This window comes from Neobacillus sp. C211 (genome assembly GCF_051842875.1).
In the GTDB taxonomy this organism is placed as follows: domain Bacteria; phylum Bacillota; class Bacilli; order Bacillales; family Cytobacillaceae; genus Neobacillus.
Window position 1 is genome coordinate 1 of sequence record NZ_JBPXRO010000034.1, and the last position, 56,844, is coordinate 56,844.

The window sequence follows — 56,844 nt, forward strand, 5'->3', positions numbered from 1 at the left end:
CAGGCAGTGCCTGTTTTTTTTATTATCGTAGAAAACAAATTATACCAAATAAGGTGTGGATTTCCTTGATTTATCCAAAACAAACGATTGATTATTCTGAATGTTTTAAAGACGTATATAATTTTTTAGCATAATGGTAGACAAGGTAACTGTCATTATATAAAATGAAAACGGAGTCAGTTTTTAGAAGAGTTTGAATAGGAGGATGGGAAATGAATATCCATGAGTATCAAGGGAAAGAGATCCTCAGAAAATACGGGGTAGCAGTTCCGAATGGAAAAGTAGCATTCACTGTAGAAGAAGCAGTGGAAGCAGCGAAAGAACTAGGCACACAGGTTTGTGTGGTAAAAGCACAAATCCATGCTGGCGGACGGGGGAAAGCCGGTGGTGTTAAAGTTGCGAAAAACCTTGAAGAGGTTCGTACATATGCAAGCGAAATCCTCGGCAAAACACTTGTAACACACCAAACAGGTCCTGAAGGAAAAGAAGTCAAGCGCCTGCTTATTGAAGAAGGCTGTGACATCAAAAAAGAATATTATGTTGGTTTAGTATTAGACCGTGCTACTTCACGTGTTGTCCTAATGGCATCTGAAGAAGGCGGAACGGAAATTGAAGAGGTTGCTGAAAAGACTCCAGAGAAAATTTTTAAAGAAGAAATTGATCCGGTAGTCGGATTACAGCCATTCCAAGCTCGCCGAATTGCGTTCAATATTAATATTCCAAAAGAATTAATTAATCAAGCTGTAAAATTTATGACCGCTTTGTATAATGCTTATATCGAGAAAGATTGCTCGATTGCAGAAATTAATCCGCTCGTTGTTACAGGTGACGGTAAGGTAATGGCTCTTGATGCAAAATTAAACTTTGACTCAAATGCCCTATATCGTCAGAAGGATGTACTAGAGTACCGTGACCTTGAAGAAGAGGATGCAAAGGAAATTGAAGCATCTAAATATGATTTAAGCTACGTTGCTTTAGATGGAAACATTGGTTGTATGGTTAATGGTGCAGGACTTGCCATGTCAACGATGGATATAATTAAACATTACGGCGGCGATCCCGCAAACTTCCTTGATGTTGGGGGCGGCGCGACAGCTGAAAAGGTTACAGAGGCATTCAAAATTATCCTTTCTGATCCAAACGTAAAAGGTATTTTCGTCAATATCTTTGGTGGAATCATGAAGTGTGATGTTATTGCTGAGGGTGTAGTAGAAGCAGCTAAGCAGGTTGGACTTAGTGTTCCACTTGTTGTTCGCTTAGAGGGAACAAATGTTGACTTAGGTAAGAAAATCCTATCAGAGTCAAGTGTAGACATTATTGCTGCTGAATCCATGGCTGACGGCGCACAAAAAATCGTTTCATTAGTGAAATAGGATCGAAGAAAGGGGAATTAACGTGAGCGTTTTTATTAATAAAGATACAAAGGTTATTGTTCAAGGGATTACAGGATCAACAGCCCTGTTTCATACAAAGCAAATGCTTGAATATGGTACACAGATTGTTGGCGGTACCTCTCCAGGAAAAGGCGGGTTAGAAGTAGAAGGAGTTCCTGTTTTTAACACGGTTAAAGATGCTGTTAGCGCAACTGGTGCAACTGCATCCGTTATTTACGTACCGGCACCATTTGCTGCAGATGCGATTATCGAAGCGGTTGATGCAGAATTGGATCTTGCTATCTGTATCACTGAACATATTCCGGTATTGGATATGGTTAAAGTTAAGCGTTATATGGAAGGTAAAAAGACTCGCTTAGTCGGTCCAAACTGTCCTGGTGTTATTACAGCTGATGAGTGTAAAATCGGCATCATGCCTGGTTATATCCATACAAAAGGCCATGTAGGTGTTGTATCACGCTCTGGAACATTAACATACGAAGCGGTTCATCAATTAACACAAGCCGGATTAGGCCAAACTACTGCTGTTGGTATCGGCGGCGACCCTGTTAACGGAACAAACTTCATCGATGTATTAAAAGCATTTAATGAAGATCCTGAAACATATGCTGTAATTATGATTGGTGAAATCGGCGGTACTGCCGAAGAAGAAGCAGCTGAGTGGGTTAAAGCAAACATGACCAAGCCTGTTGTTGGCTTCATCGGTGGACGTACAGCGCCTCCAGGAAAACGTATGGGACACGCAGGTGCGATTATTTCAGGTGGTAAAGGTACTGCAGATGAAAAAATCCGCGTTATGAACGAATGCGGAATTAAAGTAGCTGACACTCCATCTGTGATGGGTGACACATTAATTGAAGTATTAAAAGAACAAGGTTTGTACGAAAAGTGTAAAACCCACTAATAATTGTGCAACTAGATAATTTCAGATAGTCCCTCAAAAACGAGGGGCTATTTATTCTAATTTTATATCTATAGGGAGGCAAATATTTAAATGGATGAATTCAAAGAAAAACTTATTTCCTTGCTGCATTACCCCAATATCTCCTGGAACACCGTTTTACAAATGCTAAAAAAAGACCCGACACTACAGAACTTATATCAGTTACAAAAGCAATCCCCTCAGCAAACATGCTTATTTCCACCCACTACCACCAATAACCCTTCAGAAAAGTCTTCTAGCGTACCTCTTCATCCTGACATTATTCGCGATCAAATTCGTCAATACAAAACAAATGAGATTACAGTCATTACTATTTTAGATAAGGAATATCCACCATTATTAAAAGAAATATATCAGCCGCCATGGGCACTATTTACCAAGGGTGATCTCTCGCTACTTGAAACAGACCCCAAACTTGCGGTTGTTGGTTCACGGCAAGCGACTCAATATGGGAAAAATGCAATTCGGTTGATTTTTCCAGGTTTAATTGACAAAGGTGTTCTAATTGTTAGCGGCTTAGCACGGGGAATTGATGCCCTCGCACATGAATATGCAATAAAAAATGGAGGAAAAACAATAGCTGTGATTGCTGGTGGTTTCTATCATATCTATCCAAAGGAAAATACGAGCTTAGCCCTAGAAATGATGAAAAACCAGCTAGTTCTTTCGGAATACCCTCCAGATACTAAGCCGCTTAGATGGCATTTTCCATCAAGAAATCGAATTATTAGTGGTTTGTCAAAAGGGACATTTATTATAGAAGCAAAACGAAAAAGCGGATCACTCATCACGGCGAATTTTGCAGTAAATGAAGGAAGAGATGTATTTTCCTTGCCTGGAAGCATTTTTAATCCATATTCTATCGGGGCCAATGAATTAATTCAACAAGGAGCTAAACTTGTAACCGGTGCAGAGGATATTTTAGAGGAAATTAGATAAGACTCTTATCTAAAGAAATTTCGCTTAAAAATCGTTAATTTTGAAGGTTTTTATGAATAAACGGAGAATTTAGCTAAAAAAGGTTGCATTATTTTCTAATTTGTTATACATTTTCCAACAGATGTTCGAAAAAAAGAATATTTGGAAATGGAATAAATAATTTTCATATTAATATATAAAGAAAAACTTGGGATAGGGCAGTTTTGTAAAGTATTTTCTCCGGTCTAATTAGGTAAAACTGGAATTTAGGAAAGCTTCTCAAATGATTAGCACCTTAGAAACAGCATTTGCCAGATTCGGGGCGCTTCTACACTTTCCCTCTTAAGGAGGATTTTTAAATGGCAGATTTTCTTGTAATCGTTGAATCGCCAGCAAAAGCGAAAACGATCGAACGATATTTAGGGAATAAATATAAAGTAAAAGCATCAATGGGACATATTCGCGATTTGCCACGGAGCCAAATGGGGGTCAATGTAGAAAATAGCTATGAACCAAAATATATTACAATCCGCGGAAAAGGTCCTGTTTTAAAAGACTTGAAAACAGCGGCAAAAAAAGCAAAAAAAATCTATCTGGCAGCTGACCCGGATCGCGAAGGGGAAGCAATTGCATGGCATTTAGCCCATAGTTTATCTGTCGATATTAATTCAGATTGCCGGGTGGTTTTTAATGAAATCACAAAAGATGCGATAAAAGAGTCGTTTAAACATCCTCGGCCAATTAATATGGATTTGGTGGATGCTCAGCAGGCTCGTAGGATTCTTGACCGTCTTGTTGGGTATAATATCAGCCCGTTGCTCTGGAAGAAGGTAAAGAAAGGTTTAAGTGCAGGCCGGGTTCAATCTGTTGCCGTCCATTTAATTATTGTTAGGGAAAAGGAAATTAAAGCCTTTGTCCCTGAAGAATATTGGACGATTGATGGAGAATTTTTAAAGGGGAAAGACCATTTTAGTGCCCAATATTTTTCTTTAGCTGACAAAGGAAAATTTGAACTGAAATCTGAACAAGATGTCCAAACCATTTTAAAACAAATGGATGATAATAAATTCAAAGTTGTATCTGTTACCAAAAAAGAAAGAAAGAGGAACCCATCACCGCCCTTCATAACATCATCATTGCAACAAGAAGCAGCCAGAAAACTTAACTTCCGAGCAAAGAAAACGATGATGCTCGCACAGCAGCTTTATGAAGGGATTGAGCTTGGCAAAGAGGGTACGGTTGGTCTCATTACATATATGAGAACGGATTCAACACGGATTTCTGAAGTCGCTCAAACAGAGGCGGCTAATTACATCCGCTCAGAATATGGTGAAGATTATTTAAAAGATGAACAAAGAAAAGAGAAAAAGCAATCGAAGGCCCAAGATGCACATGAAGGGATTCGACCAACCAGTACTTTAAGGGATCCCAATAGTTTAAAAACATTTTTATCAAGAGACCAACTCCGATTATATAAATTAATCTGGGATCGGTTTTTAGCTAGTCAAATGGCTCAGGCCGTCATGGATACAATGAGCGTAGATTTACAAAATGGCAATGTCCTTTTCCGAGCAAATGGCTCAAAAATTAAGTTTCCTGGTTTCATGAAGCTTTATGTTGAGGGATCAGATGACCAAGTGGATGAAAAAGACAGAATGCTTCCTGACCTTAAGGAAGGGGATGAAGTGTTTAAAAAGGATATCGAGCCAAAGCAGCATTTCACTCAGCCACCGCCAAGGTACACGGAGGCAAGACTTGTTAAGACACTTGAAGAGCTTGGTATTGGTCGCCCGTCTACATACGCACCAACCCTTGACACGATTCAAAAGCGGGGCTATGTGGCACTCGATAATAAAAGATTTATTCCAACCGAGCTCGGTGAAATTATCGATGAGTTGATTTTAGAGTTTTTTCCAGATATTCTAGATGTCGAATTTACAGCGAAAATGGAACAGGGCTTAGATAATATCGAAGATGGAAAAGTACCTTGGGTCAATATTATCGATGAGTTTTATCAAGATTTTGAAATTCATTTAAAAAAAGCAGAAGAAGAAATGCAGTCTGTTGAAATCAAAGATGAACCAGCTGGTGAAGACTGTGAGAATTGTGGAAACCCTATGGTTTTTAAAATGGGTCGTTACGGAAAATTTATGGCTTGCAGCAATTTTCCAGATTGCCGAAATACAAAACCGATTGTTAAAGAAATCGGTGTTACCTGCCCTAATTGTAAAGAAGGACAGATCATTGAGCGTAAAAGTAAGAAAAAGCGACTCTTTTACGGTTGCACACAATACCCTGAATGTGAGTTTATCTCTTGGGATAAACCATTACCAAGGGAATGCCCAAAATGTGAAGGGCTGCTTGTTGAAAAGAAATTAAAAAAAGGTGTTCAAGTTCAATGCGTTAATTGTGATTACAAGGAAGAACCGCAAAGTTAAAGTGAGAGTGGGCATAGTCCACTCTCTTCGTTATTTGCATAAAACTTTTTTCTTTTTCATTCGTATAGTACAATGCAAGATGGACTTAAAAGTGGGAAAAGTATTGATAGGTACGTTCACTACCTTTTATTTACATAAAACCATGGTATCTATTAGGAGGATTCTAAATGAAAGATGTCACAATTAACGTAATCGGTGCGGGATTAGCTGGAAGTGAAGCCGCATGGCAGATTGCGAAGCGTGGAGTAAAAGTTCGCTTATATGAGATGCGACCAGTGAAGCAAACACCTGCACACCATACAGATAAATTTGCAGAATTAGTTTGTAGTAATTCATTACGTGCCAACACACTAACAAATGCAGTAGGGGTGTTAAAGGAAGAAATGCGAAAGCTTGATTCCGTTATTATCTCTGCAGCGGATGCTTGTTCTGTTCCAGCAGGCGGTGCGTTAGCTGTTGATCGTCATGAATTTGCCGCCAAAGTAACAAATTTGGTTAAAAACCATGAAAATGTTACGGTTATTAATGAAGAAGTAACTGAAATTCCAGAGGGAACAACAATCATTGCAACGGGGCCGCTGACAAGTCCAGATCTTTCAGAGCAGCTCAAAGGGCTAACCGGTGAGGATTACCTTTATTTTTATGATGCTGCAGCACCGATACTTGAAAAGGAAAGCATAGACCTAGAGAAAGTTTATTTAAAATCCCGCTATGATAAAGGGGAAGCTGCCTATCTTAACTGTCCAATGACTGAAGAAGAATTTAACCGTTTCTATGAAGCGCTTATATCCGCTGAAACTGTTCCAGTAAAGGAATTTGAAAAGGAAGTCTTTTTCGAAGGGTGCATGCCAATTGAAGTGATGGCGTCACGGGGTAAGAAAACAATGCTTTTCGGTCCGTTAAAACCAGTTGGTTTAGAGGATCCCAAAACAGGAAAACGTCCTTTTGCCGTAGTACAACTCCGTCAAGATGATGCCGCGGGCACACTTTTTAATATTGTCGGTTTTCAGACACATTTAAAGTGGGGTGCGCAAAAGGAAGTTATACAATTAATACCGGGGTTAGAAAATGCAGAAATTATTCGATATGGTGTGATGCACCGGAATACATTTATCAATTCTCCCAAGGTACTAAAAGCAACTTACCAATTCCGTAATCGTGAAGATTTATTTTTTGCTGGTCAAATGACTGGCGTTGAAGGATACGTAGAATCTGCTGCTAGCGGTTTAGTTGCTGGTATAAATGCAACGCGTTTAATACAAGGAATGGAGCCACTTGAATTTCCTGAAGAGACCGCGATTGGAAGCATGGCCCGATATATTACTACGACGAACGCTAAAAATTTTCAGCCAATGAATGCTAACTTTGGTTTATTTCCAGAGCTGCCGGTAAGAATTAAAGGAAAGCAGGAGAGGAATTTAGAACACGCAAATAGAGCGTTAGAAACAATTCAGAACTTTGTGAAAGTTTTGTAAAGTTTATTGCAAGGGGATACGAAGTATGTTACGATTTAGTAGCCCTTGCGAGATGAATATTATGACAAATGTGAATGTTTTTTTAAAGTTAATTATTGGGTATTTACAAATAGATTTTAATTACTCAAAATATACACTTGAATCCTAATCAACATGACATCAGTAAAATTTCTTATCTTCATGGTTGAAATAACCCATAAAGTAATGAGGTCAATATTCCAGTTAACATAGTCAGTTTTCATAACTTTCATGTAAATGGTAGTTCACTGTTACATACTTATCTGCGAAGTAATGTGAACAGAAATCACTCCAAAGGGAGGCTCATCTTAATGAACCAATTTCATGCGACAACGATTTTTGCAATTCATCATAATGGTGAATATTCTATGTCAGGTGATGGACAAGTGACATTTGGTAATGCGGTAGTGATGAAGCACACAGCGAGAAAAGTAAGAAAGATATTTAATGGAAAGGTATTAGCAGGTTTTGCAGGTTCTGTTGCAGATGCTTTTACTCTTTTCGAACTGTTCGAGGGAAAATTAGAAGAATTTAACGGAAACCTTCAAAGAGCTGCTGTTGAGCTTGCCAAAGAGTGGCGAAGTGACAAAGTGCTCAGGAAGCTTGAAGCGATGCTAATTGTTATGAATCGTGAATATTTACTGCTTGTTTCAGGAACGGGAGAAGTAATTGAACCTGACGATGGAATTCTTGCGATTGGTTCAGGTGGAAATTATGCATTATCTGCTGGACGTGCTCTAAAGAAATACTCAGGAGACCATTTATCTGCAAAGGAAATAGCAAAAGCTTCTTTAGAAATAGCAGCTGAAATATGTGTCTATACGAACCATAACATTATTGTTGAAGAGCTATAACGGGAAGGAGACTAATTATCATGGGAAAAACAACTAATTTAACCCCTCGTCAAATTGTTGAAAAACTTGATCAATATATTATTGGACAAAAGGATGCTAAGAAAGCGGTTGCCGTTGCCTTAAGAAATCGCTACAGAAGAGGATTGTTAAATGAAAAACTTAGGGATGAAATTATCCCCAAAAATATATTGATGATAGGTCCGACTGGAGTTGGGAAAACGGAAATTGCCAGAAGGATTGCCAAAATTGTGGGTGCCCCTTTTATTAAGGTGGAAGCTACTAAGTTTACTGAAGTAGGCTATGTTGGGCGAGATGTAGAATCCATGGTTAGAGATCTTGCTGAAACCTCTGTTCGTTTAGTAAAAGAGGAACGGATGCAAAGTGTGAAGGAACGTGCAGAAGAGAATGCCAACAGCAGGCTAGTTGATTTGCTTGTGCCATCAGCCAAAAAAACGAGTAACTATAAAAACCCGCTAGAAATGTTATTTGGAGGCGGGAATACATCAACTGAGCCAGAAACACATCAAGAGGATTATTCGATTACTGAAAAACGAAAAATTGTCAAAGAGAAATTAGCACTTGGTCAACTAGAGGATGAAATCGTTACGGTTGAAGTAGATGAGCAAGCTCCATCCATGTTTGATATGCTGCAAGGCTCAGGGATTGAACAAATGGGAATGAATATGCAGGATGCCCTAAGCAGCTTTATGCCCAAAAAACGCAAAAAGCGAAAATTGACTGTCCGTGAAGCTCGCAAGGTGCTGACAAGTGAAGAGGCTTCTAAGCTTATTGATATGGATGAAGTAAATTCTGAGGCCGTTTATCGTGCGGAACAAGCTGGTATTATTTTTATCGATGAGATTGATAAAATCGCTAGTAAAAATTCGGGAGGCTCTTCTGCAGATGTATCCAGAGAAGGGGTCCAAAGAGATATTTTGCCTATAGTTGAAGGTTCAACAGTAGTGACCAAATATGGGTCAGTAAAAACAGACCATGTATTATTTATTGCTGCTGGAGCATTTCACATGGCGAAACCTTCCGATTTAATTCCAGAACTTCAAGGGCGTTTCCCAATTCGTGTAGAACTAACAAAGCTAACGGTGGAAGATTTCTTCAGAATCTTAATCGAACCAGATAATGCCCTTATTAAGCAATATCAGGCATTATTGGAAACAGAAGGTATACAAATTGAATTTTCTGACGATGCTATTCGTAGAATAGCCGAAGTTGCATTTGAAGTGAATCAAAATACAGACAATATTGGTGCAAGACGTCTTCATACGATTCTCGAAAAGCTTTTAGAAGACTTATCTTTTGAAGCTCCAGAAATTTCGATGGAGAAGATAACAATTACACCACAGTATGTCGACGATAAACTTGGTGCTATTTCGAAAAATAAAGATTTAAGTCAGTTTATCTTATAAAAATGAATGTCTGATAATCCCATGTATGAAGAAATGTTCATTTTTTAAATACCCTAAAATGTAGTATTTGAAGATTAATTAATAATTTAATAATGGTTGTAGTTATTAGGAGGAAGAAACAGATGGATTTACTTACAAAAACGAGAAAAATTAATGTTTTATTACAAAAAGCAGCGGGAAAGCCAGTTAACTTTAAGGAAATGTCGGTCACTTTAAGTGAAACGATTGAAGCAAATGTGTATATTGTTAGCCGTCGTGGTAAACTTTTAGGGTTCTCTATTCATCAGCAAATTGAAAATGAAAGAATGAAAAAGATGTTTGAGGATCGTCAATTCCCTGAGGAATATACAAATGGTCTATTTAATATTCAAGAAACATCATCAAATCTTGATATTGAAAGCCAATATACTGCTTTTCCAATAGAAAACAGAGATTTATTTAAAGAAGGTTTAACTACGATTGTTCCAATTATTGGCGGCGGGGAACGCCTTGGCACGTTAATTCTTGCAAGATTACAAGAAAAGTTCCACGATGATGATCTAATCCTTGCAGAATATGGTGCAACAGTTGTAGGTATGGAGATTTTACGAGAAAAGTCTGAAGAAATTGAAGAAGAAGCTAGAAGCAAAGCAGTGGTTCAAATGGCTATTAGTTCATTATCATATAGTGAACTTGAAGCGATTGAACATATCTTTGAAGAATTAAATGGCCGTGAAGGCTTATTGGTTGCTTCGAAAATAGCTGATCGTGTTGGTATTACTCGTTCTGTTATCGTTAATGCACTAAGAAAACTTGAAAGTGCAGGGGTAATTGAATCACGTTCACTAGGGATGAAAGGAACATATATCAAAGTTTTAAATGATAAGTTTCTGATGGAACTTGATAAATTAAGATCAAATTAATCATAACTAATCCCCAGCTAACTGGGGATTTTGTTTTTTTATTAAACTAATGCTTGATTGTTATTATTACATATGCTATATTATTTCATGGTGTTAATACACACGCTCATTGATTTAATCAGATGGTGCTGTTCATAACAGTTTCTGTTTAAAGATGAGGTGAGCGGAGGAAAACAAACCATTAGGAGGAAAAATCATGTCAGTCATTTCTATGAAGCAATTGCTTGAAGCTGGTGTACACTTCGGACACCAAACTCGCCGTTGGAACCCTAAAATGAAGAAATATATCTTCACAGAGCGTAACGGTATCTATATCATTGACCTTCAAAAAACAGTTAAAAAAGTTGAAGAAGCTTATAACTGGGTAAAGGAACTTGCTGGTAACGGCGGAACAGTTCTTTTTGTTGGTACAAAAAAACAAGCTCAAGATTCTGTTAAAGAAGAAGCGGGCCGTTCTGGTATGTACTATGTTAACCAACGTTGGTTAGGTGGTACTTTAACAAACTTTGAAACAATTCAAAAGCGTATTGGCCGCTTAAAAGATATCGAAAGAATGTCTGAAGACGGAACTTTTGAAGTATTACCTAAAAAAGAGGTTGTTCAATTAAAGAAACAACAAGAGCGTCTAGAGAAATTCTTAGGCGGCATCAAAGATATGAAACAACTTCCAGATGCACTTTTCATTATTGACCCTCGTAAAGAGCGTATCGCGGTTGCAGAAGCTAAGAAATTGAACATTCCTATCGTAGGTATTGTTGATACAAACTGTGATCCAGACGAAATCGATGTAGTTATTCCTGCGAATGACGATGCGATTCGTGCGGTTAAGCTTTTAACAGGTAAAATGGCAGATGCTATCCTTGAAGCTAAACAAGGTGAAGAAGTACAAGTTCAGGCTTAATTAAATCAAAAGGTGATAAGAGGGAGACCCTTTATCACCTTTTTTTAAAGAAGGTTTTTATTGGAAAGTTTTAGAATAGCTGTCATTGGCTAAGATATGGATACATAGTAAAATAAAGGAGGAATTTACATTATGGCAATTACTGCTCAAATGGTTAAAGAACTACGTGAAAAAACTGGTGCAGGTATGTTGGATTGTAAAAAAGCACTAACTGAAACTGATGGAGATATGGACAAAGCAATTGATTTCTTACGCGAAAAAGGGATTGCATCTGCTGCTAAGAAGGGTGACCGTATTGCTGCAGAAGGTTTAACTTATGTTGTAACTGAAGGTAACGATGCAGTTATTCTAGAAGTAAACTCTGAAACTGACTTTGTTGCGAAGAATGAAGCGTTCCAAGCTCTTGTAAAAGATCTAGCTGCACATCTTCTAAAGAACAAGCCTGCAACTGTTGAAGAAGCATCTGCTCAAACGATGGAAAATGGTGCAACTGTTGCAGATCATATCAATGCATCTATTGCTAAGATTGGTGAAAAATTAACACTTCGCCGCTTTTCTGTTACATCAAAAACAGACAATGATGCATTTGGAGCATATATTCATATGGGTGGCCGCATTTCTGTCCTATCAGTACTTGAAGGTACAACAGATGCGGATGCTGCGAAGGATGTTTCAATGCATATTGCTGCACTAAAACCAAAATATGTTTCTCGTGACGAAGTTTCTCAAGAAGAAGTTGAGCATGAGCGTCAAGTATTAACACAACAAGCACTTAACGAAGGCAAGCCTGCAAAAATCGTTGAAAAAATGGTTGAAGGCCGTCTTGGAAAATATTTTGAAGATGTTTGTGTACTTGATCAAACTTTCGTTAAAAACCCTGATCAAAAAGTACGTCAGTTTGTTGAATCTAAGGATGCTACAGTCCGTGAGTTCGTCCGTTACGAAGTCGGAGAAGGTATCGAAAAACGTGAAGATAACTTTGCTGAAGAAGTTATGAATCAAATTAAAAAATAATCAAAAACTATTCTCTAACATAAAAACAAAATAGTTTTAAGGGAATGTTAATGAAATAGTTTTTAAATAGGGGACACGGTGTGTTCCCTTTTTTAAAAAGAATTAATTACATAATGGAGGTTTATATGAGCGGTCCTAAGTACAAACGCGTAGTATTAAAGTTGAGCGGAGAAGCACTTGCAGGTGAATCGAGCTTTGGAATTAAACCTTCTGTGATCAAATCGATTGCCATTCAAGTTAAAGAAATAGCAGAGCTTGGAGTAGAAGTTGCTGTCGTTGTCGGTGGCGGTAACATTTGGCGCGGAAAAATTGGCAGTGAAATGGGTATGGACCGGGCAACTGCAGATTATATGGGGATGCTTGCAACGGTTATGAATTCTTTAGCACTGCAAGATAGTTTGGAGCACTTAGGAATTGAATCACGGGTGCAAACCTCTATTGAAATGCGCCAGGTGGCTGAGCCTTATATTCGACGCCGTGCAATTAGGCATTTAGAAAAAAAACGGGTAGTCATTTTTGCGGCGGGTACAGGAAATCCATATTTCTCAACGGATACAACCGCTGCACTCCGAGCAGCGGAAATCGATGCTGAAGTAATCTTAATGGCAAAGAATAATGTCGATGGAGTGTATTCTGCAGACCCTCGATTAGATGCAAATGCTACTAAATATGAAGATTTGTCTTTCTTAGATGTTCTTAAAGAAGGATTAGCAGTTATGGACTCTACTGCCTCCTCCTTATGCATGGACAATGATATTCCATTGATTGTTTTCTCGATTATGGAGCAGGGGAATATTAAACGAGCCGTTATGGGGGAAAAAATAGGAACAATTGTTAGGGGGAAACATTAATGCCAAAACAAGTCATCTCTACTATTAAAGATCGTATGACAAAAGCGATTCAGTCATATTCGCGTGAGCTTGCCAGCATCCGTGCGGGGAGAGCAAGCGCTTCGTTATTGGACAGAATTACTATTGATTATTATGGTGCACCAACACCTGTCAACCAAATGGCTGGAATTTCAACACCTGAAGCTAGGCTTATTGTAATTCAACCATATGATAAATCCACCCTTGGGGATATTGAAAAAGCAATTCTTAAATCTGATTTAGGATTAAATCCTACCAACGACGGAATGGTAATCCGTCTTGCTATTCCACAATTGACTGAGGAGCGCCGCAAGGAGTTAGTAAAATTGGTCAAAAAGGAATCAGAAGAAGCGAAGGTAGCTATCCGTAATATCCGTCGAGATGGTAATGACGAATTAAAGAAGCTTGAGAAGAATGGTGAAATTACTGAGGATAGTCTTCGCGGTCATTCGGAGGATATCCAAAAACTTACCGACGAATTTATTAGTAAAGTTGATCAAATTACTAAAGACAAAGAAAAGGAAATTTTGGAAGTTTAATTAATGGCTGTGTTAAAACTAAATGTTGATTTTAAAACTCTGTTGATTGGAGCGGAATGCGCGAGACTCCTGCGGGAGTACGGGGCAGGGGAGACCCCACAGGTGCGTAGCGCCGAGGAGGCTCCCCGGCACGCCTGCGGAAAGCGAAGCGCATGGAGCGGAAATCAACAGACAAATTTAACACGCCTAATTAATAAATAAGAACCCTCTGTTTAGGGGGTTTTTCACTATTTTATTATGTAATTTGGGGATTTTTGATTGTTCCCTCAAAGTTGTCTGAACATTATTCTTAATCTCTGTTTTTTTACATAAGTTAAATATTAGAGATATCTTTTTGCTTTTTTGGTATGATAAAAACATGCTACCCCGAAATGTCCATTACATAACAACACACATGCTTCAATGGAATTGATATATGATTTAATTTTCGGAGGAAATGATTAACTAATTGGAGGAGCAATGTTATGTTTAATAAATTAAGGCTTGGGAAGAACCGAAATAACACTTCCACACTCCGAAATAAAATAGAGAAAATAAAAAAATCGCCTGTTCCTGAGCATGTGGCAATTATTATGGATGGCAACGGACGTTGGGCTAAGAAACGGGCATTACCACGTATTGCTGGTCACCATGAGGGCATGAAGGTTGTTCGGAAAACAACGAAATTAGCAAATGAGCTTGGCATTAAAACCTTAACATTGTATGCTTTTTCAACTGAGAATTGGAAAAGGCCAAAAAATGAAGTCGAATACATTATGAGTTTGCCTGATGAATTTTTAGGAACATTTTTGCCGGATTTAATTGAGGAAAATGTTCAAGTGAAAATGATGGGCTATAAAAATCAACTTCCAGTACATACACTGCGTGCAATAGAAAAAGCTATAGAAGAAACAAAAAATAATGATGGATTAGTATTAAACTTTGCATTAAATTACGGGAGCAGGGCTGAGATTCTTGATGCTGTGAAGCAAGTCTTAAATGACAGCAAAAGTGGTAAACTAAACGAGACGGAGTTAGACGAAAAGGTCTTTTCCTCCTACTTAATGACTGCTAATTTTACAGACCCAGATCTTTTAATCCGTACTAGTGGTGAAATCCGCTTGAGTAACTTTATGCTTTGGCAGTTGGCTTACTCAGAGTTTTGGTTTACAGATGTCTTATGGCCAGACTTTAATGAAGAACATTTACTTGAAGCAATTGAAACATTCCAGAATCGGCAGCGCCGGTTTGGTGGCATATAGAACAACAAAGGTGTTGAAATATTAGATGAAGCAAAGAATCATAACAGGAGTCATTGCAGCTGCACTATTTTTACCAATTGTCTCTTATGGTGGATTTCCACTTGTAATATTAACCTATTTTTTAGCGACAATCGGATTGTATGAGTTATTAAAAATGAAAAAACTTACTATTTTTTCGGTTAATGGTGTGTTAGCACTTTTATTTCTGTGGGTGTTGCTCTTTCCTGAAAAATATTATCCCATATTCGATTCCTTTTATTATTCAAAAATAGAGATATGTATTGCATTAATTCTTTTGTTATTAACTTACACCGTTATTACCAAAAATCAATTTACATTTGAAGACGTTTCTTTTTCTATCCTATCAGCCATTTATGTAGGTATTGGCTTTTACTTTTTCTTTGAAACGAGGCAGGATGGGGGACTTGTCTATATTTTGTATTCTTTATTTATGATTTGGGCTACTGATTCAGGTGCTTATTTTATTGGAAAAGCTCTTGGTAAAACAAAGCTATGGCCCGAAATTAGCCCGAATAAGACAGTTGAAGGGTCGATTGGCGGAATCGCCTGTGCAGTTGTTGTGGCTGTCATATTTGTACTCCTCTCAAACATTAACGTCGGTCTTTTAACTTTAATGGGAATTACAATCGTCCTTTCCGTTTTTGGACAAATTGGTGACTTAGTTGAATCAGCCTTTAAGCGTCATTTTAATGTCAAAGATTCTGGTACAATCTTGCCAGGTCATGGTGGAATTCTTGATCGATTTGACAGCCTATTATTTGTTTGGCCCTTGTTACATTTTTTTCACCTTTGGTAATAGAGCGCGTGCGCTTCACATTTAGGAGTTGACTTTTTATTGAAAACCATTAGCTTATTAGGTGCAACCGGATCGATAGGAACCCAAACCTTAGATATTATCCGTGAGCATCCATCTGACTTTACATTAGCAGCCTTTTCTGTGGGTAAAAATATCGAGTTGGCTCGAAAAATGATTGTTGAATTTCAGCCTGAGCTTGTTTCTGTACAAGACTATCATGACTGTAATACATTAAAAGCAGAATTTCCTAATATTAAATTCACTTTTGGTCAGGAAGGACTAATCGAGACAGCAGTTTATGAAAAAGCCGATATTCTTGTCAACGCAGTTCTTGGAAGTGTGGGGTTAAACCCGACTTTACAAGCGATTGAATGTGGGAAGATAATCGCTATTGCCAATAAAGAAACACTGGTTACTGCAGGTCATTTAGTTATGGATGCGGCTAAAAGAAATAATGTACCACTCCTTCCGGTCGATAGTGAACATTCTGCCATTTTTCAAGCCTTGCAGGGGGAAAAGGAGAAAAACATTGAAAGATTAATTCTAACTGCTTCCGGCGGGAGCTTTCGTGACCTCTCTAGGCAAGAATTGAAAAATGTTACCGTGGAGCAAGCACTAAACCATCCAAATTGGTCGATGGGGGCAAAAATCACAATTGATTCGGCATCAATGATGAACAAAGGTTTAGAAGTAATTGAAGCTCATTGGCTTTTCAATATGCCATATGAAAAAATTGATGTACTGCTTCATAAAGAAAGCATCATCCATTCAATGATTGAGTTTCACGATAGCAGTATCATTGCTCAGCTTGGAACACCAGATATGAGAGTGCCGATTCAATATGCGCTCACCTATCCTGATCGTTTGCCATTGCCTTCATCAAAACGTTTGGATCTGGCAAGGATTGGGAAATTGCATTTCGAGGAAATGGATGCCGCGAGATTCCGCTGTCTTGGTTTTGCTTATGAGGCTGGGAAAAAAGGTGGATCGATGCCAACGGTATTGAATGCAGCGAATGAAGTGGCCGTGGCAGCTTTTCTAGAAGGGAAAATTCGGTTCTTGCAGATTGAAGATTTGATTGAGAAAGCCCTAACCGCCCACCAAATCACGGAACACCCTAGCCTAGCTTCAATCCAAGAGATAGACAAAGAAACAAGAGATTATGTTCATTCACTCCTGTAAGAATAACGGAAGCGCAAGTAAAAGAATCTCTCTTATCCTGAAAAAAAGGTGGTTTTATTTTGACTACAGTTATTGCCTTTATAGTGATTTTTGGCGCACTCGTATTCTTTCATGAATTAGGTCATTTGATTTTCGCAAAAAGGGCTGGTATTTTATGCCGTGAATTTGCAATTGGTTTTGGCCCAAAAGTATTTTCCCATAAAAGAGCGGAGACAACCTATACCATTCGGTTACTTCCGATTGGTGGATTTGTGCGCATGGCTGGCGAAGACCCGGAAATGATTGAAATAAAGCCTGGTTATCGTATTGGCTTGTTGTTTGATAAGGATGAAAAAGTAAATAAAATCATCTTAAATAAAAAAGAGAAATTTCCTAATTGTCGGATCGTTGAAGTGGAATATGCTGATATCGAAAAGGATTTAGTTATTAAAGGATTTCCTGAAGATGAAGATGAAGTATTAAAAACCTTTATCATTGACCCAAAAGCAGTCATCGTGGAAAATGGAATCGAGTCACAGATTGCTCCAATTGACCGTCAATTCGGATCAAAAACATTAGGACAAAGAACAATGGCTATTTTTGCTGGTCCGATGATGAATTTTGTACTTGCATTCATTTTATTTATTATTATTGCTTTTATACAGGGGGTACCTACGAATGAACCTAAGTTAGGTGAAATAACTCCTGATGGGGCAGCGATGGCTGCTGGTCTTAAAAAAGGTGATCTTATCCAGACGATTAATGGTTCAGAAATTTCGAGTTGGTCTGATGTAGTGGAGGTCATTCGGAAAAATCCAAATGAAAAGCTCGAATTTTCTATTCGCCGTGACAAAAAGGATTTAGATATCACGGTAACCCCAATTGAAAAAACGGTTGAAGGAAAGAAAATTGGGCTTATTGGTGTTTATAGTCCTGTTGAAAAGTCTCCTATTCAAGCAATTAAGGCAGGTTTCACAGAAACCTATTTTTGGACGAAACAGATTTTTGTAATGGTTGGTAAATTAGTCACTGGCCAATTTTCAATTGATGCACTTTCTGGTCCTGTTGGTATTTACCAAGCAACAGATTCTGTAGCTAAATCGGGTATTTATTATTTAATGAAATGGGCAGGGATTTTAAGCATTAACTTAGGTATTATGAACTTATTACCTATTCCCGCTCTTGACGGTGGAAGATTAATGTTTTTTGCTGTCGAAGCTGTTAGAGGCAAGCCAATAGACCGTCAAAAGGAAGGTATGGTTCATTTTATAGGATTCGCCCTCTTAATGCTGCTCATGCTTGTTGTAACTTGGAATGACATTCAAAGGTTTTTCTTATAGTATGTAATCTTTAATTTATTTTGGGGGCCGTTAAATACGGTCCCTATTCTATTTTTAAAGAAAACTAATTAACTAAAATGGAGAAATTTTTCTGTCGAATAAAGCCGAATCATTTTGAGTCATATGATATAATTACTTTTTGACGAGATAAAAAAAGCGATATTTAATAGATGGGAGAGAGAACGATGAGCGAACATGCCCTAGGCAAAAAAGAGCGATTCCAACTCTTGCTCCAGCAGCTGCAATTGATCGAGGATGCTGTTGTAGTGCATTTCAACAATGCGCAAATTGAAAGGTTATTAGTTGAAAAAAAAGCTAGAAAGTGGCATTTTCAATTTTTATTCGAAAATATACTTCCCTATAATGTTTATGTAATGTTTACGTCACAGCTTGAACGGACATTTTCAAACATTGCAACGATTTCCTTCCATATAAATGTAACAAATCAAATTATTTCACCGGAATTATTACGAGATTATTGGAGTTATAGCATTCAGCAAATTGATGGAATTGCTCCGCCGCTTTTAAAACTATTACATGAACAACTTCCCGAAGTGAACGGTAATAAGCTTACAATTTCAGTTCGTAATGATACTGAGGGACAAGCACTAAAGCGGAAATATGGCGAGACGATCGCTAAAATCTATCAATCATTTGGATTTCCCAATTTATCGATTGAGACAGTAATAAAAAGTAACGAGAAAAATGAAGAATATCAACAATTTCTTCTTGCAAAGCAAAAGGAGGATCAAGAACGCGGACTTCAAGCAATGGTTGAATTGCAGAGAAAAGAAGCTGAAAAGGATCAGGCATCTGGTGATCTTCCATCTGGACCGCTTACTATTGGTCTTACCATTAAGGATAATAATGACTTCCGAAGTCTGATTGATATTGTTGATGAAGAAAGAAGAATAGCTGTAGAAGGGTTTATCTTTGATGCGGAAATACGTGAACTCAGGAGCGGCCGTTCCCTGCTGACCTTCAAAATAACTGATTACACAAGCTCTATTATGGTAAAAATGTTTTCACGTGATAAAGAGGATGCAGCCCTGTTCCAGCTTGTCAAAAAAGGAATGTGGGTAAAAGTTCGAGGCAGCATTCAGAATGATACCTTTGTTCGTGACCTCGTGATGATTGGAAATGATATTAATGAAATTAAGCCTGTTGGCCGAAAGGATACTGCACCCGAAGATCAGAAGCGTGTAGAACTCCATCTTCATACACCGATGAGTCAAATGGATGCAGTCACTCCTGTTAGCACACTGATTGCACAGGCAAAAAAATGGGGACATAAAGCAATTGCAGTAACCGATCACGCGGTTGCACAATCATTCCCTGAAGCGTATGGTGCTGGGAAGAAAAATGATATTAAAATTCTCTATGGGGTTGAAGTAAATTTAGTAGATGATGGGGTGCCAATTGCCTATAATGACGCACATCGTCAACTAGCTGAGGATACCTATGTTGTATTTGACGTTGAAACTACGGGACTATCAGCGGTGTACAATACAATTATTGAGCTTGCTGCTGTGAAAATACATGACGGGGAAATCATTGACCGCTTCGAATCCTTTGCCAATCCTCATCACCGTTTATCGGCAACAACAATCAACCTCACTGGAATTACCGATGATATGGTCCAAACCGCTCCAGAAATTGAGGAAGTTCTACGGAATTTTAGTGATTGGGCGGGTGATGCTGTTCTTGTAGCCCATAATGCTTCCTTTGATATGGGTTTCCTCAATGTCGGATATAGAAAAATAGGCTTTGAAAAGGCTAGGAATCCTGTTATTGATACACTTGAACTTGGAAGATTTCTTTATCCAGAGATGAAAAACCATCGTTTAAATACACTAACTAAGAAGTTTGATATTGAATTAACCCAACATCACCGCGCCATTTATGATGCAGAGGCAACCGGTTATCTACTTTTGAAAATGTTAAAGGATTCCCTCGAAAAAGGAATTGAATACCATGACCAGTTTAATGATAATATGGGGAAAGGAAATGCCTACCAACGGGCACGTCCCTATCACTGTACACTTTTAGCCCAAACACAAGCGGGATTAAAAAACCTTTTTAAACTCGTATCTATATCACACCTTGAATATTTTTATCGAGTTCCTAGATTACCAAGATCTGTTTTGCAAAAATACAGGGAAGGGATTTTAGTTGGCTCCGGTTGTAATAAAGGTGAGGTATTTGAAGGGATGATGCAAAAATCCCCAGAGGAAGTGGAAGGTGCTGCCCGTTTTTATGATTATCTTGAAGTCATGCCGAAAGAAGTAAATGCACCGTTGATTGAAATGGAATTGGTGAGCGATGAAAAAGCAATGGAAGATATTATTGCGAAAATCATTACGCTTGGTGATAAATTAGGATTGCCAGTTGTTGCAACTGGAAATGTCCATTATCTTAATGAAAATGATAAAATTTATCGAAAAATATTAATTAATTCCCAGGGTGGAGCTAACCCGCTAAATCGCCATGAACTTCCCGATGTTCACTTTAGGACAACCAATGAAATGCTTGATGCTTTTTCATTTTTAGGAAAAGAGAAAGCAAAAGAAATTGTTGTAACTAACACGAATAAAATTGCGGATATGATTGAAGTCATTAAACCAATTAAAGACGATTTGTATACACCGAAAATTGAAGGCGCCGATGAAGAAATGCGTGAAATGAGTTATTCAATGGCGCGGAGAATTTACGGTGACACCTTGCCGGAAATTGTGGAAGCCAGGTTAGAAAAGGAATTGAAAAGTATTATTGGGCATGGATTTGCTGTTATTTATCTAATTTCTCATAAGCTTGTTAAAAAGTCCTTGGATGATGGTTACCTTGTAGGCTCAAGGGGGTCTGTTGGTTCATCACTTGTAGCAACAATGACAGAAATTACCGAGGTAAATCCACTACCACCGCATTATGTGTGTCCAACCTGTAAACATTCAGAGTTTTTTAATGATGGTTCTGTCGGTTCAGGTTTTGATTTACCTGATAAGGATTGCCCGCAATGTGGCGGGAAATACCATAAGGACGGACACGATATTCCGTTTGAAACGTTCCTTGGTTTCAAAGGGGACAAAGTTCCCGATATCGATTTAAACTTTTCTGGTGAATACCAGCCGAGGGCCCATAATTATACAAAGGTCCTGTTTGGTGAGGATAATGTATTCCGCGCTGGGACGATTGGTACAGTCGCAGACAAGACCGCTTTTGGATATGTTAAAGCATATCAACAGGATAACAATCTACAACTGCGTGGTGCCGAAGTAGAGCGCCTTGCTTCAGGCTGTACGGGTGTTAAAAGAACAACGGGTCAACATCCAGGTGGTATTATTGTTATACCTGATTACATGGATGTTTATGATTTTTCACCGATTCAATTCCCGGCAGATGATAGGAATTCAGAATGGAAAACAACACATTTCGATTTCCATTCCATCCATGATAATGTCTTGAAGCTAGATATCCTCGGACATGATGACCCGACCGTGATTAGGATGCTTCAGGACCTGAGCGGAATGGATCCGAAAACAATCCCTACAGATGATCCTGAAGTCATGAAAATCTTTAGCGGGACCGAGTCATTAGGCGTAACAGAAAAGCAGATCATGTGTAAAACTGGAACACTTGGTATTCCAGAGTTTGGAACTCGATTCGTTCGGCAGATGCTTGAGGATACGAAACCAACAACGTTCTCTGAACTTGTTCAAATATCGGGGTTATCACATGGTACCGATGTATGGCTTGGGAATGCCCAAGAATTAATCCATAATAAAACATGTAATCTTAGTGAAGTTATTGGCTGTCGTGATGATATCATGGTCTACCTTATTTATCAGGGACTGGACCCATCCTTTGCTTTTAAAATTATGGAATCAGTTCGTAAGGGTAAAGGCTTAAGCGAAGAAATGGAAGCAGAGATGCGGAAAAACGAAGTTCCAGAATGGTATATCGATTCTTGTAAGAAGATTAAATACATGTTCCCAAAGGCCCATGCTGCTGCATATGTACTTATGGCAGTTAGAATTGCATATTTCAAGGTACATCTGCCGCTCCTTTATTACGCCGCTTATTTTACTGTCCGCGCGGAAGACTTTGACATTGAAGCAATGTCGCGCGGTTCAGAATCGATACGTGCAAAAATAGAAGAAATAAATGCAAAAGGGCTAGAAGCATCTAACAAAGAAAAAAACTTATTAACGGTTTTGGAACTAGCACTTGAAATGACTGAAAGGGGCTTTGTTTTCCAGAACTACGATTTATATAAATCTTCATCATCCGAATTCATCATTGAAGGCAATACCTTAATACCGCCGTTTAATTCGATTCCAGGCTTAGGAACGAATGCGGCCTATAATATTGTTAAGGCAAGGGAATCAGGAGAATTTTTATCCAAAGAAGATTTACAGCAACGAGGAAAGGTATCCAAGACTATCCTTGAATATTTAGACAAGCAAGGATGCCTATCATCCCTTCCAGAGCAAAACCAGCTTTCTCTGTTTTAACTTGGATTATCATCTAGCTCCAGCGCCTAGGGGCTCGAGTCATAAGCCAATCTCTTCGGAAGGCAAAAAGCGCCTTCTGTCAGCGCTTGTCTTATGCTGGTCGCCCCTGATCAAGGCGCTTACGCTTTTGGGCGCTATTTGCATTAAAATGTTGGTTATGGTATAGTTTTATTGGAAATACTAAGAAATACTCTCGTGATCAAGAGTGGGGAAACCCGCTCTTTCGTTTTTGTATAAATCTTTTTTCTTAGTAACTTGATAAAACTCTCCGTGAACTACATACAATATGGGTGAAATTTTCGGAAAAGGAGGTAAAGGCATGAGCAAGGTAACGGAAGTTGTAGAAGAGCTGGCTACGCCTATTTTTCAAGAGCTTGGTTTGGAATTAGTGGAAATTGAGTATGTGAAGGAAGGAAAAAGCTGGTTTCTTCGCGTATATATCGATAAAGACAACGGTGTTGATATTGAGGATTGCGGACTCGTTAGCGAAAAACTCAGCGAAAAACTCGATGAGCTTGATCCGATTCCCCATAACTATTTTCTTGAAGTTTCTTCACCTGGAGCAGAGCGTCCATTGAAAAAAGATAAAGATTTCCAAAAGGCAATAGGTAAAAGTGTCTTTATCAAAACTTATGAACCGATTGATGGGGAGAAAAGCTTCGAAGGGACATTATTAGAATTTGATGGTCAACATTTAAAAATCGAAATGAAGATTAAAACCCGGAAGAAGACAATTGAAATTCCCTATGAAAAAGTAGCCAACGCGCGATTAGCTGTTACTTTTTCGTAATGAAATTATAGATGAAGGATAGGGGGATACAAAAAGATGAGCAGCGAATTATTAGATGCTCTTACAATACTGGAAAGAGAAAAAGGTATTTCCAGAGATGTTTTAATTGAAGCGATCGAAGCAGCTCTTGTTTCGGCATATCGCCGAAATTTCAATCAAGCCCAGAATGTTCGGATTGATTTAAATTTACAGACAGGATCAATGCGCGTTTTTGCTAGAAAAGAAGTGGTCGATCAAGTATTTGATCCTCGTCTCGAAATTTCCTTAGAGGATGCGAGACAAATCACACCAAATTACCAAGTTGAAGATATTGTTGAAATGGAAGTTACACCCAAGGACTTTGGGCGGATTGCAGCTCAAACTGCCAAGCAAGTGGTTACTCAACGTGTAAGAGAAGCAGAACGCGGAATTATTTATTCGGAATTTATTGACCGTGAAGAAGATATTATGACTGGTATTGTTCAAAGACTCGATTCTAAATTTATTTATGTAAGTCTCGGGAAAATCGAGGCATTATTACCTGTAAACGAGCAAATGCCAAATGAACGTTATAAGCCTCATGATCGAATTAAAGTTTTTATTACAAAAGTTGAAAAGACCACCAAGGGGCCGCAAATATTCGTATCTCGAACACATCCTGGTCTCTTAAAACGTTTGTTTGAAATTGAAGTTCCTGAAATTTATGATGGAACCGTTGAAATTAAGTCAGTTGCCCGTGAGGCAGGGGATCGCTCGAAGATTTCTGTCCACTCGGATAATAATGAGGTAGATCCAGTTGGGTCTTGTGTTGGACCTAAGGGTGCGAGGGTTCAAGCGGTAGTTAATGAATTAAAGGGTGAAAAAATCGACATTGTTAAGTGGTCAGCGGACCCAGTAGTGTTTGTGGCAAACTCACTTAGTCCCTCAAAAGTATTAGATGTTATGGTTAACGAGAATGAAAAAGCAACAACAGTTGTAGTTCCTGATTATCAGCTTTCATTAGCAATCGGGAAACGAGGACAAAATGCCCGCCTAGCAGCAAAACTAACAGGCTGGAAAATTGATATTAAATCAGAAACTGAAGCACGTGAGATTGGAATTTATCCACGTGAAGAAACCATTAGGCTTTTTGATGATCAAGTTGAAACTGATTTCGATTATGAAGAAGAGTTGGACTAAAAAGTGAGGTGAATGATGAATGAACAATCAGAAAAAAGTTCCTATGCGCAAGTGTGTTGCAACCGGTGATATGAAACCGAAAAAAGAACTTGTTCGCATCGTTCGCTCAAAGGAAGGGGAGGTATCCATCGACCTGACGGGGAAGAAATCCGGAAGGGGTGCCTACCTTTCAAGGGACAAGGAAGCTGTCTTACTTGCCAAGAAAAAAAATACCCTATCTAATCACTTACAGGTTTCTATAAATGATTCGTTATACGAAGAGCTACTTGAGCTTATAGAGAAGGAGAATTGACAATCCAAATGAAACAAAATCAATGGATGTCATTGCTTGGCTTGGCCAATCGAGCACGCAAAATCATATCAGGTGAGGAGCTTACCGTGAAGCAGATTCAAAGCGGAAAGGCGCATCTCATTTTATTATCCGCAGATGCTTCTGCAAATACGACAAAAAAGATTACTGATAAGTGTAATTCGTATGAGGTTCCATATAAAATTGTGGAAAATCGTCATCTTCTTGGTCAAGCAATTGGCAAGGAAGCCCGCGTTGTTGTAGCTGTTCTGGATGATGGATTTGCCAAAAAAATGGTAACGTTGCTCGATTAAATCTAGCGGGGGTGAAAAGATGAGTAAAATACGTGTATATGAGTATGCAAAAAAACACAACATTTCAAGTAAAGATATCATCACAAAACTAAAAGAAATGAATATAGAGGTCTCCAATCATATGGCAACAATAGAAGACGCAGAAGTTAAAAAGCTTGACGAAACATTCAGTAAAAAGGATAACAAGGCGCCACAGCAAAACACAGAGAATAAACAAAATGGACAGCAGCAACAACGAACTAACTCTCGTCCAACTCAAGCGCAGCGTCAAAACCAAAGACCTGCACAGTCAACGCAAAGGCCGCAAGTTCAGACGAAAACTCCTAAAGCATTTGAAGAAGCTGCTGATAAAAACGCCGCTCCTAGCAAGGTAAAAGTTGTTTCTCCTCCAAAGACGGTCGAAGGCAAAAAGCAAAACCAGGAAAATCAATCCAAAGAAAATAAGGTTTTCAGCAATGCTGATAAAGCTAAAGCCAAGCCTTATAATAATAATCAAAATCGTAATAATAATAATAAAAATAAGAAAAAAACACATACACCAGTGCAACAAGCCCAGCCGCAGAAGAAAAAAGAGAAGGAGCTTCCAGCGAAAATTACTTTCAGTGAATCTCTAACTGTGGGCGAATTAGCAAAGAAGATTTACCGTGAGCCTTCAGAGATTATTAAAAAGCTCTTTTTACTAGGTGTCATGGCCACAATTAATCAAGTCTTAGATAAAGATGCGATTGAATTGATTGCAAGCGAATATGGGGTTGAAGTGGAAGAAGAAATTAAAGTTGATACAACAGATCTTGAAGTGTACTTTACTGAGGATTCAGAGGATTCTCAAGTGGAAAGACCTTCTGTTGTAACAATAATGGGTCACGTTGACCACGGTAAAACAACCTTGTTAGATTCCATCCGTAACACAAAGGTTACAGAAGGTGAAGCGGGGGGAATTACCCAGCATATTGGTGCCTATCAAGTGGTTGAAAACGGGAAAAAGATTACCTTCCTGGATACACCAGGACACGCTGCCTTTACGACAATGCGTGCACGTGGTGCTAAAATAACTGATATTACCATCCTAGTAGTAGCTGCAGATGATGGTGTAATGCCGCAAACAGTTGAAGCAATCAATCATGCAAAAGCTGCAGAGGTTCCAATTATTGTAGCAGTTAATAAAATGGATAAAGAAGCTGCAAATGCTGACCGTGTAATGCAAGAATTAACTGAACATGGATTAGTATCAGAAGCATGGGGTGGAGATACTATCTTTGTACCACTTTCTGCAAAAACGGGAGAAGGCATTGACACCCTTCTAGAAATGATATTACTCGTTAGTGAAGTTGAAGAATATAAAGCGAATCCAAATCGTAAAGCCGTTGGTACTGTTATCGAAGCACAACTAGATAAAGGGCGTGGATCCGTTGCAACCTTACTAGTCCAAAACGGTACACTAAAAATTGGTGATCCAATTGTTGTTGGTCATACCTTTGGTCGTGTCCGTGCAATGGTGAATGACAAAGGACGCCGTGTCAAAGAGGCAGGTCCGTCAACTCCTGTTGAAATAACTGGACTTAATGACGTGCCACAAGCTGGAGATCGTTTCGTTGTGTTTGAAGACGAAAAAACTGCACGTCAAGTTGGAGAATCAAGAGCTCAAACAGCACTGGTAGCCCAACGTGGTGAAAAATCCATTGTTAGTCTAGAAACGCTTTTTGATCAATTAAAGCAAGGTGAAATGAAGGATTTAAACATCATTCTTAAAGCGGATGTTCAAGGGTCTGCTGAAGCCGTTGCCGCTTCTCTTCAAAAAATAGATGTTGAAGGTGTTAACATCAAAATTATTCATAGCGGTGCTGGAGCAATTAATGAGTCGGATATTAGTCTTGCTGCTGCGTCTAATGCCATCGTCATCGGTTTTAACGTTCGCCCTGATGTAAATGCGAAACGTGCAGCAGAAGCGGAGAAAGTTGACGTCCGTCTTCACCGTATAATTTATAAAGTGATTGAAGAGATTGAAGCAGCAATGAAAGGTATGCTTGATCCTGAATTCCAAGAAAAAATAATTGGTCAAGCAGAAATCCGTCAAACCTTTAAAGTTTCAAAGGTAGGAACAATTGCTGGTTCATATGTAACGGATGGTAAAATTACTCGCGACAGCGGTATTCGTTTAATTCGTAACGGTGTTGTCACTTTTGAAGGTAATATTGATGCGTTAAAACGATTTAAAGATGATGTAAAAGAAGTTGCCCAAGGTTACGAATGTGGTATTACAATTAAAAACTTTAATGATGTTAAAGAAGGAGACATCATTGAAGCATACGTAATGGAAGAAATTGAACGTAAATGATCATCGGTGTGGCCGAATGTGAATGTATGATCTATGATGCTCATTCTTTAAAAGAGAAACGGGCTGTCCTTCAACGAATCCTTACACGCTTAAAACAGAAATTTAATGTTTCTGTATCAGAAGTTGGCTTTCAGGATATGTGGCAACGAACGAAAATTGCCATAGTTGTCGTAACTTCCACGCGTGTATCGACGGAACATGAGTTGCAAAATGCTTTGAAATTAATCGACTCATTTCCAGAAATAGAGAGAACGATCACCGAGATTGAATGGCTTTAAGTTAAGAGGTGAATGTGATGAGCCACAGAGCAAATCGTGTTGGAGAACAAATGAAAAAAGAACTAGGTGACATCATCGGTCGCAAAATCAAAGATCCACGTATTGGTTTTGTGACGGTTACCGACGTTGAAGTAACAGGAGATTTACAACAGGCGAAAGTGTATATTTCCGTATTAGGTGATGAAGAGCAAAGGGAAAATACCTTGAAAGGGCTGGCCAAAGCAAAAGGTTTTATTCGGACCGAAATTGGCCACCGTATTCGCCTTCGTAAAACACCTGAAATCATCTTTGAATGGGATGAATCTATCGATTACGGGAATCGAATTGATACACTTCTTCATCAACTGCATAAGGATGAAAAGCCTTTAGAAAAAAGTGAAGAAGAATAATTGGATAGACATTGTCTATCCTTTTTTTTCGATAATTTTTTGATTGGAGGATTTTAATTGGAAGGAATATTACCGTTATATAAGCCTGCGGGTTTGACATCCCATGATTGTGTGTTTAGATTGCGAAAGATTTTAAAAACAAAAAAGGTAGGGCATACGGGTACTCTTGATCCAGACGTAACAGGAGTGCTTCCAATTTGTATAGGGAAAGCAACAAAAGTTGCTGAATACATAACCGATGCGGGTAAATCGTATGAGGGAGAAGTAACAATTGGTTTTTCGACTACTACTGAAGATGCTTCTGGTGAAATTGTGGAGCAGAAACCAGTGAATCGGACCATTCGACGAGAAGAGATTCTCCAAGTTTTTCATTCAATAACCGGTGAAATTGAACAAACACCTCCTATGTTCTCGGCAGTAAAAGTGGGAGGGGTCCGTCTTTATGAATATGCACGGAAGGGAATAGAAGTCGAACGTCCCACTAGAAAGGTAACGATTTATTCCATCGAATTATTAGATGACCGTGATGAATTTATCGGTGAAACTGTACAGTTTAGGTTTAAGGTCAGTTGCAGTAAAGGGACCTACATCCGGACTTTAGCGGTAATGATTGGTGAAATTCTGGGCTTCCCTGCACATATGTCATTTTTACAAAGAGTTCAATCTGCTGCTTTTTCATTGGAGGATTGTTTGACGTTTGATGAAATTGAAAAACATATGGAGGCTGGGACAATTTCAAGTGTATTAAGGCCTTTAGAAACAGCACTTTCTCATTTGCCGAAATTCCTAATTAATGATAAAGTAGCAGAGAAAGTGAAAAATGGCGCATTATTACAAATGCCAGAGCATTTAAAAACTAGTAACGGACCGATTGTCACTGAAACTGCTGATGGACTAGCTCTTGCTATTTATTCAAAACATCCAAGCAAGCCAGACCTCTTTAAACCAGTTAAAGTGTTACGTAATGATTTAGAAGAAAAAGGTACGGTATAGAAAAGGTGAGTTTCATTGGAAGTAATTAAGCTTAGATTTCCATACGATATAACAAATGTTGAATTTCCGCCCCTAGCAATGGCTATGGGCTACTTTGATGGAGTGCACCGTGGCCATCAACAGGTAATTCTTGAGGCAAAAAGGCATGCTGAAGAAAAAGGTATTTGCAGTGCGGTCATGACATTTGACCCCCATCCTTCGGTAGTGTTAGGGAAAATGGAACAGCAGATACAGTATATTACTCCATTATCTGAAAAAATAAAAATTATCGAAGAACTTGGTATTGATTATGTATTTATCATTAACTTTACTACTGAATTTGCCAATTTGCTTCCTCAGGAATTCATTGATCAATATGTTATTCGACTAAACGTAATGCACGTAGTTGCTGGTTTTGATTTTACCTATGGGCGTATGGGAAAGGGGACGATGGAAACATTGCCCTTCCATTCAAGAGATCAATTTTCTTATTCGGTCGTTCCAAAGTTTACTCAAGGTGATCAAAAGGTTAGTTCAACTAGAATTAGAAACTTGCTTAAAGAAGGAAAAACAGACGCGCTTTTATCACTTCTTGGACGATCTTATACAACATCGGGTAAAGTCATTCATGGTGATAAACGAGGCAGGACGATTGGCTTTCCAACGGCGAATGTTGACTTAAATGACGATTACATGATCCCGCCGACCGGCGTATATGCAGTAAGAATGAAAGTTGAAACCCAATGGTACAATGGAGTCTGTAATATTGGTTATAAACCAACATTTAATAAGGAAGCCTTACATCTTTCTGTTGAAGTTCATTTATTTGACTTTAATAAAGATATCTATGGTGAAGAAGTGGTCATCGAGTGGCATCTTCCCTTACGTAAGGAACAAAAATTTTCAGGGATTGAAGAGCTCGTTGCACAAATTGAAAGAGATAAGCAAAATTCACTAGAGTATTTTAAAAAACAAGACAATCTTCCACATTCTCACTTATAAAAGGCGTTTTTCCTACAATAAACTTCGTTATAGCCTTGCTTTTTGATGTGAAAAGTTGTATTCTTATTAACGTATTAAAAATAACCTCTACTTGGCAAGACGAATCACCAACGCTTGCTCGGTACCAGGGGATTTGTAAAATTTAGGAGGTGAATCCGGATGGCAATCACTCAAGAACGTAAAAATGAACTTATCAATGAGTTTAAAACTCATGAAAGCGACACTGGATCTGCAGAAGTTCAAATCGCTGTCCTTACAGAATCAATCAACAATTTGAATGAGCACTTACGTACTCATAAAAAAGATCACCACTCACGTCGCGGTCTTTTGAAAATGGTTGGTAAACGTCGTAATCTTTTAACATTCCTACGTAACAAAGATGTTCAACGTTACCGTGTGTTAATTAATAAGCTTGGTCTACGTCGTTAGTTTACAGAAGCGGGATTATTCCCGCTTTTTTATTAGCTTTAAAAAGAGGAAAAGACAATAAAGAATTTTTTATACATATTTTTAAGTTATGACTTTTTTGTGCATACTATTAAGGTGATTTCGCATTTAAACAATAGCTTTCTAAGCTTTTTAATAATAGTTAGATTTAGAATGATGAGTACAGCGGAAGTGAAAATTTTCGCATCATCCTCCTAAGTGATTTAGATAGAGAGGGGTAAAAATATGGAACAATTGAAACATGAATATTCCATGGTTTGGGCAGGCCGTAAATTAACTGTCGAAATTGGACAATTAGCAAAGCAAGCAAACGGTGCAGTCTTGGTACGCTATGGAGATACAGCAGTATTGAGTACGGCAACAGCCTCAAAGGAACCAAAAAACTTAGACTTTTTTCCATTAACAGTTAACTATGAGGAACGTTTATATGCTGTCGGAAAAATCCCAGGCGGCTTTATTAAACGTGAGGGTCGCCCGAGTGAAAAGGCAATTTTGGCAAGCAGACTAATTGACAGACCGATTCGTCCGCTATTTGCTGATGGCTTTCGTAATGATGTACAAGTTATTAGTATTGTCATGAGTGTGGATCAGGATTGTTCTACCGAAATGGCTGCAATGTTCGGATCTTCGTTAGCACTTAGTACATCAGATATTCCTTTTGAAGGACCGATTGCTGGTGTTATCGTAGGACGGGTTAACAATGAATTTGTTATTAACCCAACTGTAGAACAAGCTGAAAAAAGTGATATCCATTTAACTGTTGCAGGTACTAAAGATGCAATCAACATGGTAGAAGCAGGTGCGTTAGAGGTTCCTGAAGAAACTATGCTAGAAGCAATTATGTATGGCCATGATGAGATTAAACGGTTAATTGAGTTCCAAGAGAAAATTGTCGTTGAAATTGGCAAACCAAAAAGAGAAATCAATCTTTACGAAATAGATAAGGAACTTGAGGCAGAAGTAAGGGAAATATGCGAAGCTGATATGGTAAAAGCCATTCAGGTCCAAGAAAAGCATGCCCGTGAAGATGCCATTAAAGAAGTAAAAAACCAAGTGATTGCCAAATTTGTGGAACAAGAAGCTACAGATGAAGATATGAAGCAAGTAAAGCAAATATTGGACAAGATTGTAAAAGGTGAAGTTCGCCGATTAATAACAGTGGAGAAGATTCGTCCTGATGGCCGAAAAATTGATGAAATCCGTCCGCTTTCTTCACAAATAAGTATTTTACCACGTACCCACGGTTCTGGACTTTTCACACGTGGACAAACTCAAGCCCTAAGCATTTGTACTCTCGGTGCAATGGGTGATGTACAAATTCTTGATGGTCTTGGAATTGAGGAAGAAAAGCGCTTTATGCATCATTATAACTTCCCTCAATTCAGTGTTGGTGAAACTGGCCCAATCCGAGGACCTGGTCGTCGTGAAATTGGTCACGGTGCCCTTGGTGAACGTGCCCTTGAACCAATTATTCCATCTGAAAAGGATTTCCCATATACCATTCGACTTGTATCTGAGGTACTTGAATCTAATGGTTCCACTTCGCAGGCAAGTATTTGTGCTAGTACATTAGCGATGATGGATGCAGGTGTTCCGATTAAGGCTCCTGTAGCAGGAATTGCAATGGGACTTGTAAAATCTGGAGAACATTATACTGTTTTGTCTGATATTCAAGGAATGGAAGACCATCTTGGGGATATGGATTTTAAAGTAGCAGGTACTGCTAAAGGGGTTACTGCACTTCAAATGGATATTAAGATTGAAGGTCTTTCTCGTGAAATATTAGAAGAAGCCCTCCAGCAGGCAAAGGTTGGCCGAATGCACATCTTAGATTCAATGCTTGCTACCATTACGGAACCAAGAACAGAACTTTCACAGTTTGCACCTAAGATTTTAACCATGTCAATTAACCCAGATAAGATCAGGGACGTTATCGGACCGAGCGGTAAACAAATCAATAAGATTATTGAGGAAACTGGCGTTAAGATTGATATCGAGCAGGATGGTACCGTATTTATTGCCTCTACAAATCAAGAAATGAACCAAAAGGCAAAGAAAATCATCGAAGATATTGTTCGTGAAGTTCAAGTAGGCGAAATGTATCTTGGTAAGGTAAAACGAATTGAAAAATTTGGAGCCTTCCTGGAAATTTTTGCTGGTAAAGATGGTCTCGTTCATATATCTGAACTTGCCGAAGAACGAGTAGGTAAAGTAGAGGATGTTGTTAAGATCGGGGACGAACTTCTAGTGAAAGTAACCGAAATTGATAAACAGGGCCGTGTAAACCTTTCACGTAAAGCTATTTTAAAGGAACAGCGTGAAAAGGCTGAAAATCAATAACAAAAGACTCGGGACATTTAATCTGAGACGGTAAGGAAGTCAGGGGACAAACCCTGGCTTTTTTCCGTGTATGATTTTTAATAATTCTCTCTATATTCTTTAGAATCAGCGGCGAACAGTATCCTAAAGTTCTACCTTGTCCCTCTTATACATAATCTGTATGGAAAGGGGGAAAGTTAATTGAAAAAGGTATTTATCCTCATTGGTATTTGTTTAGCAGTTTGGATCGCCGTGGGTAATCCTTTTATAAAAAAGGAATCAGCAGTGCCAACAGCAAAAGAGTCAGACCCTCTTTATCAAAGTATTGTTAAAAATGCCCCTACATATGAAATACCGCCTATAGATGCGACTATCGATAGGGTCTGGAAGGCAATTCCGGGCTATAATGGGCGAGAGGTTAACATTGCAGCTTCCTATAAGCATATGAAAAACAAAGGTGTTTTTAATGAAAAGAACCTTGTCTTTACCCAGAAAAAGCCAAAGGTTCACCTCGAAGATTTGCCGCCAGCTCCAATTTATAAAGGTAACCCTAATAAACCAATGGTAACGTTTATTATTAATGTAGCGTGGGGGAATGAATATTTATCGGAGATGCTTGCTACTCTTAAAAGACATAATATAAAGGTTAGTTTTTTTTTAGAAGGAAATTGGGTCAAAAAAAATCCCGATCTTGCTAAAATGATTGTCAGTTCTGGTCATGAAGTGGGGAATCATTCCTATTCTCATCCTGATATGAAACAATTGACGGCTGGAAAAGCAAGGGAACAAATGGTGAAAACGAATGAAATTATAGAAGCGGCTACAGGGGAGAAATGTGTTTGGTTTGCTCCGCCTAGTGGCAGTTTTCGGGATGAGACAATAAAAGTTGCCAACGAATTAAAAATGATGACGGTTATGTGGACCGTTGATACGGTTGACTGGAGAAAACCATCACCAGATGTACTTATAAATCGTGTAATGACAAAAATTAATAATGGCTCAATGGTCCTTATGCATCCAACAGAAGCCACTGCGAAATCGCTCGATCGCTTAATCACGCAGATCAATCAAAAAAACCTTGAAATTGGAACAGTTTCTGAGTTAATGAGCGAAGAAAGAGTTGAGTAATAATCACAGTAAGATATACTGAGAATTGGAGAAAAAACATTTTACTAAGTATAATGATAGATGGAGTAATAGCAGCTTCTGTATATAGACTGGAGGAAGTCGATGATTAATAAATATACTTGCCAAAATGGAGTTAGAATTGTTTTAGAAAATATCCCTACTGTACGTTCAGTTGCAATAGGCGTATGGATTGGTACGGGTTCAAGAGATGAGAACCCACAAAACAACGGTGTTTCGCATTTTCTGGAACATATGTTCTTTAAAGGTACTACCACAAGGTCTGCTAAGGAAATTGCCGAATCCTTTGATAGTATTGGCGGACAGGTGAATGCGTTTACTTCAAAGGAGTATACCTGCTATTATGCAAAAGTCCTTGATACACATTCCCAATTTGCACTAGATGTGTTAGCTGATATGTTCTTTAACTCCACTTTTGTGGAAGAGGAACTAAACAAAGAGAGAAATGTAGTCTTAGAAGAAATAAAAATGTACGAAGATACTCCAGACGATATTGTTCATGATTTACTTAGTAGAGCAGTGTATGGAGATCATCCACTAGGATATCCAATACTAGGTACAGAGGAAATACTTAATACGTTTACTGGCCAAACGTTAAAGGAATATATTCATGAAAGGTATACTCCTGAAAATGTTGTTATCTCAATCGCAGGCAACGTATCTGAAACATTTATTAAAGAAGTCGAAAAGTATTTTGGATCCTATAAAGGTGCTAACAACCAAGCAATTGAAAATATACCTACTTTCCATTCGAATCGAATTTCGCGCAAGAAAGATACGGAACAGGCCCATTTATGTATTGGTTTTGAAGGATTAAAGGTTGGGCATGAAGACATCTACAGCTTAATTACACTAAATAATATATTGGGCGGCAGCATGAGCTCGAGATTATTTCAGGAAGTCCGTGAGCAAAGGGGCTTAGCCTATTCAGTTTTCTCTTACCATTCAGCTTATCAAGATAGTGGTATTGTGACGGTTTACGGTGGAACAGGTGCTAAACAGCTGAATGTACTATTTGAAACCATCCAAGAAACACTTAATAAATTAAAGCAAGAAGGGATTACTGAAAGGGAATTAACTAATAGTAAAGAGCAGCTTAAGGGTAGCTTGATGCTAAGTCTTGAAAGTACAAATAGCAGGATGAGTCGTAATGGTAAAAATGAACTTTTATTAAAACGTCATCGTTCAATGGATGAAATTATTGATCAGATTGATGGGGTTACCAAAAAAAGTGTGGACGAAATGACAAAGGCCGTTTTTACAGACAACTATTCCGTGACATTAATTAGTCCAGACGGAGAATTTCCGAATACATTATCGTAAATGAAAAGAGGTATTCCATGCTGATGGATTACCTCTTTTTTTGTTGTCCTAGATACTATAGGTCCACTTAATAGCGCTTGTGCATTTCTTAGTCTAAATAGGGACTTCCACTTATAAACTATTAATAAGGGGCAAATGAAGGGGGGATCTTGTATTGAGGTTAAGTGAATTAAGCGGAAAGGAAATTGTTGACGTAAAAAAGGCAGAACGGTTAGGTGTACTTGGACAAACCGATTTAGAGATTAATGAAGGCACCGGACAAATTCAAGCACTGCTAATACCTTCAATAAAATGGTTTGGTTTCCGAAAACAAGGGGAAGAAATCAGGGTTCCTTGGCAACACATTAAAAAGATAGGATCTGATATGATAATAATCGATGTACCGGATGAAGATTAATAACACTTAAGCAAAAAAAGCCCAAGCGAGTGTCAACTTGCTTGGGCTTTTTTATTTAGTATGTATGGAAAACTCACCGAATGAAGTTTACCTACATAAGATGGTGAAGTGATATATAGAAAAGGAATTCTTAGTAGGATTTTTAAAAAGAAGAAGGTGAATGTTTTCATGCTGACAGGGATGCAGATTGCCGTGATTGGCGGGGATGCCAGACAGCTGGAAATCATCCGTAAGTTAACTGAATTAGATGCGAGATTATCGCTTATTGGTTTTGAACAGCTTGATCATGCCTTTACAGGTGCAGTCAAGGAAAAGCTGGATGAGGTAGACTTTTCAACAGTGGATACCCTGATCTTGCCAGTACCTGGTACAAATTTAGAAGGGCAGGTAGAAACAATCTTTTCAAATGAAAAGGTTATTTTGACAGGGGATTTACTCTCCAAGACTCCAGAACATTGTACGATTTATTCAGGAATCAGCAATGCTTATTTAAATGGGATTACCAAGCAAGCTAAACGGACTCTTATTCAGTTATTTGAAAGGGATGATGTAGCCATCTATAATTCAATCCCTACAGTAGAAGGGACGATTATGATGGCGATCCAACACACTGATTTTACAATACATGGGTCGAATATCACGGTTCTAGGGTTAGGCAGAGTTGGTATGAGTGTGGCGAGAACATTTGCAGCCCTCGGAGCCAAAGTTAAGGTAGGGGCTAGGAAAAGTGAACATTTGGCAAGAATCACTGAAATGGGCTTAACACCGTTTCATTTGAAGGATTTGGAAAATGAAGTAAAGAATACTGATATATTAATTAACACAGCACCACATTTAATCGTAACAGCGATGGTTATTTCTAAAATGCCATCACATACGCTCATTATTGACCTTGCATCAAAGCCGGGAGGAACTGATTTTAGATATGCGGAGAAAAGGGGAATAAAAGCATTGCTTGCCCCGGGATTGCCAGGGATTGTTGCACCAAAAACAGCCGGCCAAATTCTGGCAAATGTTCTTGCTCAACTGCTCCAAGATGATTTACGAAAGCGAAAGGGGAAAGTGAAATGAGTTTAAAGGGTAAAAGAATTGGCTTTGGCTTAACTGGCTCTCATTGTACGTACGATGCAGTATTCCCTGAAATAGAAAAATTAGTTCAAGCCGGTGCTGAAGTAATGCCAGTGGTAACTTTTACAGTTAAAAATACAGACACCCGGTTTGGTAAAGGCGAGGATTGGATCCAGCGAATTGAAGATTTAACAGGAAATAAAGTCATTGATTCGATCGTCAAAGCCGAGCCTTTGGGACCCAAAATCCCTCTTGATTGTATGGTCATTGCTCCATTAACCGGTGTATCAATGAGTAAATTTGCCAACGCAATGAACGATAGTCCAGTATTAATGGCTGCGAAAGCAACATTGAGAAATTTAAAGCCCGTTGTACTCGGAATTTCGACTAACGATGCACTTGGATTAAATGGAGTAAACTTAATGAGGCTAATGGCAACAAAGAATATTTATTTTATTCCCTATGGCCAGGATGACCCAATAAAAAAGCCAAATTCAATGGTAGCAAGAATGACGTTACTCACAGAAACAGTCGAAGCTGCGATCGAAGGGAAACAAATTCAACCAGTGTTAGTAGAAAGATATAAAGATTCTGACTAATTATCCCCCCTCATTCATCAAAAAAGGTTATTTCTTTAAAGGAATATGGTAAAATAAATTATTCAATCATCAGTGGGGAGTTTCATTACCCACTGATGAGATAATAAAAAATATGAATAACATGCTGGCAGCTATATAAAGGCCAATTCCTTTTTGAAATATAATGACCAGCTAGTATGGAAGGGGAACCTGTAATGAATCAACAAAATGGATATCACGTTGCTGTTGTTGGAGCAACAGGAGCAGTAGGACAACAAATGATTCACACTTTAATAAAAGAGAACTTCCCAATCAGAAAACTTACTTTATTATCATCCGCACGTTCAGCTGGTAAAAAAGTGGAGGTTAATGGACAGGAATATATCATTGAAGAAGCAATGCCTGAGAGTTTTGAAGGGGTCGAGATTGCCTTATTCAGTGCGGGCGGGAGTGTATCAAAGGAACTTGGTCCAGAAGCTGTTAAACGTGGTGCTATCGTGGTGGACAACACTAGCGCTTTTAGAATGGATGAGAATACACCATTAGTCGTTCCTGAGGTGAACGAAGCGGACCTTCACCATCAAAATGGTATTATTGCTAATCCCAATTGTTCTACCATCCAAATGGTTGTAGCACTTGAGCCAATCCGTCAACAATTTGGTTTGAAAAAAGTTATTGTTTCAACATATCAAGCTGTTTCAGGATCTGGTGCCGCTGCTGTCGAGGAATTAATGGAACAAACTCGTTCAATTTTAAACGGCGAAGTATATGAGCCTAAGATTTTACCTGTCAAATCAGATAAAAATCACTATCAAATTGCTTTTAATGCAATTCCACAAATTGATAAGTTTCAAGACAATGGATATACATTTGAAGAAATGAAAATGATTAATGAAACAAAAAAAATCATGCACTTACCAGAATTACAGGTTTCCGCTACTTGTGTAAGACTACCAGTAGCAGTAGGTCATTCTGAATCTGTTTATTTTGAAATTGAAGCGGATGACATAAGTGCGAATGACATTAAAGCATTATTAAAAGATGCCCCCGGTGTTATTTTGCAGGATGATCCGGAAAATCAACTATATCCTATGCCTGCGAATTGCGTTGGGAAAAATGATGTATTTGTTGGACGGATTAGAAAAGACATTGATGAGCCTCGTGGTTTCCATATGTGGGTGGTTTCTGATAACTTACTCAAAGGAGCAGCTTGGAATTCTGTTCAAATCGCAGAAAGTTTAGTTAAATTAGGTATTGTAAAATAAAGTTACATCAAAAAGGCAGGTTTTGGTGTCACCATGAAAATTATTGTTCAAAAATTTGGCGGTACATCTGTAAGGGATGAAAAAGGTAGGAAATATGCGGAAGGCCATATCGAGAAAGCTTTAGCTGATGGCTATAAAGTGGTTGTCGTTGTCAGTGCGATGGGAAGAAAAGGTGACCCTTATGCTACGGACACATTACTTTCATTAATCGATGGGAACTTAAGCAAAATCTCAAAACGGGAACACGACTTATTATTGTCCTGCGGTGAGATTATTTCTAGTGTCGTTTTTGTAAATATGTTATTGGAAAAGGGTATTAATGCTGTTGCATTAACGGGCGCTCAAGCAGGCTTCCGAACAAACAACGACCACACAAATGCAAAAATCAATGAAATGAAATGTGACAGGCTCCTAAGTGAGTTAGAGAAAAATGATGTTGTTGTGGTTGCCGGTTTTCAAGGAGCTGCAAAAAATGGCGATATTACCACAATTGGTCGTGGCGGAAGTGATACCTCAGCTGCAGCTTTAGGTGCTGCCCTTAATGCAGAATGGATAGATATTTTTACCGATGTGGAAGGAATTATGACAGCCGATCCACGCATTGCAGAAAATGCACGGCCACTTCCTATAGTAACTTACACAGAAGTGTGTAATATGGCTTATCAGGGGGCAAAGGTCATTCATCCACGAGCAGTTGAAATCGCAATGCAGGCAAAAGTACCAATTCGGATTCGCTCAACCTACTCAGATAATTTAGGAACCTTGGTAACCTCATTAAATAAAAATAATCGTGGCAGTGACATAAAGGAACGAGTTGTAACTGGAATCGCTCACGTTTCAAATGTTACGCAAATAAAGGTATTCGCTAAAAAGGATCAATATTACTTGCAAGCAGAAGTATTTAAGGCGATGGCCAATGAAGGAATCAGTGTAGATTTTATCAATATTTCGCCAAACGGAGTAATCTATACAGTAACAGAGGAAATGACCGATCGAGCAATACAGGTTTTAAACAAATTAGGTCATGATCCTGTCGTAGAGCGTCATTGTGCAAAAGTTTCTGTTGTTGGTGCAGGGATTGCCGGAGTTCCTGGAGTTACTTCGAAAATCGTAACGGCCTTATCGGATCATGGAATTCGGATACTACAATCTGCAGATAGTCATACTACGATTTGGGTACTTGTAAAGCAGGAGGACTTGGTTAAATCCGTAAATGCCCTTCATGATGCTTTTCAATTAGAAGAAGAATCATTTGAATTTAATCTTTCAGATTTATAGATGATTTCACCAATTCAATGGTAAATCCTTATAAATGAATTCGAAAGAGAAAATGAGTGTTTTTAGTATGCTGGATTGTATTGAGAGGAGTAAGAATATGGTTCATTTTGGGCGAGTATCGACGGCAATGGTTACCCCTTTTGATAAAAAAGGACATATTGATTTTGCCAAGACCACGCAATTAGTGAATTTTTTAATTGAAAATGGAACAGAGTCACTTGTGGTTGCTGGAACCACTGGTGAATCCCCAACGTTAACTAAGGAAGAAAAGTTGGCATTATTTGATCATGTTGTAAAAACGGTAAAAAAGCGGATTCCCGTAATAGCAGGAACAGGAAGCAATAATACTTATGCATCTGTTGAATTGACAAAAAAAGCTGAGCAACTTGGCGTGGATGCTATAATGGTTGTCGCACCCTATTATAATAAACCAAATCAGGAAGGTCTATATCAGCATTTTAAAGCCGTTGCAGAAGCTACATCCCTGCCGGTTATGGTCTACAACATCCCTGGCCGGTCTGCAGTTAACATCCTTCCCGAGACGATCATTAGACTTTCTAAATTAGCTAATATTGTTGCAGTCAAAGAGGCAAGCGGGGATTTAAATGCAATGACACACATCATTGCCAATACGGATGATGATTTTGTTTTATATAGTGGGGACGATAGCCTGACAATCCCTGTTCTTTCCATTGGCGGTGCAGGCGTTGTTTCGGTTGCTTCACATGTGATTGGAAATCAATTGCAAGAAATGGTAAAGGCATTCTTTAATGGTGAGAATGAAAAGGCTGCAAAGTTGCATCAGCATCTCCTCCCTTTCATGCAAGGTTTATTTACTGCTCCTAGTCCTGCGCCTGTTAAAACAGCCTTACAGGTAGCTGGATTAGACGTTGGATCAGTAAGGCTTCCTCTCGTAGGGCTAACAGAACAAGAACGTGCAGCGTTAATTACTTTATTAAAAAAGTTATTCTGACTACCTAAAGCCAACCGAAGGATCATTCGGTTGGCTTATTTTTTGTTTAGAATTAGCATAATTATTATAAATGTTGGAAAGGTTTTCAGAAATCTAGTATAATAACTCTAACTGATCTCGATCGGAAATTAAAAAGCGGAAGCGCATGTTAACGGCGTATACTCGTTTCAACATAGGAGGATTTACAATTTGGTACAGAAAATAAATAATTCCATTAAGTTAATTACACTTGGTGGTATAGGAGAAATCGGAAAGAATATGTATCTTGTTGAGGTGGACAAGGACATATTTATCATAGATGCCGGCTTAATGTTCCCCGAGGAAGAAATGCTTGGCATAGATATAGTAATTCCGGATATTACATACTTAAAAGAAAATAAAGACCGGGTAAAAGCAATTTTCTTAACTCATGGCCATGAAGATCATATAGGGGCTTTATCGTATGTACTTCGTCAATTAGATGTCCCTGTCTATGGAACCAAGCTAACCCTTGCCCTTGCAAATGCTAAACTTAAAGAACAAGATTATTTTGGTAAAACAAATTTTATTGAGGTGGATTCGGATACGATTATTAACTTGGATGCTGTTGATGTAAGCTTCTTTAAAACCAATCATAGTATCCCTGATTCTGTTGGTGTTTGTATACATACCTCTGAAGGGATTATCGTTTATACTGGTGATTTTAAATTTGATCAAGCGGCTACAAAGCTTTATAAACCAGAGATTGGGAAGATGGCATCCATCGGAGAACAAGGGGTATTATGTTTGTTGTCTGATAGTACAGAAGCAGAAAAGCCGGGGTACACCGCATCTGAAGCAATTGTTGAGCGTGAAATGTCAAATGCTTTCTATAATGCACCGGGGAGGATTATTGCTGCTTGTTTTGCTTCAGATATAAATAGAATCCAGCATATTTTTAATGCAGCAAATGAGAATGGACGAAAAGTCGCAGTGGTAGGGAAAAGTCTTGAAAGAATTTATCATATTGCCCTTGATTTAGGATATTTAGAAGTAGCAGAGGATTTAATCATTCCTATTAGTGAGATAAAAAATTATCAAGACCGAGAAATAGTCGTATTAATGACTGGAAGTCAGGGTGAACCTATAGAGGCATTGCAGAAAATGGCAAAGCAAATTGATAAAGTGGTTAATATTCAAAAGGGAGATACCGTTTTAATCGCTGCTTCACCTCTTAGGGGTAGTGAAGTATTTTTATTCAAGACTGTTGATATGCTCTTTAGAGCCGGTGCAAATGTTATATCAGGTAAAAGAACCATCCATGTATCAAGTCATGGAAGCCAAGAAGAATTAAAATTTATGATTAACTTGATGAAGCCGAAATATTTAATACCTGTTCACGGTGAATACCGGATGCTAAAGGCTCACCGAAAATTGGCTATGGAATGTGGACTTACCGATGAACAAATCTTAATTCCAGACCGTGGTGATATCCTTGAAATGAAAGAAGGGAAGCTTGCCCTTGCTGGAAAGGTTCCATCTGGGAATATACTAATTGATGGAATTGGTGTTGGTGATGTTGGAAATATAGTCCTTCGCGACCGAAGACTTTTATCGCAGGATGGAATTCTTATTGTGGTAGTGACCTTAACAAAACAAGATCGGAAAATAGCTGCAGGACCGGAGATTATCTCAAGAGGCTTTGTTTATGTCCGTGAATCCGAAAAATTGATGGATGATTCAACAAATCTAGTTCGAGACATTGTAGAAAGAAATATTGCAAAAGATTCTTTTGAATGGTCAAGTTTAAAGCAGGATATTAGAGAAGAATTAAACCGAAATTTATATGAAAAAACAAAAAGAAGGCCAATGATTCTTCCAATAATTATGGAAATCTAAAAAAGCTAACCTATATCATAAATGGAATATTACTCTTATTAAAATGCACTGGGGATCCAGTGCTTTTTATTTTAAGCATGAAATTACCTCCTACAGGTAAATACTAAACTATATCATGCTTGAAGGGAGTATTAGGATGAATAACGACATACAAAAAAATGAATCTGAAAACCAAGAAGCCGGGGAGCCTCAAAAAGAGGAAAAACCTTCTTCTGCATTGATAGAAAAGATTCAGCAGCTAGGACAAACCAATGTTCCACAGCTTTCAACTGATTCTAAAATTCATTGTCTGACCATTATTGGTCAAGTTGAAGGACATCTAGCACTACCGCCACAAAATAAAACAACAAAATATGAACATTTAATACCTCAACTCGTTGCAATAGAACAAAATCCAAAAATTGAGGGGGTCCTTATTATTTTAAATACGGTTGGTGGCGATGTCGAGGCGGGTCTAGCAATATCCGAAATGCTAGCGACCCTATCGAAGCCGACCGTTTCAATGGTATTAGGAGGAGGGCATTCAATAGGGGTCCCAATTGCTGTTTCCTGTGACTACTCCTTTATTGCGGAAACCGCAACAATGACGATCCATCCGATCCGATTAACTGGCCTGGTGATTGGCGTTCCAGCAACCTTTGAATATATGGATAAAATGCAAGAGCGGGTTGTCAATTTTGTAACAAAGCATTCCAAAATTACTGAAGAAACATTTAAAGATTTAATGTTTGCTAAAGGTAATTTAACCAGAGATATAGGGACAAATGTCATTGGTGTTGATGCCGTAAAAACAGGTCTCATCGATGAAGTTGGCGGACTTGGGCAGGCAATGAAAAAGTTAAATGAATTGATAGATCTTCATAAAGAAAAGAATGAAGTGTTGATTCAATGATTCTTTATACGATGATGCCACCAGAACTCATTTTTCCATATGAGGCCAGTTCACCTAGCAATCAACAAATGGCAAGCTATCAAGGAATTCCACTCCTAGTCGAGTCTCTAGATGGGCAAAATGTTCAAGTTATCCGAATTCTGAGCACGGATCCACAGCATTATATGGATAATCAAATATGCCCTGGCGCAAAAATTTCTTTCGCGAGCCTGGAAGGATTGTCCGCATTGCAATAGTAGATTATGGTATAATCAGGGTAAGATACAAGAGCAGCCTGAATGGCTGCTTTCTTCCTTTTAACTCCTTTTACGAAAGGATGTAATATAAAAAAGGATTAAATATACCATAATGAAACAACAAGGTGATTAGATGGCAAAGAAAAAAAGAAGACAACCAAAAAAGAGAGATAACCATTTGAAAAAGACTGTTCAATTTGAATTATCCGCACTGGCTCTTTTAGCTATTGCGATCATATCAATAGCTAAGCTTGGTGCAGTTGGGAAGGCAACCGTTATCTTCTTCCGTTTTTGGATGGGAGAATGGTATATGCTCAGTTTAATTGGACTTGTTGTGTTAAGCGTTTATTTGATGTGGAAACGGACTATTCCTTTTTTCTTCCATATTAAATTGGTTGGAAGTTATTTTATTACTTCTGCTATTCTGCTTTTAAGCCATGTCACCCTATTTCATTTGCTAACAAATGATGGGAAATTTAAAGATCCTAGTGTAATCAGCAATACATGGGAATTGTTTATGATGGAACTTAGAGGTGAAACAAGCACCACCGATCTTGGCGGGGGAATGCTTGGGGCAGTTTTATTTGCCTTATTCCATTATTTATTCGCTGAAACAGGTACGAAAATTATTGCATTTATTTTCATTTTAATTGGAATTATCTTACTTACCGGTAAATCATTTGGAGATTTCATCGGGAAAATCATGATTGTGATGGTTGATTTTTCAAAAAGTCAATGGGATGCCTTTAAAACGGATATGACAGATTGGAAACAAAAACAACGAGAGCGAAAAGCAGAAAGAATCACACAAAAAAGAAAAGAGCAGGAAAATCGTGAACAAAATCAGCCTGTCTTAAATGCAGAAACTCAACCACTCCAAGAGGAAATTAGACCATCTGAGCCAATTATATCAAGTTTTGCCGATAAGGCATATGTGGAAGAAGAAGCCAAGGATAAGAATCACCGAGAAGATACAAAGGATGGAAAAGGAACTTCTGAAGAAAATGAGGATAGTATCCCGCCAATCACCTTTACGGAAGTAGAGAATATTGCCTATGAGCTGCCACCACTTCGATTGCTCAATTTGCCAAAGAAAACAGATCAGAGTGGAGAATATGAACAAATTCATGCAAATGCGGCAAAGCTAGAGAGGACATTTCAAAGCTTTGGCGTGAAAGCACGAGTAACACAGGTCCATTTAGGACCAGCTGTAACAAAATATGAAGTTCATCCTGACGTAGGTGTAAAGGTAAGTAAAATTGTCAGTTTAAGTGATGACTTAGCCTTAGCACTAGCTGCTAAGGGGATAAGAATTGAAGCTCCGATTCCTGGTAAATCCGCCATTGGTATTGAAGTTCCTAACTCTGAGGTCGCTGTAGTTTCGCTTCGCGAGGTATTAGAAGCAACACAAAATGACAAGCCTGACTCCAAGCTTTTAATTGGCTTAGGCCGGGACATTACAGGTGAAGCTGTTTTAGCTGAATTAAATAAAATGCCCCATTTACTTGTTGCAGGTGCAACTGGAAGCGGAAAAAGTGTTTGTATAAATGGCATTATCACGAGTATTTTAATGCGAGCAAAGCCCCATGAAGTGAAACTAATGATGATTGACCCGAAAATGGTTGAACTCAATGTTTATAATGGAATTCCTCATTTGTTAGCACCTGTTGTAACGGATGCAAAAAAAGCATCACAAGCTTTGAAAAAAGTGGTAAATGAAATGGAAAGACGGTACGAATTGTTTTCCTACACGGGTACACGAAATATAGAGGGCTATAATGACCACGTAAGAAAGCATAATTTGGAAGAAAATGACAAACAGCCATTACTGCCCTTTATTGTGGTAATTGTTGATGAGTTGGCTGATTTAATGATGGTGGCCTCTTCGGATGTAGAAGATTCGATTACCCGCCTTGCTCAAATGGCGAGAGCAGCGGGAATTCATTTAATCATTGCCACTCAGCGGCCATCCGTAGATGTAATTACTGGGGTAATAAAGGCGAATATTCCTTCCAGAATTGCCTTTGCAGTGTCAAGTGCAACCGATTCAAGGACAATTTTAGATATGGGTGGTGCGGAAAAGCTTTTGGGAAGAGGGGATATGTTGTTCCTTCCGGTTGGAGAATCCAAACCAGTTCGTGTTCAAGGTGCGTTTCTTTCAGACCAAGAAGTCGAGGACACGGTTGAATTTGTTATTTCCCAACAGAAAGCACAATACCAAGATGAGATGATCCCAGATGACATTCCTGAAGTAACAGGTGCGGTCGATGATGATATATATAATGATGCAGTTGAGTTAATTATTGAAATGCAAACAGCATCTGTTTCCATGCTACAAAGACGGTTCCGTATTGGCTATACAAGAGCTGCAAGGTTAATTGATGAAATGGAAGCACGCGGTATCGTTGGTCCATATGAGGGCAGTAAGCCACGTGCTGTTTTACAGCCAAAACCTAAAGATAAAGAAGAACAAAGTTCATAATTGAATAAGAAGTTAGCACAAAAAAGTATAAGAGAAAGTCCGGAACAGGTTAATTAACTTCTATTCACAGCCTTTATTATGTTGAAGAATACAACTCATAATAAAGGCTTTTTTCATACTATGAATAATGAGTCAAAAAAAATAATAAAATAGTAGGAGGTTACAACAATATAGAACTAGATACTAAAGTCTCATCGTAATAAATATAATACCTGCATATATCCCTGGGGATTCTAAATAGAAAATGGGTGAAAAATCCTAGTTATATTTGTGACATTACCTCGTAGCCTTTTTCGACAAATTTTTTAATAGCTATTTATTTATCCGAAAAAAAGTGTTAATATAATTTCGATTAGTAGAAATGATATCAGATGTCTGATGTCTAAGGAATAAGGCTGGAGGAAACAGCATGTCTATAAAATCAGATAACCGGCATTTATACTTACAAGTAATCGATCGGTTAAAGCAAGATATCGCTGATGGGGTATATAAAGAAAAAGAAAAATTACCTTCTGAGTTTGATCTTGCTAAACAGCTTGGTGTAAGCAGGGCCACCCTTCGTGAAGCATTGCGAATACTTGAAGAAGAAAACGTTATCATTAGACGCCACGGTGTTGGAACTTTTGTTAATGTTAAGCCATTGTTTACTTCAGGGATTGAACAACTTAATAGTGTCACTGCTATGATAAAGCAAGCTGGAATGATACCAGGAACAATTTTCCTTAGTTCATCAACGCAAGGTCCGACCGAAGAGGATGTTCGTCGTTTCTCTTGTTCTACAAGTGAGGAGATTTTCGTGATGGAGAGGGTAAGAACCGCAAATGGAGAACCGGTCGTCTACTGTGTCGACAAGGTACCAGAACGCATATTGCCAGAAACATTTTCCCATACAGAAGAATCTATCTTCAGTATTTTGGAAGATAAGGCAAACCGAAGGATTACATACGCGGTTGCTCAAATCGAGCCAATTGGCTATCATGAAAAAATTTCCCCAATTCTAGAATGCGAACCAGAAACTGCTTTGTTAGTTTTAAAACAAATGCATTTCGATGAAATGGATGAGCCAATCCTATTTTCGGTAAACTATTTTAAAGCGGACAAGTTTAGTTTTCATGTTTTAAGGAAAAGAGTTTAATTTTTTATCCTTTTTGAAAACGCAACCAGTCTTGCTATAAAAACATTTTTATTAAATCAAACAATATTCATAGGGGGTCAATACCATGAAGAAGCGGAAAATTGGAATGGCTTTATCACTAGTTCTAGCTGCTGGTACACTTTTAGGGGCATGTGGAAAAAGTGATGATAAAAGTAAAGAACCAGCTACAGGTGGAGGAAAGGCAAATAAATTCTCTGTAGCAATGGTAACTGATGTTGGTGGTGTTGATGACAAATCATTCAACCAATCTGCATGGGAAGGTCTTCAAAAGTTCGGTAAAGACAATGGCTTAACAAAAGGTAAAGGTGGATATGATTACCTTCAATCAAAATCTGATGCTGATTATTCTACCAACTTAAATACTCTTGCCCGTCAAGATTTTGATTTAGTTTACGGAATTGGTTTCTTAATGCAAGCTGCTGTAGAAGAAATTGCGAAACAACAAAAAGATTCACACTTTGCAATTATTGATGCTGAAGTTAAACAACCAAACGTTGCAAGTGTTCTTTTCAAAGAGCAAGAAGCAGCATTCCTTGCTGGTGTAGCAGCTGCCCTTCAAACAAAATCTAACCATATTGGATTCATCGGTGGGATGGAAATCCCAGTTATCGAACGTTTCGAAGCTGGCTTCTTAGCAGGCGTTAAAGCTGCAAAACCTGAAGTGAAAGTGGATGTTCAGTATGCAGGTGCATTTGATAAAGCAGAATTAGGTCAAAATATCTCATCTAAAATGTATTCTTCAGGTGCGGACGTAGTGTTCCATGCTGCTGGTGGTACTGGGAACGGTCTATTCAAAGAAGCAACTGACAGAAAAGCAAAAGATCCTAGTAAAGAAATTTGGGCTATCGGTGTAGACCGTGACCAAAACGACATGGGTCCAGATATTGTTCTTACATCTGCACTAAAACGTGTTGACGTAGCGGTACAGGATTTATCTAAAAAAGCAATGGATGGCAATTTCCCTGGTGGAAAAGTTGCATTATACGGTTTAGCTGAAGATGGAGTGGGCTTAGCGCCAATCAACGCAAAAGCAGATAAAAAAGATGCGATTGAAGCTGCAGTTAAAGAATGGGTTGAAAAGATTAAATCAGGTGCAGTAAAGGTTCCAGGAACTCGTGCTGAATTAAAGACTTTTAGTGTAAAATAATTTTTGTGAGGAATAAGCGGGATTTAACTAGTGCTCGCTTATTCCTTTCTAAGGAATCCTAACTGAAGAGTAGAATAAATATTCTACTTTTCATTTAAGATTTTAGTGGGGAGGAATTCCCTGTTTTTTTAAAATTCGGAAAGGTCTGACCTCTTACTACTGTTGGTCAATTTTTCCTTTTACCTTATCACAGGGAGTGAGAAAAGATGGAATATGTAATTGAAATGCTAAACATCCGTAAAGAGTTTAATGGCTTCGTTGCGAATGATAACATAACCCTTCAATTAAAAAAGGGTGAAATCCATGCCTTGCTTGGAGAAAATGGTGCAGGAAAATCAACCTTGATGAATGTTCTATTTGGTTTATATCAGCCAGAACAAGGTGAAATCCGTGTTAAAGGGAAACCGGTTAACATTGCAAACCCTAATATCGCTAATGATCTTGGAATTGGAATGGTCCATCAGCACTTTATGTTGGTCGATACCTTCACTGTCACTGAAAATATTATCCTTGGTAGAGAAATAACCTCAGCTGGTCGAATTGATTTAAAAAAGGCTGAACAACAAGTTCGTGAAATTTCAGAGCGCTATGGTCTAGCGGTTGACCCGCAAGCAAAAATATCCGATATTTCAGTGGGGATGCAGCAACGGGTTGAAATCTTAAAAACACTCTATCGTGGGGCAGAAATTCTTATTTTTGATGAACCTACAGCCGTATTAACACCACAAGAGATTAAAGAATTAATCCAAATTATGAAAACGCTTATTAAAGAAGGAAAATCTATTATTCTCATAACCCATAAACTTAAAGAGATTATGGAAGTTTCAGACCGTTGTACCGTCATTCGTAAAGGTAAGGGGATTGGAACTGTAACCGTAAGCGAAACAAACCCTAATGAACTTGCGAGCCTAATGGTTGGACGTGAGGTTGTCTTTAAAACGGATAAAAAGGAAGCAACCCCAAAACAAGAAATACTTGAAATCAAGGATTTAGTTGTTAAAGACCCTCGTGGTGTTATGGTTGTTAATGGTCTTAATCTTTCTATCCATGCTGGGGAGATTGTCGGAATCGCTGGAGTTGATGGAAATGGACAATCTGAATTTATTGAAGCAATTTCAGGATTACGTAAAGCTGAAACTGGCAGTGTAAAATTAAACGGCAAAGAATTGATCAATCATACTCCAAGGCAAATTACTGAATCGGGCGTAGGCCATATTCCTCAGGATCGCCACAAGCACGGGTTAGTATTGAATTTCCCAATTGGAGAGAACATGGTTTTACAAACGTATAATAAAAAGCCATTCTCAAAGAACGGAATCTTAAACTTTAGTGAAATCTATAAAAAGGCTAAATCGCTAATAAGTGAGTTTGATGTTCGTACACCAAGTGAATACACATTGGCACGTGCCCTTTCTGGTGGTAATCAACAAAAGGCGATTATTGGACGTGAAATAGACCGTAACCCTGACCTACTCATTGCGGCACAGCCAACTCGCGGATTGGATGTTGGGGCAATTGAATTCATTCATAAGCGCTTAATCGAGCAGCGCGATAATGGGAAAGGTGTCTTGCTTGTATCCTTTGAATTGGATGAAATTATGAATGTTAGTGACCGTATTGCGGTTATTTATGAGGGGAAAATCGTGGCTGTTGTTAATCCAAAGGAAACGACTGAGCAGGAACTTGGATTGTTGATGGCTGGATCGAATAGAAAGGAAGCGGGTGAACAAAACCATGTCTAAACGGTTTAAAAGTATTTTAACACCAATTATTGCTGTTTTATTAGGCATCATTGTTGGAACAATTATCATGTTATTTAGTGGGTACAATCCAATTGCGGCCTTTACGGCACTATGGAATGGCGCATTTGGAGATATCTATTATATCGGGGAAGTAGTAAGACAGTTTACCCCATATATTTTAGCCGGATTAGCTGTTGCTTTTGCTTTCCGAGTGGGCTTATTTAATATCGGGGTTGAGGGGCAATTCTTAGTAGGATGGCTTGCAGCGGTTTGGGTAGGGGTAGCTTTTGACCTGCCGCGTATTATTCATTTACCACTTGCTATCTTAGCGTCCATAGTTGCAGGTGCGCTTTGGGCATTTATTCCTGGTCTATTAAAAGCACGTTTTCGTGTGCATGAAGTAATTGTAACCATTATGATGAACTATATAGCCTTACATGTATCGAATTATCTTATTCGTAATGTAATCACAAATCATGGGGACAATTCAGGTCCTATTCATAAATCAGCAACATTACGATCTGGCTGGTTGGAAAGTCTAACTGACTATTCAAGACTTCACTGGGGTATTATTCTTGCTATTATATCTTGTTTTATAATGTGGTTCTTATTAGAAAGAACAACAAGAGGGTTTGAATTAAGGTCAGTAGGTTTTAATCAACATGCCGCACAATATGCGGGCATGAATGTTAATAGAAATATTATCCTTTCAATGGTTATTTCCGGAGCCTTTGCTGGATTAGCTGGTGCTATGGAAGGACTAGGAACATTCGAATATGCCGCTGTAAAGGGTGGATTCTCAGGCGTTGGTTTCGACGGAATTGCTGTTGCATTACTAGGTGGTAATACTGCTCTAGGTGTATTTTTCTCAGCGATACTATTTGGTGTTCTAAAAGTAGGAGCACTAAACATGCCGCTTGAAGCTGGAGTACCAAATGAATTAGTTGATATCATTATTGCGTTAATCGTATTCTTTGTTGCATCAAGCTATATAATAAGAGTATTTCTTGACCGATTCAGTAAGAAGGAGGTGAAGTAAGTTGAGTTTAATGGATATTTTAATCATTCTTATTCCATCTACTTTATTATGGGCTGCTCCTCTTGTCTTCACTGCATTAGGCGGTATTTTCTCGGAGCGTGCTGGGGTAGTTAATATTGGACTTGAAGGTTTAATGGTAATTGGGGCATTTTCGGCGATCGTATTTAACTTAACTACATTTGATACATTTGGCAGTGCTACACCTTGGATAGCATTATTAATAGCAATGGCTGCAGGAGCAATCTTTTCCTTATTACACGCGGTTGCGGCAATTACCTTCCGGGCGGACCATACGGTTTCCGGTGTGGCAATAAACTTACTCGCAACAGGACTTACCCTTTTTCTTGTAAAGCTCATTTATGATAAAGGTGAAACTGGAATTATCAGTAAGGGGTTTAGCAAAATTGATATTCCTGTTTTAAAGGATATTCCTGTAATCGGTAAAATCTTCTTCCAAAATACGTATTGGACATCGTTTCTAGCAATTTTGGTTGCCATTTTAGTATGGTTTATTGTTACCAAAACACCATTTGGTCTCCGCCTTCGCTCAGTCGGTGAACATCCGATGGCGGCAGACACAATGGGTATAAATGTCACCAAAATGCGTTATTTGGGTGTCATCCTTTCCGGAGCTCTTGGTGGTCTCGGTGGTGGAGTTTATGCACAATCTATTACGTCTAACTTCAGCCACTCGACAATCAGTGGTCAAGGTTTCATGGCATTAGCCGCAATGATTTTCGGTAAATGGCATCCACTTGGTGCATTAGGTGCTGCAATCTTCTTCGGTTTCGCGCAAAGTATCAGTATCATTGGATCAAGTTTACCTTTCTTAAAGGAAATTCCAAATGTATACTTGTTAATTGCTCCATATGTGTTAACCATTTTAGCTTTAACTGGATTCATCGGTCGTGCCGATGCACCAAAAGCTAGTGGAACCCACTACATCAAAGGTAATCGATAATAGGTTGAAAAAAGAACCCCTGATTTTCTTTCAGAGGTTCTTTTTTTTGAAACAAAGAGTATTTGCTTGTAATGACCAAGCATGTCAAATTATAGTAATAAGTAGTATAGGTTTTATTACAAAGGAAAAGATATAAAGAAAAATGTTTACATATTGTTAAGTATGATCTTTGAACAGTTAAGGAGGAATGTAAATGGCCACTGCTACAGAAAAAATAACACAACTTAATGGGTATAAACTACACTTTATACCAACAGAAAAATATAAAACGAATACATTGATTTGGAAGATGAAAGCACCATTAACAAAGGAGGATGTCACCAAACGCGCTCTTCTTCCTCAAGTATTGCAAAGCAGCACTAAAAAGTATCCTACAACCACGGCACTTCGGTCGTATCTCGATGAGTTATATGGTGCCACCTTTTTTGTAGACCTCTCGAAAAAAGGTGAAAACCATATAATGAGTTTCTCCATCGAAATTGCCAATGAAAAATTCTTAAATGATCCTAGCCCATTATTAAAAAAAGGGTTTGAATTGTTAGCCGAAATATTAACCAATCCAAATATTCAGGGTAATGCATTTGACCATGATACTGTAGAAAAAGAGAAGCGGACACAAAAACAAAGGATCCAATCAGTTTTTGACGATAAAATGCGCTACTCAAATGTCCGACTAATACAAGAAATGTGTAAAGGTGAACCTTATGCCTTAGAGGTAAATGGAGATGCGGCAGATGTAGAAGCCATTACACCTGAGAATCTATATGAATATTACAAAAACGCTTTTTTAAATGATGAAATGGATTTATATATCATCGGGGATGTAAACGAAGAAGAGGTAAAGAATTATGCTGCTGAACTTTTACATTTTGAGGGCAGAAAACCGAAAAAGTTAGTACCACAGGAAATAAACCGAAAAAGTCAGGTACAGGAAATAAAAGAAGAACAAGATGTAAAACAAGGTAAATTAAATATTGGTTATCGGACAAATATCGTCTATGGAGACCCAGAATATTTTGCCTTGCAGGTGTTTAACGGCATTTTTGGGGGGTTCTCGCATTCCAAATTATTTATTAATGTACGGGAAAAAGCAAGCCTTGCTTATTATGCGGCGAGCCGTCTTGAAAGTCACAAAGGCTTGATGATGGTTATGTCAGGCATTGATTTAAAGAATTATGACCAGGCAGTTGGAATTATTCATGATCAATTAGAGGCAATGAAAAATGGTGATTTCACAGACCAAGAACTCGTACAAACCAAGGCAGTGATTCAAAATCAAATTCTTGAGACGATAGACACATCAAGAGGACTTACGGAAATTCTATATCATAACGTCGTGGCCGATGCAAATATTAATTTGGATACATGGCTGCAAGAAATGCAAAAAGTAACGAAAGAAGAAATTGTAGAAGTTGCAAAAAAAATCGTAATTGATACCATATACTTCTTAACTGGAACGGAGGCGGGCAAATAGATGGAGAAAATAACTTTTGACCAGCTTCAGGAAGAGCTTTATCATGAAAAACTAGCCAATGGACTAAATGTATATATCTTGCCTAAAAAGGGTTTTAATAAAACCTTTGCTACCTTTACGACGAAATATGGTTCTGTTGATAATACATTTGTTCCATTAGGAAAAGAGGAGTATGTTAAAGTACCAGACGGCATAGCTCACTTTTTAGAACATAAGCTTTTTGAAAAGGAAGACGGTGATGTTTTCCAGCAATTTAGCCGTCAAGGGGCATCCGCAAATGCTTTTACCTCCTTTACACGGACTGCTTATTTATTTTCAAGCACCTCTGATGTTGAAAAGAACCTTGAAACACTCGTTGATTTTGTTCAGGATCCTTATTTTTCAGAAAAAACGGTCGAAAAAGAAAAAGGGATTATTGGGCAAGAAATCACAATGTATGATGATAATGCAGATTGGCGCTTATACTTTGGATTAATCCAAAATCTATATCAGAATCATCCAGTTAAGATTGATATAGCAGGTACAATTGAGTCTATTTCACATATTACAAAAGATTGGCTATATGAATGCTATAACACCTTCTATCACCCGAGCAACATGCTGTTATTTATTGTTGGCCCAGTGGACCCCAACAGTTTCATGAACCAAGTGAAAGAAAATCAAGCAAAAAAACAATACAAGGATATGCCTGAAATCAAGCGCAAATTTGAAACAGAACCACCACAAGCAGCCGAAAAGAAACAAGTACTTGAAATGAATGTTCAAACGTCAAAATGCTTACTAGGTATTAAAGCACTTCATGTCGACCAAACAGGCGATGAATTGCTTAAAAATGAATTAACAATGAATGTTTTACTGGATCTATTGTTTGGAAAAAGCTCAGAAAATTATAATCAGTTGTATAATGAAGGTTTAATTGATGAAACCTTTTCCTTTGATTACACGCAGGAACAAGGTTTTGGGTTTGCGATGATTGGCGGGGATACAGGTGAACCTGATAAGCTGGCTGAAACACTAGAAAAAATGCTTTTGAAGGCTAAAAGCCAAATGATCTTTGATGAAGAGCAATTGGAAAGAGCGAAAAGAAAGAAGATAGGTGCATTTCTACGAGCGATCAATTCACCTGAATATATCGCAAATCAATTTACTCGCTATGCATTTAATGATATGAATCTTTTTGATGTTGTTCCAACACTTGAAAAAATCACCTTAAACGATGTGCAATCACTAGCATCTCAGGTGATCTCGGAAGAACGCTTTTCAGTTTGCCAAGTAGTTCCAAAGAAAAAATAGAAAAGTGAGGCGTCGTAACACGGCGCTTTTTCTTCGTATAAAAGTTTTTTTATTAGAGAGAGAGTGAAGAAATGAAATATGCACTGATCACTGGGGCAAGTGGTGGAATAGGACAAGCCATTGCGCTTAAACTCGCTGAAAAAGGCTATCATTTGTATCTGCATTATAATAAAAATGAACAATCGATTCGAGACCTAATCGAAAAACTGCAGCCATACGGTGGAGAGTATATTCCTATCCAAGCAGACTTTGGCGGTCCTAATGGATATAAGAAAGTCTACTCTGAGGTTTTTTCGCTAGACGCCATCATCCATTGCGGTGGAATCAGTCAATATGGACTTCTTATTGATTTGCAACAGTCTGAAGCAGAGGCATTAATGAATATTCACGTACTAAATCCATTAATGCTGACCAAAGAGCTCCTGCCGAAATTACTTGTTAAAGGGAAAGGGAACATTGTCGTGATTACATCCATTTGGGGTCAAACAGGTGCGGCCTGTGAAGTGGCCTATTCTACCGCAAAGGGTGCACAAATTGCCTTTGTAAAGGCATTAAGTAAAGAATTAGCAATGAATGGCATTCGCGTTAATGCGATCGCCCCTGGTGCGATCGAGACACCAATGATGGAAAGTTTTTCACAAGAAGAGGTGGACCAGATTTCTTATGAGATACCTATGGGAAGACTTGGTCAGCCCGAAGAAATAGCAAGGAGTGTCGCTTTTTTGCTCTCAGATGAATCTTCCTATATGACAGGCCAAGTCCTTGCGTTAAATGGTGGCTGGTATACATAAAATTCACAAGTTATTCATGTATAGTTCCTTTCACTTCATCGCAAAATAAACTTGTACTAATTTAAAGGAGGGAAAACAATGTCTGTTTTAGATAACTGGAAACAGTGGGAGGACTTTCTTGCTGATCGTCTTCACCATGCACAAAATGAAGGTATGAGTGAGGGAGCAATTAATAATCTTGCCTTTCAAATTGGTGATTATTTATCAAGCCAAGTAGAGCCAAAAAACGAACAAGAAAGAATTCTTTCTGATCTTTGGTCTGTTGCTGATAAAGAAGAACAACAAGCTATTGCAAATATCATGGTTAAATTGATTCAAAATAATGGCGCCCGCTAAAAGAGAGGAGGTTTCTCCTCTCAGATTGTCGAGAAAGGGTATTTTTCTCGGCAATTTTTTATTCTCAGCATTTAATTATTCATTGTACCTGCTAATGGGCCTGTTGATTTCTGCTCCAGGCACTTCGCTTTCCGCGGGTGGTCCGGGGAGCCTCCTCGGCGCTAGTGCCTGCGGGGTCTCCCCAGCCCCGTCCTCCCGCAGGAGTCTGCGTGCCTTCCGCGGAAATCAACAAGGAGGTAATCAACCTAATGAATTGCAACACACTTTTTCTAGCCTTGCTAATTGTGTTGCAATCTTTTTCATATTTTGGCAGGCTGCCGTAAGGAGAGCCTGTTCGTTTGCTTTCTTCAATCCCCGT

The 56,844-nt window shown here is 38.4% G+C and carries 49 protein-coding genes; all 49 read left to right on the forward strand.

Annotation, left to right across the window (positions count from 1 at the left end):
- Positions 1 to 212 precede the first annotated feature (212 nt).
- Positions 213 to 1,373, forward strand: a complete 1,161-nt coding sequence (gene sucC, locus ACSU6B_RS24095; protein WP_410888819.1) for an ADP-forming succinate--CoA ligase subunit beta — start codon at positions 213 to 215, stop codon at positions 1,371 to 1,373.
- A 22-nt stretch (positions 1,374 to 1,395) separates the two neighbouring features.
- A complete protein-coding gene (gene sucD, locus ACSU6B_RS24100) occupies positions 1,396 to 2,298 on the forward strand; it encodes a succinate--CoA ligase subunit alpha (protein WP_215000356.1) in 903 nt (300 codons plus the stop codon).
- 90 nt (positions 2,299 to 2,388) lie between these two features.
- Positions 2,389 to 3,276: a DNA-processing protein DprA gene (gene dprA / locus ACSU6B_RS24105; protein ID WP_410888821.1), complete on the forward strand. Its 888-nt coding sequence runs from the start codon at positions 2,389 to 2,391 to the stop codon at positions 3,274 to 3,276.
- A 338-nt stretch (positions 3,277 to 3,614) separates the two neighbouring features.
- A complete protein-coding gene (gene topA / locus ACSU6B_RS24110) occupies positions 3,615 to 5,693 on the forward strand; it encodes a type I DNA topoisomerase (RefSeq protein WP_410888823.1) in 2,079 nt (692 codons plus the stop codon).
- 167 nt (positions 5,694 to 5,860) lie between these two features.
- On the forward strand, positions 5,861 to 7,168 hold the full coding sequence (gene trmFO / locus ACSU6B_RS24115) for an FADH(2)-oxidizing methylenetetrahydrofolate--tRNA-(uracil(54)-C(5))-methyltransferase TrmFO (RefSeq protein WP_410888824.1): 1,308 nt from the start codon (positions 5,861 to 5,863) through the stop codon (positions 7,166 to 7,168).
- Positions 7,169 to 7,497: 329 nt separating this feature from the next.
- Positions 7,498 to 8,040, forward strand: a complete 543-nt coding sequence (hslV, locus tag ACSU6B_RS24120; protein ID WP_088086376.1) for an ATP-dependent protease subunit HslV — start codon at positions 7,498 to 7,500, stop codon at positions 8,038 to 8,040.
- A 20-nt stretch (positions 8,041 to 8,060) separates the two neighbouring features.
- Positions 8,061 to 9,464 (forward strand): HslU--HslV peptidase ATPase subunit, encoded by a 1,404-nt coding sequence (hslU, locus tag ACSU6B_RS24125; RefSeq protein ID WP_168242770.1) that lies wholly within the window; start codon positions 8,061 to 8,063, stop codon positions 9,462 to 9,464.
- A 122-nt stretch (positions 9,465 to 9,586) separates the two neighbouring features.
- Complete coding sequence (codY, locus tag ACSU6B_RS24130) at positions 9,587 to 10,366, forward strand: GTP-sensing pleiotropic transcriptional regulator CodY (RefSeq protein ID WP_168242771.1); 780 nt, start codon at positions 9,587 to 9,589, stop codon at positions 10,364 to 10,366.
- A gap of 196 nt (positions 10,367 to 10,562) precedes the next feature.
- Positions 10,563 to 11,267 carry a 30S ribosomal protein S2 gene (gene rpsB, locus ACSU6B_RS24135; RefSeq protein WP_088086379.1) on the forward strand — a complete coding sequence of 235 codons (705 nt, stop codon included), beginning with the start codon at positions 10,563 to 10,565 and terminating at the stop codon, positions 11,265 to 11,267.
- Between the two features lie 132 nt (positions 11,268 to 11,399).
- A complete protein-coding gene (gene tsf, locus ACSU6B_RS24140; protein WP_410888827.1) occupies positions 11,400 to 12,281 on the forward strand; it encodes a translation elongation factor Ts in 882 nt (293 codons plus the stop codon).
- Between the two features lie 125 nt (positions 12,282 to 12,406).
- The gene (pyrH, locus tag ACSU6B_RS24145) at positions 12,407 to 13,132 is read left to right on the forward strand and encodes a UMP kinase (protein ID WP_168242772.1); all 726 of its coding nucleotides are present in this window, start codon (positions 12,407 to 12,409) and stop codon (positions 13,130 to 13,132) included.
- Positions 13,132 to 13,689: a ribosome recycling factor gene (gene frr, locus ACSU6B_RS24150; protein ID WP_215000366.1), complete on the forward strand. Its 558-nt coding sequence runs from the start codon at positions 13,132 to 13,134 to the stop codon at positions 13,687 to 13,689. Before pyrH ends, frr begins: the two co-directional genes overlap by 1 nt.
- A gap of 464 nt (positions 13,690 to 14,153) precedes the next feature.
- On the forward strand, positions 14,154 to 14,930 hold the full coding sequence (locus ACSU6B_RS24155) for an isoprenyl transferase (RefSeq protein WP_410888831.1): 777 nt from the start codon (positions 14,154 to 14,156) through the stop codon (positions 14,928 to 14,930).
- Positions 14,931 to 14,955: 25 nt separating this feature from the next.
- Positions 14,956 to 15,747, forward strand: a complete 792-nt coding sequence (locus ACSU6B_RS24160; RefSeq protein WP_410888833.1) for a phosphatidate cytidylyltransferase — start codon at positions 14,956 to 14,958, stop codon at positions 15,745 to 15,747.
- Between the two features lie 39 nt (positions 15,748 to 15,786).
- The gene (gene dxr, locus ACSU6B_RS24165; RefSeq protein ID WP_410888835.1) at positions 15,787 to 16,929 is read left to right on the forward strand and encodes a 1-deoxy-D-xylulose-5-phosphate reductoisomerase; all 1,143 of its coding nucleotides are present in this window, start codon (positions 15,787 to 15,789) and stop codon (positions 16,927 to 16,929) included.
- 59 nt (positions 16,930 to 16,988) lie between these two features.
- Positions 16,989 to 18,248, forward strand: coding sequence for an RIP metalloprotease RseP (gene rseP / locus ACSU6B_RS24170; protein WP_410888837.1), 1,260 nt, complete (start codon positions 16,989 to 16,991; stop codon positions 18,246 to 18,248).
- A gap of 185 nt (positions 18,249 to 18,433) precedes the next feature.
- Positions 18,434 to 22,759, forward strand: coding sequence for a PolC-type DNA polymerase III (locus ACSU6B_RS24175; protein ID WP_410888838.1), 4,326 nt, complete (start codon positions 18,434 to 18,436; stop codon positions 22,757 to 22,759).
- A 319-nt stretch (positions 22,760 to 23,078) separates the two neighbouring features.
- A complete protein-coding gene (rimP, locus tag ACSU6B_RS24180) occupies positions 23,079 to 23,549 on the forward strand; it encodes a ribosome maturation factor RimP (RefSeq protein ID WP_098933006.1) in 471 nt (156 codons plus the stop codon).
- A 36-nt stretch (positions 23,550 to 23,585) separates the two neighbouring features.
- Positions 23,586 to 24,707, forward strand: coding sequence for a transcription termination factor NusA (nusA, locus tag ACSU6B_RS24185; RefSeq protein WP_410888839.1), 1,122 nt, complete (start codon positions 23,586 to 23,588; stop codon positions 24,705 to 24,707).
- Positions 24,708 to 24,726: 19 nt separating this feature from the next.
- Positions 24,727 to 24,999, forward strand: a complete 273-nt coding sequence (gene rnpM / locus ACSU6B_RS24190) for an RNase P modulator RnpM (protein ID WP_088086390.1) — start codon at positions 24,727 to 24,729, stop codon at positions 24,997 to 24,999.
- Between the two features lie 8 nt (positions 25,000 to 25,007).
- A complete protein-coding gene (locus ACSU6B_RS24195) occupies positions 25,008 to 25,310 on the forward strand; it encodes a YlxQ family RNA-binding protein (RefSeq protein ID WP_088086391.1) in 303 nt (100 codons plus the stop codon).
- Positions 25,311 to 25,329: 19 nt separating this feature from the next.
- Positions 25,330 to 27,645 carry a translation initiation factor IF-2 gene (gene infB, locus ACSU6B_RS24200; protein ID WP_410888841.1) on the forward strand — a complete coding sequence of 772 codons (2,316 nt, stop codon included), beginning with the start codon at positions 25,330 to 25,332 and terminating at the stop codon, positions 27,643 to 27,645.
- Positions 27,642 to 27,923 (forward strand): DUF503 domain-containing protein, encoded by a 282-nt coding sequence (locus ACSU6B_RS24205; protein WP_088086393.1) that lies wholly within the window; start codon positions 27,642 to 27,644, stop codon positions 27,921 to 27,923. The genes infB and ACSU6B_RS24205 overlap by 4 nt, the downstream gene beginning before the upstream one ends.
- A 17-nt stretch (positions 27,924 to 27,940) precedes the next feature.
- Positions 27,941 to 28,312, forward strand: coding sequence for a 30S ribosome-binding factor RbfA (gene rbfA / locus ACSU6B_RS24210; RefSeq protein WP_088086394.1), 372 nt, complete (start codon positions 27,941 to 27,943; stop codon positions 28,310 to 28,312).
- Positions 28,313 to 28,369: 57 nt separating this feature from the next.
- Positions 28,370 to 29,305, forward strand: a complete 936-nt coding sequence (gene truB, locus ACSU6B_RS24215; protein ID WP_410888843.1) for a tRNA pseudouridine(55) synthase TruB — start codon at positions 28,370 to 28,372, stop codon at positions 29,303 to 29,305.
- Positions 29,306 to 29,320: 15 nt separating this feature from the next.
- A complete protein-coding gene (gene ribF, locus ACSU6B_RS24220) occupies positions 29,321 to 30,286 on the forward strand; it encodes a bifunctional riboflavin kinase/FAD synthetase (protein ID WP_410888845.1) in 966 nt (321 codons plus the stop codon).
- 159 nt (positions 30,287 to 30,445) lie between these two features.
- Positions 30,446 to 30,715 (forward strand): 30S ribosomal protein S15, encoded by a 270-nt coding sequence (gene rpsO, locus ACSU6B_RS24225; RefSeq protein WP_026566475.1) that lies wholly within the window; start codon positions 30,446 to 30,448, stop codon positions 30,713 to 30,715.
- A 243-nt stretch (positions 30,716 to 30,958) separates the two neighbouring features.
- Positions 30,959 to 33,073 (forward strand): polyribonucleotide nucleotidyltransferase, encoded by a 2,115-nt coding sequence (gene pnp / locus ACSU6B_RS24230; RefSeq protein WP_410888847.1) that lies wholly within the window; start codon positions 30,959 to 30,961, stop codon positions 33,071 to 33,073.
- A gap of 180 nt (positions 33,074 to 33,253) precedes the next feature.
- The gene (locus ACSU6B_RS24235; RefSeq protein ID WP_215000386.1) at positions 33,254 to 34,180 is read left to right on the forward strand and encodes a polysaccharide deacetylase family protein; all 927 of its coding nucleotides are present in this window, start codon (positions 33,254 to 33,256) and stop codon (positions 34,178 to 34,180) included.
- A gap of 102 nt (positions 34,181 to 34,282) precedes the next feature.
- The gene (locus ACSU6B_RS24240; protein ID WP_215000388.1) at positions 34,283 to 35,521 is read left to right on the forward strand and encodes a M16 family metallopeptidase; all 1,239 of its coding nucleotides are present in this window, start codon (positions 34,283 to 34,285) and stop codon (positions 35,519 to 35,521) included.
- A 154-nt stretch (positions 35,522 to 35,675) separates the two neighbouring features.
- Positions 35,676 to 35,918 (forward strand): YlmC/YmxH family sporulation protein, encoded by a 243-nt coding sequence (locus ACSU6B_RS24245; protein ID WP_088086400.1) that lies wholly within the window; start codon positions 35,676 to 35,678, stop codon positions 35,916 to 35,918.
- Between the two features lie 168 nt (positions 35,919 to 36,086).
- Positions 36,087 to 36,989, forward strand: coding sequence for a dipicolinic acid synthetase subunit A (dpaA, locus tag ACSU6B_RS24250; protein WP_168242784.1), 903 nt, complete (start codon positions 36,087 to 36,089; stop codon positions 36,987 to 36,989).
- Complete coding sequence (gene dpaB / locus ACSU6B_RS24255) at positions 36,986 to 37,585, forward strand: dipicolinate synthase subunit B (protein ID WP_026566481.1); 600 nt, start codon at positions 36,986 to 36,988, stop codon at positions 37,583 to 37,585. Before dpaA ends, dpaB begins: the two co-directional genes overlap by 4 nt.
- A 194-nt stretch (positions 37,586 to 37,779) precedes the next feature.
- The gene (asd, locus tag ACSU6B_RS24260; RefSeq protein WP_410888850.1) at positions 37,780 to 38,829 is read left to right on the forward strand and encodes an aspartate-semialdehyde dehydrogenase; all 1,050 of its coding nucleotides are present in this window, start codon (positions 37,780 to 37,782) and stop codon (positions 38,827 to 38,829) included.
- A gap of 33 nt (positions 38,830 to 38,862) precedes the next feature.
- Positions 38,863 to 40,107, forward strand: coding sequence for an aspartate kinase (gene dapG / locus ACSU6B_RS24265; protein ID WP_410888852.1), 1,245 nt, complete (start codon positions 38,863 to 38,865; stop codon positions 40,105 to 40,107).
- A gap of 97 nt (positions 40,108 to 40,204) precedes the next feature.
- Positions 40,205 to 41,080 (forward strand): 4-hydroxy-tetrahydrodipicolinate synthase, encoded by an 876-nt coding sequence (gene dapA, locus ACSU6B_RS24270; RefSeq protein ID WP_410888854.1) that lies wholly within the window; start codon positions 40,205 to 40,207, stop codon positions 41,078 to 41,080.
- Between the two features lie 189 nt (positions 41,081 to 41,269).
- A complete protein-coding gene (locus tag ACSU6B_RS24275; protein WP_215000396.1) occupies positions 41,270 to 42,937 on the forward strand; it encodes a ribonuclease J in 1,668 nt (555 codons plus the stop codon).
- Between the two features lie 136 nt (positions 42,938 to 43,073).
- The gene (locus ACSU6B_RS24280; protein ID WP_410888856.1) at positions 43,074 to 43,829 is read left to right on the forward strand and encodes a ClpP family protease; all 756 of its coding nucleotides are present in this window, start codon (positions 43,074 to 43,076) and stop codon (positions 43,827 to 43,829) included.
- Positions 43,826 to 44,065: a YlzJ-like family protein gene (locus ACSU6B_RS24285; protein WP_215000399.1), complete on the forward strand. Its 240-nt coding sequence runs from the start codon at positions 43,826 to 43,828 to the stop codon at positions 44,063 to 44,065. Before ACSU6B_RS24280 ends, ACSU6B_RS24285 begins: the two co-directional genes overlap by 4 nt.
- Before the next feature lie 133 nt (positions 44,066 to 44,198).
- A complete protein-coding gene (locus ACSU6B_RS24290; RefSeq protein WP_410888857.1) occupies positions 44,199 to 46,547 on the forward strand; it encodes a DNA translocase FtsK in 2,349 nt (782 codons plus the stop codon).
- Between the two features lie 409 nt (positions 46,548 to 46,956).
- A complete protein-coding gene (locus ACSU6B_RS24295) occupies positions 46,957 to 47,682 on the forward strand; it encodes a GntR family transcriptional regulator (protein ID WP_214714505.1) in 726 nt (241 codons plus the stop codon).
- Positions 47,683 to 47,767: 85 nt separating this feature from the next.
- Entirely contained in the window at positions 47,768 to 48,850 is a 1,083-nt protein-coding gene (locus tag ACSU6B_RS24300) for a BMP family lipoprotein (RefSeq protein ID WP_410888859.1), read from the forward strand.
- A 206-nt stretch (positions 48,851 to 49,056) separates the two neighbouring features.
- Positions 49,057 to 50,592: an ABC transporter ATP-binding protein gene (locus ACSU6B_RS24305; protein WP_410888860.1), complete on the forward strand. Its 1,536-nt coding sequence runs from the start codon at positions 49,057 to 49,059 to the stop codon at positions 50,590 to 50,592.
- A complete protein-coding gene (locus ACSU6B_RS24310) occupies positions 50,585 to 51,631 on the forward strand; it encodes an ABC transporter permease (protein ID WP_410888862.1) in 1,047 nt (348 codons plus the stop codon). The genes ACSU6B_RS24305 and ACSU6B_RS24310 overlap by 8 nt, the downstream gene beginning before the upstream one ends.
- 1 nt (position 51,632) lies before the next feature.
- Entirely contained in the window at positions 51,633 to 52,592 is a 960-nt protein-coding gene (locus ACSU6B_RS24315) for an ABC transporter permease (protein ID WP_410888863.1), read from the forward strand.
- A gap of 193 nt (positions 52,593 to 52,785) precedes the next feature.
- On the forward strand, positions 52,786 to 54,066 hold the full coding sequence (gene yfmF / locus ACSU6B_RS24320) for an EF-P 5-aminopentanol modification-associated protein YfmF (protein ID WP_215000408.1): 1,281 nt from the start codon (positions 52,786 to 52,788) through the stop codon (positions 54,064 to 54,066).
- Positions 54,067 to 55,359 carry an EF-P 5-aminopentanol modification-associated protein YfmH gene (gene yfmH, locus ACSU6B_RS24325; protein WP_215010213.1) on the forward strand — a complete coding sequence of 431 codons (1,293 nt, stop codon included), beginning with the start codon at positions 54,067 to 54,069 and terminating at the stop codon, positions 55,357 to 55,359.
- A 71-nt stretch (positions 55,360 to 55,430) separates the two neighbouring features.
- A complete protein-coding gene (ymfI, locus tag ACSU6B_RS24330; protein WP_410888865.1) occupies positions 55,431 to 56,150 on the forward strand; it encodes an elongation factor P 5-aminopentanone reductase in 720 nt (239 codons plus the stop codon).
- 78 nt (positions 56,151 to 56,228) lie between these two features.
- A complete protein-coding gene (locus tag ACSU6B_RS24335; RefSeq protein ID WP_215000413.1) occupies positions 56,229 to 56,486 on the forward strand; it encodes a DUF3243 domain-containing protein in 258 nt (85 codons plus the stop codon).
- Positions 56,487 to 56,844 lie beyond the last annotated feature (358 nt).

Excerpts from the sequence above, each read along its gene's own strand:
- sucC (WP_410888819.1), top strand. The coding sequence starts at position 213 with ATGAATATCCATGAGTATCAAGGGAAAGAGATCCTCAGAAAATACGGG.
- dprA (WP_410888821.1), top strand. The coding sequence starts at position 2,389 with ATGGATGAATTCAAAGAAAAACTTATTTCCTTGCTGCATTACCCCAAT.
- topA (WP_410888823.1), top strand. The coding sequence starts at position 3,615 with ATGGCAGATTTTCTTGTAATCGTTGAATCGCCAGCAAAAGCGAAAACG.
- trmFO (WP_410888824.1), top strand. The coding sequence starts at position 5,861 with ATGAAAGATGTCACAATTAACGTAATCGGTGCGGGATTAGCTGGAAGT.
- hslV (WP_088086376.1), top strand. The coding sequence starts at position 7,498 with ATGAACCAATTTCATGCGACAACGATTTTTGCAATTCATCATAATGGT.
- hslU (WP_168242770.1), top strand. The coding sequence starts at position 8,061 with ATGGGAAAAACAACTAATTTAACCCCTCGTCAAATTGTTGAAAAACTT.
- codY (WP_168242771.1), top strand. The coding sequence starts at position 9,587 with ATGGATTTACTTACAAAAACGAGAAAAATTAATGTTTTATTACAAAAA.
- rpsB (WP_088086379.1), top strand. The coding sequence starts at position 10,563 with ATGTCAGTCATTTCTATGAAGCAATTGCTTGAAGCTGGTGTACACTTC.
- tsf (WP_410888827.1), top strand. The coding sequence starts at position 11,400 with ATGGCAATTACTGCTCAAATGGTTAAAGAACTACGTGAAAAAACTGGT.
- pyrH (WP_168242772.1), top strand. The coding sequence starts at position 12,407 with ATGAGCGGTCCTAAGTACAAACGCGTAGTATTAAAGTTGAGCGGAGAA.
- frr (WP_215000366.1), top strand. The coding sequence starts at position 13,132 with ATGCCAAAACAAGTCATCTCTACTATTAAAGATCGTATGACAAAAGCG.
- ACSU6B_RS24155 (WP_410888831.1), top strand. The coding sequence starts at position 14,154 with ATGTTTAATAAATTAAGGCTTGGGAAGAACCGAAATAACACTTCCACA.
- ACSU6B_RS24160 (WP_410888833.1), top strand. The coding sequence starts at position 14,956 with ATGAAGCAAAGAATCATAACAGGAGTCATTGCAGCTGCACTATTTTTA.
- ACSU6B_RS24175 (WP_410888838.1), top strand. The coding sequence starts at position 18,434 with ATGAGCGAACATGCCCTAGGCAAAAAAGAGCGATTCCAACTCTTGCTC.
- rimP (WP_098933006.1), top strand. The coding sequence starts at position 23,079 with ATGAGCAAGGTAACGGAAGTTGTAGAAGAGCTGGCTACGCCTATTTTT.
- nusA (WP_410888839.1), top strand. The coding sequence starts at position 23,586 with ATGAGCAGCGAATTATTAGATGCTCTTACAATACTGGAAAGAGAAAAA.
- rnpM (WP_088086390.1), top strand. The coding sequence starts at position 24,727 with ATGAACAATCAGAAAAAAGTTCCTATGCGCAAGTGTGTTGCAACCGGT.
- ACSU6B_RS24195 (WP_088086391.1), top strand. The coding sequence starts at position 25,008 with ATGAAACAAAATCAATGGATGTCATTGCTTGGCTTGGCCAATCGAGCA.
- infB (WP_410888841.1), top strand. The coding sequence starts at position 25,330 with ATGAGTAAAATACGTGTATATGAGTATGCAAAAAAACACAACATTTCA.
- ACSU6B_RS24205 (WP_088086393.1), top strand. The coding sequence starts at position 27,642 with ATGATCATCGGTGTGGCCGAATGTGAATGTATGATCTATGATGCTCAT.
- rbfA (WP_088086394.1), top strand. The coding sequence starts at position 27,941 with ATGAGCCACAGAGCAAATCGTGTTGGAGAACAAATGAAAAAAGAACTA.
- rpsO (WP_026566475.1), top strand. The coding sequence starts at position 30,446 with ATGGCAATCACTCAAGAACGTAAAAATGAACTTATCAATGAGTTTAAA.
- pnp (WP_410888847.1), top strand. The coding sequence starts at position 30,959 with ATGGAACAATTGAAACATGAATATTCCATGGTTTGGGCAGGCCGTAAA.
- ACSU6B_RS24240 (WP_215000388.1), top strand. The coding sequence starts at position 34,283 with ATGATTAATAAATATACTTGCCAAAATGGAGTTAGAATTGTTTTAGAA.
- dpaA (WP_168242784.1), top strand. The coding sequence starts at position 36,087 with ATGCTGACAGGGATGCAGATTGCCGTGATTGGCGGGGATGCCAGACAG.
- dpaB (WP_026566481.1), top strand. The coding sequence starts at position 36,986 with ATGAGTTTAAAGGGTAAAAGAATTGGCTTTGGCTTAACTGGCTCTCAT.
- asd (WP_410888850.1), top strand. The coding sequence starts at position 37,780 with ATGAATCAACAAAATGGATATCACGTTGCTGTTGTTGGAGCAACAGGA.
- dapG (WP_410888852.1), top strand. The coding sequence starts at position 38,863 with ATGAAAATTATTGTTCAAAAATTTGGCGGTACATCTGTAAGGGATGAA.
- dapA (WP_410888854.1), top strand. The coding sequence starts at position 40,205 with ATGGTTCATTTTGGGCGAGTATCGACGGCAATGGTTACCCCTTTTGAT.
- ACSU6B_RS24280 (WP_410888856.1), top strand. The coding sequence starts at position 43,074 with ATGAATAACGACATACAAAAAAATGAATCTGAAAACCAAGAAGCCGGG.
- ACSU6B_RS24285 (WP_215000399.1), top strand. The coding sequence starts at position 43,826 with ATGATTCTTTATACGATGATGCCACCAGAACTCATTTTTCCATATGAG.
- ACSU6B_RS24290 (WP_410888857.1), top strand. The coding sequence starts at position 44,199 with ATGGCAAAGAAAAAAAGAAGACAACCAAAAAAGAGAGATAACCATTTG.
- ACSU6B_RS24295 (WP_214714505.1), top strand. The coding sequence starts at position 46,957 with ATGTCTATAAAATCAGATAACCGGCATTTATACTTACAAGTAATCGAT.
- ACSU6B_RS24300 (WP_410888859.1), top strand. The coding sequence starts at position 47,768 with ATGAAGAAGCGGAAAATTGGAATGGCTTTATCACTAGTTCTAGCTGCT.
- ACSU6B_RS24305 (WP_410888860.1), top strand. The coding sequence starts at position 49,057 with ATGGAATATGTAATTGAAATGCTAAACATCCGTAAAGAGTTTAATGGC.
- ACSU6B_RS24310 (WP_410888862.1), top strand. The coding sequence starts at position 50,585 with ATGTCTAAACGGTTTAAAAGTATTTTAACACCAATTATTGCTGTTTTA.
- yfmF (WP_215000408.1), top strand. The coding sequence starts at position 52,786 with ATGGCCACTGCTACAGAAAAAATAACACAACTTAATGGGTATAAACTA.
- yfmH (WP_215010213.1), top strand. The coding sequence starts at position 54,067 with ATGGAGAAAATAACTTTTGACCAGCTTCAGGAAGAGCTTTATCATGAA.
- ymfI (WP_410888865.1), top strand. The coding sequence starts at position 55,431 with ATGAAATATGCACTGATCACTGGGGCAAGTGGTGGAATAGGACAAGCC.
- ACSU6B_RS24335 (WP_215000413.1), top strand. The coding sequence starts at position 56,229 with ATGTCTGTTTTAGATAACTGGAAACAGTGGGAGGACTTTCTTGCTGAT.